The organism is Dolichospermum sp. UHCC 0259 (assembly GCF_009711935.1).
Lineage (GTDB): Bacteria > Cyanobacteriota > Cyanobacteriia > Cyanobacteriales > Nostocaceae > Dolichospermum.
Window position 1 is genome coordinate 1 of sequence record NZ_VIKX01000264.1, and the last position, 57,671, is coordinate 57,671.

The 57,671-nt window shown below is 37.1% G+C and carries 57 protein-coding genes, 1 tRNA gene and 2 pseudogenes (1 of these 60 running past the window's edge); 46 read left to right on the forward strand and 14 right to left on the reverse strand.

From position 1 onward, the window contains the following. From FJR05_RS21795 to FJR05_RS21950, 33 genes and pseudogenes are all read left to right on the forward strand, one after another. On the forward strand, positions 1-548 hold a 548-nt coding region (locus FJR05_RS21795; protein WP_168646040.1), incomplete at its 5' end, for a glycosyltransferase family 4 protein. Positions 549-747: 199 nt separating this feature from the next. Further along, entirely contained in the window at positions 748-1,173 is a 426-nt protein-coding gene (locus FJR05_RS21800) for a hypothetical protein (protein WP_168646041.1), read from the forward strand. Position 1,174: 1 nt separating this feature from the next. Beyond that, positions 1,175-2,131, forward strand: coding sequence for a GDP-mannose 4,6-dehydratase (locus FJR05_RS21805; RefSeq protein ID WP_168646042.1), 957 nt, complete (start codon positions 1,175-1,177; stop codon positions 2,129-2,131). Between the two features lie 102 nt (positions 2,132-2,233). Further along, positions 2,234-2,686, forward strand: a complete 453-nt coding sequence (locus FJR05_RS21810) for a DUF29 domain-containing protein (protein WP_168646043.1) — start codon at positions 2,234-2,236, stop codon at positions 2,684-2,686. Between the two features lie 97 nt (positions 2,687-2,783). Next, positions 2,784-3,620: an ABC transporter permease gene (locus FJR05_RS21815; protein WP_168646044.1), complete on the forward strand. Its 837-nt coding sequence runs from the start codon at positions 2,784-2,786 to the stop codon at positions 3,618-3,620. Between the two features lie 137 nt (positions 3,621-3,757). Then, positions 3,758-4,651 (forward strand): Uma2 family endonuclease, encoded by an 894-nt coding sequence (locus FJR05_RS21820; RefSeq protein WP_168646045.1) that lies wholly within the window; start codon positions 3,758-3,760, stop codon positions 4,649-4,651. 46 nt (positions 4,652-4,697) lie between these two features. Then, the gene (locus FJR05_RS21825) at positions 4,698-5,171 is read left to right on the forward strand and encodes a DUF29 domain-containing protein (protein WP_168646046.1); all 474 of its coding nucleotides are present in this window, start codon (positions 4,698-4,700) and stop codon (positions 5,169-5,171) included. Between the two features lie 45 nt (positions 5,172-5,216). Continuing rightward, a complete protein-coding gene (locus FJR05_RS21830; protein ID WP_168646047.1) occupies positions 5,217-5,825 on the forward strand; it encodes a hypothetical protein in 609 nt (202 codons plus the stop codon). Positions 5,826-5,967: 142 nt separating this feature from the next. Beyond that, positions 5,968-6,579, forward strand: coding sequence for a retropepsin-like aspartic protease (locus FJR05_RS21835; RefSeq protein WP_168646048.1), 612 nt, complete (start codon positions 5,968-5,970; stop codon positions 6,577-6,579). Positions 6,580-6,741: 162 nt separating this feature from the next. Then, positions 6,742-6,968: pseudogene (locus FJR05_RS21840) on the forward strand (ABC transporter ATP-binding protein); the annotation flags it as partial. Positions 6,969-7,168: 200 nt separating this feature from the next. Further along, positions 7,169-8,032 (forward strand): ABC transporter permease, encoded by an 864-nt coding sequence (locus FJR05_RS21845; protein WP_371416929.1) that lies wholly within the window; start codon positions 7,169-7,171, stop codon positions 8,030-8,032. A 27-nt stretch (positions 8,033-8,059) separates the two neighbouring features. Beyond that, positions 8,060-9,304, forward strand: coding sequence for a polysaccharide ABC transporter ATP-binding protein (locus FJR05_RS21850; protein ID WP_168646049.1), 1,245 nt, complete (start codon positions 8,060-8,062; stop codon positions 9,302-9,304). Between the two features lie 102 nt (positions 9,305-9,406). Next, a complete protein-coding gene (locus FJR05_RS21855; RefSeq protein ID WP_168646050.1) occupies positions 9,407-10,600 on the forward strand; it encodes a DegT/DnrJ/EryC1/StrS aminotransferase family protein in 1,194 nt (397 codons plus the stop codon). Positions 10,601-10,636: 36 nt separating this feature from the next. Continuing rightward, a complete protein-coding gene (locus FJR05_RS21860) occupies positions 10,637-11,395 on the forward strand; it encodes a dTDP-4-amino-4,6-dideoxyglucose formyltransferase (RefSeq protein ID WP_168646051.1) in 759 nt (252 codons plus the stop codon). 35 nt (positions 11,396-11,430) lie between these two features. Further along, a complete protein-coding gene (locus tag FJR05_RS27035) occupies positions 11,431-11,574 on the forward strand; it encodes a hypothetical protein (RefSeq protein ID WP_217385649.1) in 144 nt (47 codons plus the stop codon). 148 nt (positions 11,575-11,722) lie between these two features. Continuing rightward, positions 11,723-12,736: a glycosyltransferase gene (locus FJR05_RS21865; protein ID WP_168646052.1), complete on the forward strand. Its 1,014-nt coding sequence runs from the start codon at positions 11,723-11,725 to the stop codon at positions 12,734-12,736. Positions 12,737-12,815: 79 nt separating this feature from the next. Continuing rightward, positions 12,816-13,856 (forward strand): glycosyltransferase family 2 protein, encoded by a 1,041-nt coding sequence (locus FJR05_RS21870; protein ID WP_168646053.1) that lies wholly within the window; start codon positions 12,816-12,818, stop codon positions 13,854-13,856. Between the two features lie 465 nt (positions 13,857-14,321). After that, positions 14,322-15,344 (forward strand): glycosyltransferase family 2 protein, encoded by a 1,023-nt coding sequence (locus tag FJR05_RS21875; protein ID WP_168646054.1) that lies wholly within the window; start codon positions 14,322-14,324, stop codon positions 15,342-15,344. A 585-nt stretch (positions 15,345-15,929) separates the two neighbouring features. Then, positions 15,930-16,175 (forward strand): annotated as a pseudogene (locus tag FJR05_RS21880) (capsular biosynthesis protein CpsI); the annotation flags it as partial. Then, the gene (locus FJR05_RS21885; RefSeq protein WP_168646055.1) at positions 16,168-17,493 is read left to right on the forward strand and encodes a glycosyltransferase family 4 protein; all 1,326 of its coding nucleotides are present in this window, start codon (positions 16,168-16,170) and stop codon (positions 17,491-17,493) included. The pseudogene FJR05_RS21880 and the gene FJR05_RS21885, both read left to right, overlap by 8 nt. An 84-nt stretch (positions 17,494-17,577) precedes the next feature. After that, positions 17,578-18,441 carry an FkbM family methyltransferase gene (locus FJR05_RS21890; protein WP_168646056.1) on the forward strand — a complete coding sequence of 288 codons (864 nt, stop codon included), beginning with the start codon at positions 17,578-17,580 and terminating at the stop codon, positions 18,439-18,441. Between the two features lie 9 nt (positions 18,442-18,450). Then, complete coding sequence (locus tag FJR05_RS21895) at positions 18,451-19,509, forward strand: glycosyltransferase family 2 protein (protein ID WP_168646057.1); 1,059 nt, start codon at positions 18,451-18,453, stop codon at positions 19,507-19,509. Then, positions 19,506-20,408, forward strand: a complete 903-nt coding sequence (locus FJR05_RS21900) for a class I SAM-dependent methyltransferase (RefSeq protein WP_168646058.1) — start codon at positions 19,506-19,508, stop codon at positions 20,406-20,408. Before FJR05_RS21895 ends, FJR05_RS21900 begins: the two co-directional genes overlap by 4 nt. Before the next feature lie 2 nt (positions 20,409-20,410). Continuing rightward, the gene (asnB, locus tag FJR05_RS21905) at positions 20,411-22,174 is read left to right on the forward strand and encodes an asparagine synthase (glutamine-hydrolyzing) (RefSeq protein WP_168646059.1); all 1,764 of its coding nucleotides are present in this window, start codon (positions 20,411-20,413) and stop codon (positions 22,172-22,174) included. Next, the gene (locus FJR05_RS21910; protein WP_168646060.1) at positions 22,171-23,154 is read left to right on the forward strand and encodes a glycosyltransferase family A protein; all 984 of its coding nucleotides are present in this window, start codon (positions 22,171-22,173) and stop codon (positions 23,152-23,154) included. Before asnB (FJR05_RS21905) ends, FJR05_RS21910 begins: the two co-directional genes overlap by 4 nt. After that, positions 23,144-24,082 carry a glycosyltransferase family 2 protein gene (locus FJR05_RS21915; RefSeq protein ID WP_168646061.1) on the forward strand — a complete coding sequence of 313 codons (939 nt, stop codon included), beginning with the start codon at positions 23,144-23,146 and terminating at the stop codon, positions 24,080-24,082. Before FJR05_RS21910 ends, FJR05_RS21915 begins: the two co-directional genes overlap by 11 nt. A 581-nt stretch (positions 24,083-24,663) precedes the next feature. Continuing rightward, complete coding sequence (locus tag FJR05_RS21920; RefSeq protein ID WP_168646062.1) at positions 24,664-26,061, forward strand: hypothetical protein; 1,398 nt, start codon at positions 24,664-24,666, stop codon at positions 26,059-26,061. A 75-nt stretch (positions 26,062-26,136) separates the two neighbouring features. After that, positions 26,137-27,045 (forward strand): glycosyltransferase family 2 protein, encoded by a 909-nt coding sequence (locus FJR05_RS21925; protein ID WP_168646063.1) that lies wholly within the window; start codon positions 26,137-26,139, stop codon positions 27,043-27,045. 36 nt (positions 27,046-27,081) lie between these two features. Beyond that, complete coding sequence (locus tag FJR05_RS21930) at positions 27,082-28,275, forward strand: glycosyltransferase family 4 protein (protein WP_168646064.1); 1,194 nt, start codon at positions 27,082-27,084, stop codon at positions 28,273-28,275. A 6-nt stretch (positions 28,276-28,281) separates the two neighbouring features. Continuing rightward, the gene (locus FJR05_RS21935) at positions 28,282-29,445 is read left to right on the forward strand and encodes a glycosyltransferase (RefSeq protein WP_168646065.1); all 1,164 of its coding nucleotides are present in this window, start codon (positions 28,282-28,284) and stop codon (positions 29,443-29,445) included. Between the two features lie 29 nt (positions 29,446-29,474). Further along, complete coding sequence (asnB, locus tag FJR05_RS21940) at positions 29,475-31,361, forward strand: asparagine synthase (glutamine-hydrolyzing) (RefSeq protein ID WP_168646066.1); 1,887 nt, start codon at positions 29,475-29,477, stop codon at positions 31,359-31,361. Continuing rightward, positions 31,358-32,584: a glycosyltransferase gene (locus FJR05_RS21945; protein WP_168646067.1), complete on the forward strand. Its 1,227-nt coding sequence runs from the start codon at positions 31,358-31,360 to the stop codon at positions 32,582-32,584. The genes asnB (FJR05_RS21940) and FJR05_RS21945 overlap by 4 nt, the downstream gene beginning before the upstream one ends. Positions 32,585-32,654: 70 nt before the next feature. Continuing rightward, positions 32,655-33,464: a nucleotidyltransferase family protein gene (locus FJR05_RS21950; RefSeq protein ID WP_168646068.1), complete on the forward strand. Its 810-nt coding sequence runs from the start codon at positions 32,655-32,657 to the stop codon at positions 33,462-33,464. Between the two features lie 9 nt (positions 33,465-33,473). On the opposite strand, the gene FJR05_RS21955 is transcribed toward FJR05_RS21950, so the two are convergent. Further along, complete coding sequence (locus tag FJR05_RS21955) at positions 33,474-33,935, reverse strand: DUF29 domain-containing protein (protein WP_168646069.1); 462 nt, start codon at positions 33,933-33,935, stop codon at positions 33,474-33,476. Between the two features lie 225 nt (positions 33,936-34,160). Here FJR05_RS21955 and FJR05_RS21960 point away from each other — a divergent pair, with 225 nt between their 5' ends. The 8 genes from FJR05_RS21960 (at position 34,161) to FJR05_RS21995 (ending at position 40,677) form a co-directional block, all read left to right on the forward strand. Next, positions 34,161-34,928, forward strand: a complete 768-nt coding sequence (locus FJR05_RS21960; protein WP_168646070.1) for a Uma2 family endonuclease — start codon at positions 34,161-34,163, stop codon at positions 34,926-34,928. 198 nt (positions 34,929-35,126) lie between these two features. Beyond that, complete coding sequence (locus tag FJR05_RS21965) at positions 35,127-35,579, forward strand: DUF29 domain-containing protein (RefSeq protein ID WP_168646071.1); 453 nt, start codon at positions 35,127-35,129, stop codon at positions 35,577-35,579. Between the two features lie 171 nt (positions 35,580-35,750). Next, positions 35,751-36,254, forward strand: coding sequence for a class I SAM-dependent methyltransferase (locus tag FJR05_RS21970; protein ID WP_371416931.1), 504 nt, complete (start codon positions 35,751-35,753; stop codon positions 36,252-36,254). 23 nt (positions 36,255-36,277) lie between these two features. Beyond that, on the forward strand, positions 36,278-37,045 hold the full coding sequence (locus FJR05_RS21975) for a glycosyltransferase family 2 protein (protein ID WP_168646072.1): 768 nt from the start codon (positions 36,278-36,280) through the stop codon (positions 37,043-37,045). Positions 37,046-37,088: 43 nt separating this feature from the next. Next, positions 37,089-37,301: a type II toxin-antitoxin system HicB family antitoxin gene (locus FJR05_RS21980; protein ID WP_168646073.1), complete on the forward strand. Its 213-nt coding sequence runs from the start codon at positions 37,089-37,091 to the stop codon at positions 37,299-37,301. Then, positions 37,298-37,534: a type II toxin-antitoxin system HicA family toxin gene (locus FJR05_RS21985; protein ID WP_168646074.1), complete on the forward strand. Its 237-nt coding sequence runs from the start codon at positions 37,298-37,300 to the stop codon at positions 37,532-37,534. Before FJR05_RS21980 ends, FJR05_RS21985 begins: the two co-directional genes overlap by 4 nt. A 210-nt stretch (positions 37,535-37,744) precedes the next feature. Then, a complete protein-coding gene (locus FJR05_RS21990; RefSeq protein WP_168646075.1) occupies positions 37,745-38,317 on the forward strand; it encodes a WcaF family extracellular polysaccharide biosynthesis acetyltransferase in 573 nt (190 codons plus the stop codon). Between the two features lie 101 nt (positions 38,318-38,418). Beyond that, a complete protein-coding gene (locus tag FJR05_RS21995) occupies positions 38,419-40,677 on the forward strand; it encodes a polysaccharide biosynthesis tyrosine autokinase (protein WP_254447015.1) in 2,259 nt (752 codons plus the stop codon). A gap of 277 nt (positions 40,678-40,954) precedes the next feature. On the opposite strand, the gene FJR05_RS22000 is transcribed toward FJR05_RS21995, so the two are convergent. The 5 genes from FJR05_RS22000 to lipB all read right to left on the reverse strand — a co-directional run bounded on the left by FJR05_RS22000 (position 40,955) and on the right by lipB (position 43,732). Next, positions 40,955-41,038, reverse strand: a tRNA-Leu gene (locus tag FJR05_RS22000). Next, complete coding sequence (locus tag FJR05_RS22005; protein WP_217385651.1) at positions 41,017-41,187, reverse strand: hypothetical protein; 171 nt, start codon at positions 41,185-41,187, stop codon at positions 41,017-41,019. Before FJR05_RS22005 ends, FJR05_RS22000 begins: the two co-directional genes overlap by 22 nt. Beyond that, entirely contained in the window at positions 41,181-42,056 is an 876-nt protein-coding gene (locus FJR05_RS22010; protein WP_168646077.1) for a M48 family metallopeptidase, read from the reverse strand. Before FJR05_RS22010 ends, FJR05_RS22005 begins: the two co-directional genes overlap by 7 nt. Before the next feature lie 148 nt (positions 42,057-42,204). Beyond that, a complete protein-coding gene (gene msrA, locus FJR05_RS22015) occupies positions 42,205-42,870 on the reverse strand; it encodes a peptide-methionine (S)-S-oxide reductase MsrA (protein WP_168646078.1) in 666 nt (221 codons plus the stop codon). A gap of 175 nt (positions 42,871-43,045) precedes the next feature. Continuing rightward, positions 43,046-43,732, reverse strand: coding sequence for a lipoyl(octanoyl) transferase LipB (gene lipB, locus FJR05_RS22020; protein WP_168646123.1), 687 nt, complete (start codon positions 43,730-43,732; stop codon positions 43,046-43,048). A 609-nt stretch (positions 43,733-44,341) separates the two neighbouring features. Here lipB and hpf point away from each other — a divergent pair. Further along, positions 44,342-44,977, forward strand: coding sequence for a ribosome hibernation-promoting factor, HPF/YfiA family (gene hpf, locus FJR05_RS22025; RefSeq protein ID WP_168646079.1), 636 nt, complete (start codon positions 44,342-44,344; stop codon positions 44,975-44,977). Positions 44,978-45,049: 72 nt separating this feature from the next. On the opposite strand, the gene FJR05_RS22030 is transcribed toward hpf, so the two are convergent. After that, complete coding sequence (locus tag FJR05_RS22030) at positions 45,050-45,511, reverse strand: peroxiredoxin (RefSeq protein WP_168646080.1); 462 nt, start codon at positions 45,509-45,511, stop codon at positions 45,050-45,052. 256 nt (positions 45,512-45,767) lie between these two features. On the opposite strand from FJR05_RS22030, the gene FJR05_RS22035 reads away from it, so the two are divergent. Both FJR05_RS22035 and galE read left to right on the forward strand, forming a co-directional pair. After that, positions 45,768-46,898: an acyltransferase family protein gene (locus tag FJR05_RS22035; protein ID WP_168646081.1), complete on the forward strand. Its 1,131-nt coding sequence runs from the start codon at positions 45,768-45,770 to the stop codon at positions 46,896-46,898. An 81-nt stretch (positions 46,899-46,979) separates the two neighbouring features. After that, on the forward strand, positions 46,980-47,978 hold the full coding sequence (gene galE, locus FJR05_RS22040) for a UDP-glucose 4-epimerase GalE (protein WP_168646082.1): 999 nt from the start codon (positions 46,980-46,982) through the stop codon (positions 47,976-47,978). Between the two features lie 82 nt (positions 47,979-48,060). Here galE and FJR05_RS22045 read toward each other — a convergent pair whose 3' ends face one another. Further along, positions 48,061-48,783 (reverse strand): SDR family NAD(P)-dependent oxidoreductase, encoded by a 723-nt coding sequence (locus FJR05_RS22045; RefSeq protein WP_168646083.1) that lies wholly within the window; start codon positions 48,781-48,783, stop codon positions 48,061-48,063. 26 nt (positions 48,784-48,809) lie between these two features. After that, complete coding sequence (locus FJR05_RS22050) at positions 48,810-49,565, reverse strand: glucose 1-dehydrogenase (RefSeq protein ID WP_168646084.1); 756 nt, start codon at positions 49,563-49,565, stop codon at positions 48,810-48,812. 69 nt (positions 49,566-49,634) lie between these two features. Here FJR05_RS22050 and FJR05_RS22055 point away from each other — a divergent pair, with 69 nt between their 5' ends. Next, positions 49,635-50,000, forward strand: a complete 366-nt coding sequence (locus tag FJR05_RS22055) for a helix-turn-helix domain-containing protein (RefSeq protein WP_168646085.1) — start codon at positions 49,635-49,637, stop codon at positions 49,998-50,000. 67 nt (positions 50,001-50,067) lie between these two features. Here the strand turns inward: FJR05_RS22055 and FJR05_RS22060 are convergent, their stop codons facing one another. Continuing rightward, positions 50,068-50,706, reverse strand: coding sequence for a hypothetical protein (locus FJR05_RS22060; RefSeq protein WP_168646086.1), 639 nt, complete (start codon positions 50,704-50,706; stop codon positions 50,068-50,070). Next, positions 50,681-51,907 carry a sulfite exporter TauE/SafE family protein gene (locus tag FJR05_RS22065; protein ID WP_168646124.1) on the reverse strand — a complete coding sequence of 409 codons (1,227 nt, stop codon included), beginning with the start codon at positions 51,905-51,907 and terminating at the stop codon, positions 50,681-50,683. The genes FJR05_RS22060 and FJR05_RS22065 overlap by 26 nt, the downstream gene beginning before the upstream one ends. 137 nt (positions 51,908-52,044) lie before the next feature. Here FJR05_RS22065 and FJR05_RS22070 point away from each other — a divergent pair, with 137 nt between their 5' ends. Continuing rightward, positions 52,045-53,022 (forward strand): M28 family peptidase, encoded by a 978-nt coding sequence (locus FJR05_RS22070; protein ID WP_168646087.1) that lies wholly within the window; start codon positions 52,045-52,047, stop codon positions 53,020-53,022. Positions 53,023-53,576: 554 nt separating this feature from the next. Here FJR05_RS22070 and FJR05_RS22075 read toward each other — a convergent pair. From FJR05_RS22075 to FJR05_RS22085, 3 genes are all read right to left on the reverse strand, one after another. Next, the gene (locus tag FJR05_RS22075; RefSeq protein WP_168646088.1) at positions 53,577-54,362 is read right to left on the reverse strand and encodes a sigma-70 family RNA polymerase sigma factor; all 786 of its coding nucleotides are present in this window, start codon (positions 54,360-54,362) and stop codon (positions 53,577-53,579) included. Positions 54,363-54,809: 447 nt separating this feature from the next. Further along, positions 54,810-56,582, reverse strand: coding sequence for a serine/threonine-protein kinase (locus tag FJR05_RS22080; RefSeq protein WP_168646089.1), 1,773 nt, complete (start codon positions 56,580-56,582; stop codon positions 54,810-54,812). Positions 56,583-56,694: 112 nt separating this feature from the next. Beyond that, a protein-coding gene (locus FJR05_RS22085; protein ID WP_168646090.1) for a YcjF family protein crosses the window boundary here: on the reverse strand, positions 56,695-57,671 show its 3' portion. The gene runs 565 nt beyond the window's last position; 977 of the gene's 1,542 nt are visible here — the last part of the coding sequence; its start codon lies beyond the right edge, outside the window; it ends in the stop codon at positions 56,695-56,697.

The following is a 57,671-nucleotide window of genomic DNA, read 5'->3' on the forward strand; positions in this document are numbered from 1 at the left end:
TGGACAGCATATTTACAGTTCTTTATTCTGGTAATATGGGTAGATGTCATGATACGGACACTATTTTGGCAACTGCTCAAAAATTACAAAATGAACCAATTCAGTTCGTTTGTATTGGTGGTGGACCCAAACGGGAAAGTTTTATTCAAGATGTCAACCGGTTGGGACTAAAAAACTTTCTCTTTCTTCCCTATCAAGACAAGAGTGTGTTACCGTATTCCCTGACAGCTTGTGATTTGTCATTAGTTAGTGTAGAAGCTGGTCTAGAAAGCCTAGTTGCTCCTAGCAAACTCTACCCAGCTTTAGCTGCGGGAAGACCTATAGCAGCCATTTGTCCAAAAGATTCCTATTTGCGACAGCTAATAGCTGATGGTAAATTTGGTGTCAGCATTGACAATGGAGATAGTGAGAGTTTATCTAAATTTATTCTCAACTTAAAGAGCGATCGCCAACTGGCAGAAAAAATGGGTAATGCCTCCCGCCAATATTTGCAATCAAACTTTACACCAGAAATCATCGCTAAACAATACATCGATGTGCTAGAATAATCTATAACTTGAAATATCACTCCAGCCTAATCAGCGTCGGAGTGTGAACAAATTCAGTAAATCTAAGACAACTAAGTTAACAAAATTTAATATCTCAACGTTGAATCAGGAGTTGGGCTTTGATGGTCTTTTTGATCTCAGTCCCTCCCATGCAACCTTCTTACGATGCTATTGTTTAGTTAGTGATCAGGAGGCCGAAGTGCAGAAAAGGTGTGAGCGAAATCGGAAACGTTCCCAACGGAGAGCGATACGTTGTCCCATACATGGTTGTTACATAGATAGTGTTAGCCAAAAATATGGACTATTTGCCGAACAAGCCGGACAACTACAAGAGCGAGGTATTAGTAGACGAGAAGCGATGATTTTAGTCGCCAATAAGACTACAGTTTCTTTACAAGGTGAGTGGTTAGAGGCTTTTTGGTGCGAAGAGTGCCAAGAAACAAAATGGTATCATGTACATAAGAATGGATCTAAATATGAGATATCTCTGGCCCCAGCCGAACTTTGGCAACAAGCAACAGGTGTCATTCATCCCCATCGCAATCCTTCTGTGGGAGAATTTACCTATAGGCAATCTCGAATGCTTGGGGGTAACAGTGTTAAAGACTTCTGGGTAATGAATTGACATGAAAAAAGCCCTCATTTGTGGAGTATCTGGACAAGACGGAGCATACTTAGCACAATTACTGCTCAAGCAAGGCTACACAGTCTGTGGAACTTCCAGAGATGCCCAAATATCCCCTTTCCACAATTTAGTCCACTTAGGCATTAAAGATCAAGTAAAGCTAGAGTCAATGTCCTTGACTGACTTCCGCAGCGTCTTACAGGTACTCACAAAAATCCAGCCAGATGAAGTTTATAACTTAGCTGGACAAACTTCCGTTGGTTTATCCTTTGGACAACCTGTAGAAACCCTAGAAAGCATAGCTACAGGCACACTAAATTTATTAGAAGCCATTCGCTTTTTAGGCACATCCATTAAAGTTTACAATGCAGGTTCGAGTGAATGCTTTGGTGATACTGGCAATGTAGCAGCAGAAGAAACAACTCCATTCCGTCCCAGAAGTCCTTATGCTGTAGCTAAAGCCGCTGCTTTTTGGGAAGTAGCTAACTACCGAGAAGCTTACGGATTATTTGCCTGTTCAGGAATTTTATTTAATCATGAATCTCCCCTGCGTCCAGAAAGATTTGTCACACAAAAAATTATTGCTACTGCCTGTCGGATTGCCCAAGGTAGTAATGAAAAATTATATTTAGGTAATATGTCAATTCAGCGGGACTGGGGTTGGGCGCAGGAATATGTGGAAGCCATGTACTTAATGTTGCAGCAAAATCAACCTGATGATTATGTGATTGCGACGGGAGAAAGCACTTCCTTAGAAGATTTTGTAGCAGCAACATTTACATCTGTAAATTTAGACTGGCGTGATCATGTAGTAGTTGATAGTAGCCTATTTAGGCCTACAGATTTAGCGGTGGGTAAAGGTAATCCCAGCAAAGCCAAAATCCAATTAGGATGGGAAGCTAGATATAAAATGCAGGATGTCGTGAAAATGATGGTAGAAGCGAAATTAAAGTCATGAAAAAATCTGATCCAGTCGGGAACTTTTGCTAAAATAGTTAGGTGGAACTTCGCTGAGACTGAAATCAAACATCAATATTTAAATTGTAATTGAGTAAGTAAAATGCCACCTATACAAGCAAATTACGAAATTTATGAACAAGATTATCCTGAGTGGTTGGATATTACCCTTGACCAACTGCAAAATCGGGATTTAGAAAATATTGACTGGGAACATTTAATTGAGGAAATCACTGCCTTGGGAAACGAACAAAGGCGTAAAGTAGAAAGTTACTTGAGACAACTTATTAAATACTTACTTCTTTATCAATATTGGGAGACAGAGAAGTTCTATTGTGCCAAAGGATGGATTGAAGAAATCGATAATTTTAGGTCTGAATTAGATTTATTTTTAGAGTCTAAAGTTCTTTATAATCATTGTGAAAAAATCATAGATAAAATTTACACCAAAGCTAGAAATAACACAATTCGTAAATCTCAACTATCTCCAGAAATATTCCCTGAAACTTGTCCTTATTCCTTAACAGAAATTCTCAACCCTGAATGGTTGCCATAATTAAAATAAATCTAACTTTGTGATGAACGGAAACCTAAATATAAAATGCAGGATGTAGTGAAATGATGGCAAATGCGAGGTTAGCTAGATCAGAATCATGAAAGAAACCACTTCTCCTCCAGAACTAATAATTGAAGCAGGGCGGACAGAAAAGCAATACTGGCAAGATTTATGGCGATATAGAGAACTATTTTACTTCCTAGCTTGGCGAGATATTTTAGTTAGATATAAACAAACAGCCATTGGTGTTGTTTGGGCGCTAATTCGCCCTTTTTTAACAATGGTAGTATTTACAGTTGTATTTGGGCAATTAGCAAAATTACCATCAGAAGGTGCGCCCTATCCAATTCTCGTATTTTCCGCCATGTTACCTTGGCAATTCTTTTCCAATTCTCTCTCAGAGTGCAGTAACAGCTTAATTACCAATGCCAATTTATTATCAAAAGTCTATTTTCCTAGATTAGTAGTACCCACTAGCGCGGTAGTAGTCAGCTTTGTGGACTTTATGATTTCTGGGATAATTTTATTGGCTTTAATGGCTTGGTATAACTTTATCCCCACTTGGCGAATTTTAACTTTGCCCTTGTTTGTTGGTGTTGCCTTTGCTGCTTCCATTGGTGCGGGATTGTGGTTAGCTTCCTTAAATGTCCAGTATCGAGATTTTCGATTTATTGTGCCATTTATTGTCCAGTTTGGTTTGTATATCTCACCTGTAGGATTTAGCAGTAGTATCGTCCCTGAAAAGTGGCGGTTTATTTATTCCTTAAATCCAATGGTCGGAGTGATTGACGGTTTTCGGTGGGCAATTTTGGGTGGAGAATCTCAGTTGTATTTGCCAGGTTTTATTCTCTCTATGGGATTAGTGTTTTTACTATTAGTAAGTGGGATTTGGTATTTCCGTAAGATGGAACGAACTTTTGCAGATGTGATTTAAGATCATTTGCTAGAATAGAAAAGTTATTTTCTGTCTAAAGTCTCTCTCCAAAAACAAGATTTCATGGTTATGTTCAGTGGTAATCAATCTATAGTTGAATCTTGGCAACAGCGATTAAATACAGGAGATAATTAATAATGTATCAAAGCGATGTGCATAGTAAACCCAGCTATGAGCCATTACCTCCTCAACAAACACTGCCAACGATGTATGATTTACCTAGCGAAGATCCAGAGGAGCCAGGTTTGCCAGACGAATTTCACCTTTTACAACCAGAATTACTGCGTAGCACCTTCCGTCCGCCTTCTTATTCAGAAGATAATGTATTTACAGGTAGTGACTTAAATTTATACTATGACAGCAAGCATACACAATGGTATAAACGCCCTGATTGGTTTGCAGTTTTTGGGGTATCCCGTTTTTATGAACAAACAGAACTAAGATTAAGTTATGTTACTTGGTATGAAGGAACATATCCCTTTATAGTTGTAGAATTAATATCTCCAGGAACAGAAAACGAAGACTTAGGCAGAAATTTACGGGAAGTTAATCAACCACCTAATAAATGGACAGTATATGAGCAAATTCTGAGAATCCCTTATTATTTTGTCTATAACCGTTATACTGATGAGTTTCACTGTTTTGGTTTAGTAATGAACCGTTATCAACCTATCTCTATTAATGGATTAGGGGTATGGCTAGAAGAAGCTGAATTGGGTTTAGGATTATGGGAGGGAGAATATCAAGGACTAACTAGACAGTGGTTACGTTGGTATGATCAGGATAATAATTGGTTGCCTACACCAGAAGAACGAGAAAAACAACGGGCAGAACAGGAAAAACAACGGGCAGAACAGGAAAAACAACGGGCAGAACAGGAAAAACAACGGGCAGAACAGGAAAAACAACGGGCAGAACAGGAAAAACAACGGGCAGAACAGGAAAAACAACGGGCAGATTCTGCTGAATTAGAAGTAGCTAAATTACGACAATTGTTATTTGAACAAGGTATCAGCTTACCTAATTATTAATAAAGTTGAAAAATTGTCCAGTACGAAGTTAATTGTTACTAATTTTATGTCTAAATCACCTCTCTACGAAACAGATTTCATGGATTGGTTAACTCAACAAAAATTAGCCTTAGCTAGTCGAGATATCACAGCTTTGGATTGGGAAAATTTGGCAGAAGAGTTAGATGCTATGGGTATTAGTGAAAAAAATGAGTTAAAAAATCGGTTAATAATTTTATTAACTCATTTGCTAAAATGGCAATACCAATCTTCTAAACGTTCTATTAGTTGGTTTGCCACTATTGCCAACCAAAGAGATGATTTACAAGATTTACTCAATGAAAAACCAAGTTTAAAACAATATATTCCTGATATTTTACCTAAAGCTTATCGAAATGCTAGAAGAGAAGCATCAGCAGAAACAGGTTTGGTATTAGCTACATTTCCTGAACCTTTTCCTTATAATATAGAAGAGATATTAAATCCTGAATTCTTGTGTAATACCACAGATGATTTTGAGAGAGCGATAGTAGGGCGCTAGAATTTAAGAAAACAATCATAATTAAATTATAAGCAAAAAATAATTATGCCTAAAATAAAAATATTACAAGAAGATCAATCTTATACCTTTAGTGCTTACTTTGATTTACCCTATGAAACCGATGACATTTTACGAGAATTTGATTATTCATTTATCAAAACAGAATTATCTTTACCTCAAACAGATCAACCTGTAGTAAATGAACTTTTGCTTATTAAAGAAAAGATCAGAAAAATTTTACCTTTGATTAGTTTAAGCAGTGAAACTGCTAGACGAGAAACTTTAGTAGCTCCCATTTTGTTAGAAATTATTGCTATCTGTCACTGTCAGTTAAAAATTGAATATCCGTTAAGAGTGAGCGATCGCTTAAAAGGAACTTTAGACTATTTATTGCATTCTACACATGATTTATTAGTAATTGAAGCCAAGAAAGATGATTTAACAAAAGGTTTTACTCAACTTGCCGTGGAATTAATTGCTTTATCTGAAATCACAGACCAAGATATATTTTATGGTGCTGTGACTATTGGGAATTTGTGGCAATTTGGTAAATTAGATAAAGTTGAAAAAACTATCTATCAAGATTTAAATCTTTTTAAAATTCCTGATGATTTGCTAGATTTAGGTAAAATTTTATTAGGTATTTTAGCGTAATATTGGGAAGCAAGTATTCAGTATTCAGAAACTTTCTCCAAACTTATGAAGCATGGATTAAAGAACAGCAAAAATTGCACCATTGATTATGATTATAATGAATATAATTTTAATTGTCTCTCGACTTTGTATATAGCTAAATATGAGCGAAAAATACAATAGTGCCAAAGAATGGCGTAAAGCAAATTACCGAAAACTAAAACAATATCGTGGAGAATGGATTATTTACACTAAGGATGGTGTAATAGCTCATCACCAAGATTATAGAATCATGACACAGCAAATTGACCTTCAGAACTTAAAATCTTCTGACTACATCACTGAGCGGATCTACGAGAACGAATTTGTTGAGCCAGTGAAGTTTTTTCCAGTGCGTTTTAGAACCGTCAAAAAACATGATTGGCAGCCAAAATACGAAGTCTGTCTAACTTTTCAAAATTCTAAAATCCTGGAAATGCTTGTAGATTCTGGTTCGGATATTAGCCTAATTACATTTTATTTAGGTACAGACTTAGGATATGCCCTCTCTCAAGGAGAAGTTCTGAGTAATGGAGAAGGAGTAGGGGGGAGTGTTCAATATGTACTCCGACAAGTTGAAATGCAGATTGATGATTATACCTTTTCTGCTCCTGTTGCCTGGTTACAAAATGAGGATTGCCAGGAAGTTTTATTAGGTAGAGAAGTCGTTTTTGATTTATTTGATATTGAATTTAAACAAGCTGAGGAGAAAATCCTATTCAAATATAGGGTATAACTACTGGTGAATTATAAAATAAGTGTGTTATAAGTGAGCTAATTAGTAATATACTATGGGTGGGTAATTTGGCTACTTCTCTAATTAAATGCTAAATTTAGCCTAATCTTGAGATATATAAGCCGTCAAATCAATAATTTTCAAATTGATAAATTAATACTTATGTCAGATACAGTTATTCGCGTTGAAAACCTCGGTAAAAAATATATTATTGGACATCAGCAGCAGGAACGCTACACAGCGCTGCGTGATGTCATTACTAATAAAGTTAAATCTCTATGGTAGTTTAATAAATTCTAAAGCTAAAAATGAAAATCCTGCTTTTGAGGAATTTTGGGCTTTATAAGGATGTATCCTTTGATATTAAACAAGGTGATAGAGATAGTATTGAACAGTGAGTTGGGCTTTGATGGTCTTTTTGATCTCAGTCCCTCCATGCAACCTTCTTATGATCTATTGTTTAGTTAGTGATCAGGAGGCCAAAGTACAGAGAAGATCTGACCAAAATTTGGAACTTTTTCCACAAGACATTTAATATTGTCAGCAATTAGGCGATTAAAAAAATATATAATAATTGGAAGATTTTCAGGTGAAGAAACCAAGTACATTGTCTAATAAAGTTATTTATACTCCCGAAAGCCGGATTCGTCACCCAAAGCAACTATTACAGGAGATGGTAAGGGATTTACTGGCTTCTAGGGAATTAGCATGGCGGTTATTAGTGCGAGATATTAGCGCCCAATATCGCCAGTCCTTGTTTGGTGTGTTGTGGGCATTTTTACCACCAATTATCACTGCTTTGGGTCTAGTAGTTGCCAAAAATGCCGGGGCTGTAAATATTGGTATGACCGAGATTCCCTATCCGGCGTATGTGATGTTTAGTGTATCACTATGGCAGACCTTTGTGGAAGCTTTGAATGGTCCTTTGGCGGCTGTGGGTGGGGCTAAATCAATGCTGGCAAAAATTAACTTCCCCAAGGAAGCGATTATTTTGGCTAAATTAGGCGAGGTGTTTTTTAATTTTGGTATTAAATTAATTTTTATTTTCGGGTTATTCCTCTGGTTTCATATTCCCGTTACCTGGAGTGTGTTTCTAGCACCTGTAGCCTTGATTCATTTGGTAATATTAGGAACAGCAATTGGCTTATTTCTCGCGCCTTTGGGGGCTTTGTATGGGGATGTGGGACGGGTGATACCGTTAATTCTTACGCCTTGGATGTTGTTAACTCCTGTGATTTTTCCCGTTCCTAAGCAAGGGTGGTTTAGTGTGGTGGTGAGTTGGAATCCTGTGACTCCTCTGTTAGTAACAATACGCGATTTAGCAACCTCTGGGGTTGTATCTGACCCAAGTGGATTTTGGTTGGTGAGTGGTTTGAGTTTTGTGTTGTTATTTTTGGCTTGGATTTTGTATCGTTTATCAATGCCATTTATTGTTGAAAGAATGAGTTCTTAGAATTTCTTAATTTTAAATTAATGTATTATGTTGAACACAGAAGAGCAGAATTTACATGATCAGACAGATAACAGAGAAGTTCTGGTCAGGGTTGAGAATGTATCAAAAAAGTTTTGCCGCAGTTTGAAGAAGTCCCTGTGGTATGGGGTGCAGGATATAGGGTCGGAGATGATGGGGATCAAGTATAAGCATGAACTCAGACCTGATGAGTTTTGGTCAGTCAAGGATGTGAGTTTTGAGTTGCGTCGCGGGGAATGTTTAGGATTAATTGGCCGCAATGGAGCAGGGAAGAGTACCCTTTTGCGTATTTTGAATGGCTTAATTAAGCCAGATCGAGGGCGCATTGAGATTAATGGTCAGGTGGGGGGACTAATAGCTTTGGGGGCTGGGTTTAACCCGATTTTGACAGGGAGGGAAAATATTTATGTCAATGGCTCTATTTTGGGGTTGAGTAAGGCGGAAATTGATGCCAAGTTTGAGGAAATTATTGATTTTGCGGAGATAGGAGAGTTTATTGATGCACCTGTTCAAACTTATAGTTCGGGGATGAATGTTAGACTAGGGTTTGCAGTAGCAGCGGTACTGATTCAACCAGATGTTTTGTTGTTGGATGAAGTATTAGCAGTGGGAGATATTGGATTTACGATTAAATGTTTAAATGCAATGCGACATTTATCGAATAAATCTGCTGTAATCTTTGTTTCTCATAGTATGCAATATGTATCTAGCTTCTGTAATAGAGTAATGGTAATGAAAGAAGGACAGAACCTGATTGAGTCATCAATAATTGGCGAGGCGATTGACGTATATTTATCTTTATTTCCTGTAGATGAAAATATTGCAGGAAGCGGTGAGGCTTCCATAGTCTCAGTCTGGCTAAGATGCCAAGAAACAGGTGAAAATGGCATACATGGAGTAAAAGTTCCTCATGGGACAAGCTTAATCCTTGAAGTTGAAATACAAAGCCATCTAGAGAGTCAACTTTGGATGCAAATTGATACACAGGGATTTGTTCCAGTGATGGCATCAAGGATTTTAGATGAGGGTAATAATCCTTTATTCTTTTCTCCAGGAAGGCATAAGATTAAATTGAACTTAGGCAAGATAGAGTTTAATGCTGGGCAATATTCAATTATATTAGGTTTGGTAGACCCTCTAAGACGAGTAAGTTTGTGTAGACATCAAGGAATAGCTTCTTTTCAGGTGATTTCGGATACTGTGGAATGGGGCTACGTTGTCAGGCATTTGGTAGCGGAATCAGTAGGTATCTGAAATAAGATTGGTCATGCTGTGTCAATCATTTTTCACTTTCATATAACTTATGCTAAATTTGAGACCGTATTAATTTTAACATCATTTCTTAAAACAAATCCAATGCTAAATCAACTTTCCGAACTTGCATATTTTGGTGGAGAACCAAAATTCAAGGAAAAACTATTTGTAGGTCGTCCAAATATCGGAAATCGAGATATTCTTCTCAATAGAATTAATGATATGTTAGATCGCCGTTGGTTATCTAACAATGGAGTATTCGTCCAAGAATTTGAGCAGAGACTAGCAGATTATTTAGGAGTTAAGCACTGTATCGCCGTTTGTAACGGTACTATCGCCCTAGAGTTGGTCATTCGTGCCTTAGAATTAAAAGGAGAGGTGATTATTCCTTCCTTTACCTTTATTGCCACAGCCCATGCTTTACAATGGCAGGAGATTACCCCGGTTTTTTGTGACGTTGACCCTAAAACCCATACCCTGAATCCGGCTAAGGTGGAATCTTTGATTACACCGCGGACATCGGGGATTATGGGTGTCCATGTTTGGGGACAGCCTTGTGATGTTGAATCTTTGACCGAAATTGCTGACAAGCACCAACTCAAGCTGATGTTTGATGCTTCTCATGCTTTTGGTTGTTCTCATCAAGGAAAAATGATTGGTAACTTTGGTAATGCTGAGGTATTTAGCTTTCATGCTACTAAGTTTATCAATGCTTTTGAAGGAGGTGCAATAGTCACCAATGACGATGACTTAAATCAAAAATTGCGGTTGATGAAAAACTTTGGTTTTTCTGGTTTTGATAATGTCATTTACTTAGGTACTAATGGTAAAATGTCTGAAGTTTCCGCCGCTATGGGGTTAACTTCCCTAGAGAGCATAGAGGAGTTTATAGAAGTCAATCGCCGTAATTATTACTGTTATCGGGAAAGTTTAGCTAATATTCCGGGAATTACTTTATTTCCTGTCAATGAAGCCGAAAAACATAACTATCAGTATATTGTTTTGGAGGTAGATGAGGAACAAAGCAAAGTTAGCCGAGACTTATTAATTAAGATTCTTCATGCTGAAAATGTGATCGCTAGACGCTATTTTTATCCAGGTTGTCATCGGATGCAACCCTATCGCTCCTATTTTCCCCATGCTTGCTTATTGCTACCTGAAACCGAAAAATTAACTCAAAGAGTTTTAATTTTACCTACAGGAACAACAATTTCTGAAGATGATATTAATAAAGTGTGCAGCATTATTAAGTTTTGTATTTATAATTTTTCTGAAATTACGATGTACAAAAAATAAAAAGCTAACTTCAGCCAATATTTAGGAGATTAACTAATGAGTAATGATTTACAAAATACTCAAAAAAGAGTTCTAGTTGTTTCAGACAATCCAGAACTGACATCTTTTTTTCAAAATGAGTGGAATAATCAAAATTTAGAAGAAATTGCCACCGTAGAATATCGTTATTCTAGTAACAATAAAAACCCTGAGAAAATGCTAATGCTTGGATGTAGTAAAATCAATGTAAAACTCATAAATTTTTGCCAACAAGCCAAAGATAAGTATGATTTAATCATTTCAATTCATTGTAAACAGATTTTTCCTAAACAACTTGTTGATTCAGTTGTTTGTGTTAATTTACATCCTGGTTTCAATCCTTATAATCGTGGATGGTATCCTCAGATTTTTTCCATAATCAATAAGCTGCCAATAGGAGCAACACTTCATATTATGGATTCAGAGATAGACCATGGACTAATAATTGCTCAAAAAGAAGTCTTAATCAAAAATAGTGATACTTCATTAGATGTTTATAGGCGAGTTATATCCGTAGAAAAAGATTTAATTAAAGAAAATCTTGTTTCTCTTGTAAAACAAAGTTATACAGCCACAAAATCAGCTAATGATGGTGATTACAATTCTATTGCTGATTTTAAGGAGCTATGTAAATTAGATATGAATGCCATAGGCAGTCTTCAAGAACATATTGATTTATTGAGAGCTTTAACCCACGGTGAACATCAAAATGCTTATTTTGTTGACAATGACAACAACAAGATTTATGTTAGTATTAATTTGAAAGTTGTTGAATAAAAGTTATTTTTTTATCCTAAAAAGAGGGGAGTTAAATGTTTCTTAATAATACAAAAAGTTTAGTTAATAAAAACTGTCAAGCTTTTACAATTTATGCAGGTTGTCCACTAAAGCACATTGCACATCGAAAACAGGATATCCTCGAAATTGAAAAAGCTTTCCTAGAATCTGAAAAATAATTTATTCTTTGATTATGCTTGACTTCATTTATGATTTTATTAACTTAAGCATAAATTCAAAAGTTAAATGTTAGGATATAGACAGATTTCAATAATTATAATTCTTGTTCCTTTTGTCTAATCTGAAACATCTAAAGTTAATTAATCTATGTATTCACTCAAACCCCTTGTCACTATTTGCTGTATTACCTATAACCACGAAAACTTTATTAGAGAAGCTATTGATAGCTTTTTAATGCAAAAAACAAACTTCCCTATAGAAATTATTATTCACGATGATGCTTCCACAGATAATACTGCTAATATTATCAAAGAATATCAGGCAAAGCATCCTAATTTAATTAAGCCAATATTTCAAACTCAAAATCAGTATTCTCTTAGAGGTTTTGGTTTTTTTTCAGATATGTTCGAGAAGGCAGAAGGTAAATATATTGCCATCTGTGAGGGTGATGACTACTGGACAGATCCTCTTAAATTGCAAAAACAAGTTGATTTTTTGGAAACAAATCCCGACTTTGCCATTTGCTTTCATAAAGTCAAAATCTGGGAGGAGGGACAACTCAAAGATGATTATATAACTAGCGTTACCTCTGTATCTACTACTATTCTTGATTTAGCAAAAGGCAACTATATACATACTCCTTCTTGTCTATTTAGAAACAACACAGCAAAAATATTAGGGGCGAATTTTCACGCATCTCCTTTAGGAGATTATTACATACATATGATGAATGCCCAATATGGTAATATTTTCTATATAGATGAAGCTATGGCTGTCTATAGAGTTCACAGCAATTCTACCTTCTCCAGCCAAAGTAGTACTTATCGGATTGCCAAAACCCTAGAAGCAATAGAAGCAATTTATAAAGACTTACAAATACAAGAAGTGGAAGTGAGACAACAATTAATAGATACACATATTCGTTTCACTATTTATATCTACGATCAATTGTTGTCAACAACAGATTTAAAAAATACAATTGCAACTTTTTATCCTCATGAATATAGATTGAGACTCATAGGAAATTTGATTAATTCAGAGGAGAAAACAAAAAACTTAGAAGATAAGATTGAATCTATTAGGTGGTTAACAAGGATGCTTGCAAGCAGGATTAAGAAGCGCATATTTAAACTATTCACTCAAAAAGAAACATCCACCTAAAACAGATTGCAACCTATCGTTAAATCTTACGATAACATATACACTAGGCTACAGGTAAACACGCTATATTTACATACTTATGAAGTCTTTTATCTCAGTCTGTATCCCAACTTATAATGGTCAAAAGTACCTTAAAGAAACTCTTGACAGTGTCTTTATACAAACATATAAAGACTTTGAGATTGTAATTGTTGACGATCAATCTACTGATGATACTTACGCCTTAGCCTTAGAATATGCTCAAAAAGATAATCGTATTAGGTTATTCCGAAATGAAACAAACTTAGGTTTAGTCGGCAATTGGAATCGCTGTGTTGAGATTGCACAAGGTGAATGGATTAAATTTGTTTTTCAAGATGACTTGATTACGCATGACTGTCTAGAGAAAATGATGGCTTCGGTTAAAGATGATGACACAATTATTTTTTGTAGCCGCAACTTTATTTTTGATGATACTATCCCCGAAAGCAAGAAACAATGGTTTTTAAATCATGCTCAATTAATAACAGATCTATTTTTAAATCTTTCTCATATTTCACCTGAAACTTATAGTGAAATTGTTCTACAAAATATTGGCTTGAACATAGTTGGAGAGCCAACTGTAGTAATGCTACACCGCTCTGCTTTTCATCGTTTTGGACTATTCGATCCTAATCTCATTCAACTCGTAGATCACGAATATTGGACAAGAATAGCTACAAATGTGGGAATAACATATATACCTGAAGTATTAGCAACCTTTAGAGTTCATGCTAACGCAACAACAACAAGAAATTATCAATTTGGGAATTATCGTGCTGATTGTATAGATACAAACATTATTCTAAATAATATTGTTTTTCACCCTATATATTTACCTCTTAGATCTGTAGCTTTTCGACTTTCTCCTTCAATTGATTTAATCTTGTTATTAAGGAACTCTGCCCGTTCAGCTTGGCTGCAAGCAATAAGAAATTCAGATCCATCATTGTTAAATGAGTGGGATAAAATTTCTGAAACTTATCCAGCATTAAAACTTATGGCTAGTCGAACATATTTGCAAGAATTTTCAGAATATGTAAAATCAAAAAAAATGTCAGTTAAGCATCGTTTAAAACATTTCAAAAGGTTCATTAAGTGAATTTAAAAATTAAGCTATCAAATTAATAAGTAGGTGGGCGGAGGAAAATCAAAATATATTTCGTTTTGTGAAATGGCTAAAACTCAACCACAATAACGCATTGAGGTAAATTTACATATCGTTACACATTTGGGTTATTTTACGTCCACCTACTTACTTAAATACAGCCTACTTAATGATTAAGGGATACGTTGGGGTGTGGGGCGTAGCCCCACGCAGGGGTGAAACCCCTGCACCCCATACTACAGAAGCCTAAAAAAGACTGTAATTCTTAAATGGCTATTAGGTTAGTTAAGAAATGTTTATTCTAAACCTCCAGTATCAGTATTAGATACCGAGAAAATATCCAAAAAATTTGGATCATTTCTACTCCATTGGCAAAACAATATAGGTAGCATTAAAAAAATCTTTTAGTTTTATCAGCAAACCTACTTAGATAAATCCATTTTATTTGTTTCTAAAAATATGCCAAAAGTTAGTGTAATCATCCCCAACTACAATCATGCTAAATTTTTAGTGCAACGTATCGAAACCGTTCTTAACCAGACATTTCAGGATTTCGAGATTATTTTTCTTGATGATGCTTCGACAGACAATAGTAAGGAAGTCTTTTCTAACTACTCAAACCACCCCAAAATTAGTCATGCTATTTTCAATGAAGCCAATAGCGGCTCTCCTTTTAAGCAGTGGAATAAAGGTTTCGGACTAGTAACGGGTGAATATATCTGGATAGCGGAATCTGACGATTATGCAGAACCAACAATCCTTGAAAAACTTGTTCAAAAATTAGATTCTTATCCTATGGTTGGATTGGTATACTCTCAATCATGGCAAGTTGATGAAAATGGAACTATTGGTTCAACACTAGTTAAGTGGACAGACGATTTGGATCGCTCTAAATGGTTAAATGACTTTAATGCGGATGGCATGGATGAATGTAAAAATTATTTTTCAGTAAAATGTGTAATTCCAAATGCTAGCGCTGTATTATTCCGTAATCAATTTATTTTTGAATTAGATTCGGATATAGAGAAACTTAAGCTTTGTGGAGATTGGCTTTTTTGGATCAAAATATTACTTAAGTCTGATTTATCTTTTATTACAGAGCCACTTAATTATTTTCGCCAACATGGCAACACAGCACGGGTGAGAACAAAATTTGAAATTCAGGTATTAGAACAAGTCATTATTCTTAATTACTTATCTTTATCAGTAAAAATACCCAAAAAAGTTCTCTATCAAAGTATTTCTAATTTAGTCAAACGCTACTTCAGACATATTTACTTGGAACCCCTTAATTATAAAGACCTTTTAAAATTTTACAAACAGACTATTATTAATAGTAAACTTAAGCTAACTCCGTATTATTACATTGCTATTAATACTGATTTTTTAGTGTGCACATTTCTATTATTAAGGTATAAATTTGGGGTTAAGACTAGAATAAAGAATTTATTCAAAAAAGGTCAACCTGTAAAAATTCAGTGATTTAGCTAATGGAAGCAGTTGTAAACTAGATTTTCTGCCATTGACCATTGAGCTCAAAGACCTTATGGATAGCTAAGGCACGAGAGCCAATGGGCCGCCAACTCATACCCTTTTTCTTTTGACGATGCCCGACTACTCCATTGTTACTAGTACAGCTTATTTAGAAAAGGTGTAGCACAGAGCAAGCTTCAGTTTGAAAGTGAATATAAATACTTAGAAATCTAAATATAAATGCTTAGGATGAGAAATTGGGATATCTTGCTTAAGCGCAATTACAGCAGTTTTGGATCAAACCCGCCACAAGAAAAGAGTCCCAGGGCATAGCCCCGTCTTGGTTTTAGCATTTTAGCTGTGGCACAACTGATCAGAATTTGCTGTAAATGAGAGTCTTATTTCCAGGAAATCATCTATGATAAATTTCTATAGAGAGTACTTTATAATTAGGCAGATCTAAATGAGGTGCAAAAGGGCGAACTAGAAGTACTGAGTAACATATCTCAATTCAAGGAAGTAAAGATATTTGTGAAAATATTAGTAACTGGAGTAGCTGGGTTTATTGGTTTTCATTTAGCTAATCGATTGCTAGCTTATTACAAACTTTATAATATCGGTAATAATCAGCCTGTATCTTTAATGCGTTTTATTGAAGTAATAGAGCAGTCTTTAGGTAAAGTAGCTAAAAAAAATTTTCTACCAATGCAGCAAGGGGATGTGCCAATTACGTATGCTGATGTTACGGATTTGATTGAGGACGTGGGTTTTCGACCAGATACTCGAATTGAGGTGGGAGTTGTCAAGTTTGTACAGTGGTATCGAAAATATTATGCATAACTTTAGAACTAACCATCATCTTGCTGTAGTCGCTCCAAGTGCCTATGTGCTTGGTGGAGTTCAAGTTTGGCTAGACTACCTCATTGCAGGGCTTGAGTCAAAAGGATGGAATGTAACTTTTGTTTTAACCGAGGGCAAATATCACGATACAAAACAATATCTAGACAAGCATCCTTTTAGAAATTTCTATTGTGTTAAAAATCAGACAGGATCTCAAGAAGGGCGAATTTGTGCTTTAGCTTCTGCTTTCAAGAAACTAAATCCTGATCTGATTTTAAATGTCAATATTGTTGATACTTATCTAGCGGTGGAAAGAATTCGTTCACAGGGATTTGTGCAATCGCCCAAAGTTGTCATGACACTTCATGGATCTCAGGCAGATTTTTTAGATGATATTAATCAATTTAATAATATTATTGATGCAGTAGTTGTAACTAATCAATTACTTACTCAATTAATTAAAAATCTTCGTATTTTTGAAACCGAGAGATTATTTTATGCCCCATACGGCGTTGACACAGCTAAACCCGATATCAAACAAACTTTTGAAAATGTTTTGTCTTTGGCTTATGTGGGACGTTTTGAAGAACAACAAAAGAGAATTAGTGATATTCCTCTTATTTTGACCGAGCTTGAGAAATACACTAATAACTATAAATTGGTTTTAGCTGGCAGTGGACCTGACGAACAAAGTTTACGTTCTGAATTAGCTGTATTTGGTGACAAAGTAGAATTTAAGGGTGTTTTAAGTCAAGAAGAGCTTAATAATCAAATTTATGAATCCAATACTGCACTTTTATTAACTTCTACTTGGGAAACAGGACCAATTGTAGCTTGGGAGGCAATGTCTAAGGGCGTAGTTTTAGTTACATCTCAATATGTTGGTAGTGGTATAGAGGGAAGTTTACATGATGGTAAAAACTGTCTTATGTTCCCTATTGGTGATGTCAAGGCAGCCGCAGAAGCAATTTCTAGGTTACAAGATCCAGAATTAAGATTTAATTTGAGTCAAGCAGGACGCGAACTTGTCTGTCAGCGTTATAGTCGTTCCTATTCAGTCCAAATGTGGGAAGAAGCAATTAATCAAATTCTAAAATTACCACCTAAACAATTATCTAAATCATTGCAAAAATTACTCGCATCAGGAAAACTTGATCGCTTACTAGGAACTAAGTTAGCAGAGACAGTTAGAAAATTCTTAGGAATTCGCTTTGAGCATCAGAGTGCTGGTGGAGAATGGCCGCATTCTTATGGTACAAATGCCAATGAAGAAGAATTTATCAAGCGTCTTCAAAACCTTGAAAATACATCAAATTAACATGAATAAAATCGTGAAAAAAATGCCAGAAGTATTTATCGGAATTACAACTTGGAATAGTGAACTATTTCTTCCTTTATGCCTATGATTACTGAAATTCTGAGAACTTGGCGATTTATCTGCTTTCATCCACTGGCATCACAAAACTTACCTGCTGCTTTTAGCCTCTGGCTCAAATGGCAAATTGGATCACGCATTTTAAACCTCCCAATTGTAATTCCATTTATCGGCGATTCTCAACTAGTCGTGGAGCGGGGAATGACAGGTGCTACAGGTAATATTTATACTGGACTGCACGAATTTATAGACATGGCATTTTGTCTACATCTATTACGACCAGGAGATTTATTTATTGATGTGGGTGCAAATGTTGGTTCCTACACAATTCTTGCCTCAAAAGTTGTTGGAGCAAATAGCTTTACTCTAGAACCAGTACCAGAAACATTTAAGCGGCTAAAACGTAACATTAACATAAATGACATAGTTTCCTTAGTTGATGCTCGTTGCTGTGCCGCCGGGATAACTAATGGTTCGCTCATGTTCTCTGAGAGTCTTGATACAATGAACAAAGTAGTTAATGCAGACTATTTAGGAAACTCCATTGAAGTGCCTGTCGAATCTCTTGATGTTATGCTTGATAAATTGCAGCCAACCCTCATAAAAATAGATGTTGAGGGTTTTGAACCCGCAGTAATAGCTGGAGCAATCAAGACTCTGCTTCGCGATTCGTTACTGGCTGTTTTATTAGAGACAGTTACACCTGAGATTAAAGAAATCCTACAAAAATCTGGGTTTGAACCATCAAGCTACGATCCCTTCAAAAGAGAGTTAGTAAATACAGTCCCTATACATTCAGGTAACAATTACTTATGGCTTCGGAATCCTACTCAAATTTTAGAGCGATGCAAATCAGCTTCTAGATATGAAGTCTTAGGTGTTTCTTTCTAAATAAGGCAAATGTTTTTAGATATACAAAGTCTGATTGGCGTATTAGTAAAAGATTTCTGGCGTTACCAGACTGCTATCTTAGCCAAAGATAATAGCTATTTATCTATTTGTAACCGCTACGAAAAGTTGCAAGTATCTCCAGATCATGAAGGCTTTTTGTGTGATTGGTTGTGGACTTCTGACCTACACGCCCCCAAAATATTGCCATTTTTAGGTAAGCAACTTTTTAGAAAAGCCTTAACAAATCATCCGATCACTTTGAGTAATATTACTCCTGAAAAATCTAATTCTCCACAGGTAAGCTTTATCATTGGACATCGAGGAAAACCCCGCTTACCACATCTTCTTAAGACTCTAGAAAGTATCGCAGGGCAGAGCAATATTCAACTTGAGTGTATTGTCGTCGAACAAGATAATTTATCTCTCTTACCAGAATATCTACCTTCTTGGGTCGAGTATATTCACACCCCACTGCCCGCTGTAGATATGCCCTATTGCCGCTCATGGGCTTTCAACGTTGGTGCGAGAAAAGCAAAATCAGATATTTTAATTTTCCATGACAACGATTTCTTGATTTCTCAAGACTATGCCAAGGAAGTTTTAAGACGAATAGAGCAAGGTTACGAAGTAGTTAATATTAAGCGTTTTTTATTCTATTTATCTCAAGTCGGGACTCAGCAATTTTTTGATAATCGAGGTTCGTTAATCAATAAGCCTTTAGAAAATATTGTACAAAATCTGGAGGCAGGTGGTAGTATTGCGATCGCCCGAAATAAATACTGGCAGATTGGTGGCTTTGACGAAACATTTATAGGTTGGGGAGGTGAAGATAATGAATTTTGGGAAAGAGCGCAAACCCTTAAAGTATGGAATTACGGATATTTACCAATGGTGCATCTTTGGCATCCTTCTCAAACAGAGAAAGAAAAAAGTAGGAATAATGCACCAGCAGTAATTCTTTACAGAGAATTAAGCAAATTGCCTGTTGTAAAAAGAATAGAGAATTTACAATCTTGTCATTTTGGCAATATTGACACACCAGTTATCTACAACAAAGAAAGATCATGAGTTTTATATCTAAAAATAGTATGAAAAATTCTTGGTATGAAGACTATTTAATGTGTCCAGACTGTGGATGTAATTTGAATATCGAGGATAAAATTTCTTGTACAAGTTGTAAGTTTTCAAGTGATCTTACTAACTTAAAACCACAAAATCCACAAAATTCTATCATTTCCGTCAAAAGAATAGATAGTGGTATAGTTAAAAACATAATAGATAATGTTGATATATCTAGACCAATACTTACATATGATGGACCTAAGGGTCTTAGAGATTCTAGTGAGTTACTGACAGAGATAACAAAATATTTAAAATTAAGAGGCAATATTCTAGATTTGGGTTGTGGACCACGTGATCAATTCATATGTTTTGATTACCTGGGACATAATTATGTGGGAATAGACTACAGTAATATATCTGCTGACTTCTTGGCTGATGCCCATTCCATTCCCTTTAAATCAGCAAGTTTTGATTGTGTAATTTCTTATGCAGTCTTAGAACATTTGTACAATCCTTTCTTGGCTATAAATGAAATAGAAAGAGTTTTGCATCCGAATGGTATTTTTGTTGGTACTGTTTCTCAAGGAGAGCCATTTCATTCGTCATTTTTTCACCACACCGCATGGGGGTTAATTTCCCTTGTTCAATCTACCCAATCGCTTAAGGTAACTCACCTCTGGAATTCTGCTGATACACTTACAGCTTTATCAGAGATGGGCAGCTACAACAAATTTACTAAATCACTTTTACGATTAGCATCGTATGTTGAATTAAAATTACCATTTCTCACGCCACGAAAAATGTTTACTTGGTCTGAAAAAGAGAAACAAATAGATCGATTGAACAGTTCTGGTAGTATCTGTTTTGTTATCCAGAAAACTTCTAGTAATCAACAGGAGTTTTAATCATGTGTGGAGTAGTAGGCTGGCAGTCAATTTCTAGACAAAATATCGACCCTCAAGTTCTAGAAAATGCCCTGAACTCGATCGCTCATCGAGGTCCTGATGATTCAGGTACATATTTTGATCACGAGTTAGGAGTTGCATTAGGACACCGCCGATTAAGCATTATCGATCTAAGTAATGCCAGCCATCAGCCAATGATAGATCCACAGTCAGGCGTGGTAATTGCCTATAACGGGGAACTATACAATTTCCGAGCGCTCCGAACTGAACTAGAAACATTAGGGCATCACTTTAACTCACGGGGTGATACAGAAGTATTTCTTAGGGCTTTTATTGAATGGGGAGCTAGTTGCTTTAACCATTTTGCAGGTATGTTTGCCGTTGCTATCTGGGATAAGCGAACCCAAAGCCTTTACCTAGCAAGAGATCCCACGGGAATGAAGCCACTTTATTATGGTAAACTTCCCGATCACAAAGGAATTATATTTGCCTCAGAAGTAAAAGCATGGCTGCAAATCCCTGGATTTCAACCCACTCTCGATCAACAATCTTTACAGCAGTTTTTAGAATTTGGTTACACATTTGATCAAGATCGAACGATATTAGCAAATGTCAACAAAATCCCTCCAGGATGTTATTTAAAAATACAACGAGGTGAAATTCAAGAAACTCATCGCTACTTTACTCCTCCCTCCGCAGTTTCTAAAACTGCAATCAAACCAGCAGAGCAATTAGAAGAGCTATATGAAACCTTTAAACAAGTTGTTTCAGAACATTTACTCGCTGATGTTCCTGTTGGCATACTCCTATCGGGTGGACTGGATTCTAGCTTATTAACATCCTTAGCCTCAAAACATGGGCAAGTTACAACCATCAGCATGGCATTTGCCGAATCAGCGATTGATGAAAGGGCTGATGCTCAAATAGTCGCCCAATATGCAAATACTAAACATCACGAAGTAGTTATTAGACCTCAAGAAGTAATTAACCAAATTCAAGGTAAAGCATGGATTTTTGATGATTTATTTGCGGATTGGGGAACTTTTAGCACCAATATTCTTTATCAAAAATGCCGTGATATGGGTATTAAAGTTGTTTTGGTTGGTGAAGGTTCGGATGAATTATTTGCAGGCTATGGTACTTTTTTGCCACCTCAAGGAATTGAAGAGTGGCAAATATTTAAGCTGTATCAGCGTTATGCAGGTAGACGTTATGGCAAATACTACCTAAATTTTCGCAATATATTTAAGCAATATTTACATCAATCCGCAGGTGACTTTTGTCAAGCAGTCCGTCTATTTGAATCTCAACGGCAACTGCCAAATAACTATGTAATGAAAGTAGATAAAGCTAGTATGGCGGCTAGTGTTGAAGCCCGTTCCCCTTTCTTAGATCGTCGTATTGCAGAAATAGCATATCAACTACCTAGCAATTATTTGTTGAATCAAAAAAGTAATAAATTAATATTAAGAGAAATGGCTCACAAGTATGATTTATTACCCAGTGGCGTAATTAATCGTCCCAAATTTGGAGCCTCGATTGCTAGTTCATGGATTGAAGAAAATTCACAATTTCGTCAATTTGCTAGTGATGTTATGTTACAGCCCAATAGTTGGTGTCAAAAGCTAGGATTAAAATCTGCCATGGAAGATTATCTAGTTCATGGCAAAAAAGGGTATGCTTTGCCTAGTAACTTATCTATATTTACCCATATTGGTTGGCGATTGCTATTACTTGAACTGTGGTCTAGTTTTTATTTAAAATGATCAATCGTATCAAAGGTCTAGTTAGTACAATTATTCCCGTCTATAATCGCTCAGAAGAACTTATTCGAGCAGTTGAAAGTGTTCTCACTCAAACCTATAAACAAATTGAAATTATCATTGTTGACGATGGTTCTACAGATTCCACCTTTGCAATTGCTCAACAACTAGCATCTAGTCATCCCGATATAATTTATGTATATTCCCAAACTAATAGCGGTCCTGGTGTTGCACGGGAAAAAGGACGTTGTGTTGCCAGAGGAGAATTTATCCAATATTTAGATAGCGATGATATTTTGCTTCCCAGTAAATTTCAGTGGCAAGTTGCAGGATTGCAAGCCAACCCAGATTGTGGTGTTTCCTATGGGATGGTCAGGCTGCGTTATCCAAATGGTAGTGTGACGACTGAGCCTCACAAACATACGGGTATTTATGTGGCGACTATGTTTCCTTTAATGTTGCAATACCGTTGGTGGGAAACATCTGCTCCTCTCTATCGAGCAAAAATTTGTGATGGCGCAGGAGCTTGGACAACACTCCGCCTAGAAGAAGATTGGGAGTACGATTGTCGAATTGCTTCTCTAGGTGTCAAACTAAATTACTGCTCTGAATATGTTTGTGAATTTTCTATGCACGATGGAATACGTTTAAGTCGTGGTGAAGCCCTAGATCCAAATCGTCTATGCGATCGCGCCCAAGCCCATAGCTTAATATTAAATCATGCTATTCGCGCTGGAATCACAGAGGAACAGCCAGAAATGCAACATTTCGCTAAGGAACTGTTTTTACTCGCAAGGCAATGTGGGGCAGCAGGACTAAGCCAAGAATCTCGTCAACTATTCCACCTGGCAAGGCAAGCTTCAACCCCGGAAATTAGGGATAGTTTTAAGTTTAAGTGTTATAAAATATTAGCAACCTTATTCGGTTGGAACTATATCGGTAAACTAGCTTGCTGGAGTGATCGGTGGCGTAATGCAAAATAATCCTCAAGTATCAGTAGTAATGAGTGTTTATAATGGTGCTGATTCATTACCCCGCACTATTGAAAGTATTCTGGCTCAAGAAAATGTAGATTTTGAGTTTATTGTGGTCAATGATGGCTCCAAAGATAATAGTGGCAAAATTCTAGACACTTATGCCCAGGGAGATCCAAGATTAAGAATTATTCACCAAGAAAATTCAGGTTTAACAAAAGCTTTAATTCGTGGCTGTGCAGAAGCAAAAGGAGAGTTTATTGCCCGGCAAGATGCTGGTGGTGACATATCCTATCCGAGACGATTAGTATCTCAACTTGAACAATTACAACGGGAGTCTAATGCTGTTTTTACTTCTTGTGGTACGCGGTATGTAGATCCAGAACATGAAATTTTGTATGAAGTTCAGATGACTCAGGCAGAGTTAAATGAAGGACTTCATGAAGACTCTTTAGAAAAGTTAAAAGGTCCATCCCATCATGGTAGCGTAATGTTCAGACGCAGCATATATGAATTTGTAGGTGGCTACAGATCAGCGTATAAAGTTGCTCAAGATTTGGATTTATGGATTCGTATGTCTGAATGCGGATTGTGTTTGACAACAGAGGAGATTTTATATGAAGCAGTGTGGATATCTAATGGAATAAGTTCCCGTCAGCGTCCACAACAAGCAATTGCTGCAAAGGCAGTTTTAGATTGTGCGATACATCGTCAAAGAAAATTATCTGAAGACGATATCCTAAACAAATTAACAGAAGACTTGAAGAAATCCAAGTTTAGACTAGATAATTCAAAGTTGTTAGAAGCAAATGCTTGGTATTTTATGGGTGCGTGTGCCTTAAACTATTCACGTGATCGAGCGCGTCGTCATTTTTTACAAGCGATAAAATGCTATCCTTTTCATGTTAAAGCATTTTTGCGACTAATTTTACAATAATTCAAATTAAAAGCTTACTCATGAGTCAGTCTATAATAGGGAGTTAAGCGTAGGTAATACAAATTGGTACGATAAAAACTAAATCTTTATACCAACACTAAAAAATCATGAAATTACATCAATTTTTATATCCATTTACGAAACTTCCAAATTTTAGAGGGAAAGTTCGATTTCTCATATTGCTATACAAAACGCTTCGACCGGGGAGATCACATGATATTTTTGACACGAAGTTACATCGCCCAGTCCCTTATTTGGTAAAATTGGACACTCATAGTTCTCTCGAACTTATGGCTTATATGATGGGAGGCTATGAGCAGGACACAGTCGAATTCTTGGTAAAGCTCTACAATGAATTTGAGTTTATGCCAAAGTTAAAGGCAAATGGCTTTTTCAAGAAAAATTTGAAACAAAAGAATATGTACAAGATTTGTTGATAGTCCCTGAAGAGAAAGCTTTAAAATTAGGTTGGTGTCTTACATAATTTGAATACTAAATTTTTGCCATGAACTTTCAAATCAGTAACAAATTAATTGATTCAAAGAGTTTAATTTACTAATAACTGTACAGGAATTACATTGATGAGTGATATAATACTGTTAATTAGTGCTGCATTGGTATTTGGAGCTATTATATCTGACTGGAAAACTGGTATTCCAATTGGCTTATACACAGGTTTTCTGCAAGACCCCTTAAGAAAAATCATACCCGAACAGCCAGTTGCTTTAAACTTACTAATAGTAGGTATATTTCTATTAACAGCTTTATCGGCAATAGTTAAATTTAGAAGATTTAGTTTATCGGAAGTTTTTCAAAATTATTCAAACTTACTAAATTTATTAAAAATTTTCATTTTATTTGTATTTTTACAGGCTTTAAACGCCTTTTTGAGAACAAATTCACCCGTAGTTCCCATATTGGGTATTCTTTCGTATTTACTTCCATTATTTGCTATTTGCCTGACATCTTATTATTTCTATAATGCTCGAGACCTGGAAAAGTTAGTATTAAGTTATATCTTAATAAATATTGTTATTGCTTGTAGCATCTATCTTGAATGGTCCAATCTTGTAAACTGGGAAATACTCAAACCCATTGGCAAGGCTTTAACTATTACTGATAGTCGCATTAGCGGGGGGATTTTAATATCTCATGCGGGCATCATGCGTACTTCTGAAGTTGCCGCATGGCATATGGGTAGCGGTATTTGTGCAACCTGCCTACTTTTTTTGTCAGGTAGCTACAAAAAATTAAATCTGATAGCATTACCAACTGTGATGCTATTATTTAGCGCTGGGTTACTAACTGGTCGTCGTAAATTTGTCGTTACGGTCATTACTTTTCTGCTCTCTTACTTAATACTATATATTTTGACTTCTCTGTCTATCAGCAAAAAGATGTCTCTTCAGCCATTGATAATATTGATGTTTTGCTTATTATTAGGATCAATAGCACTAAACTCAATATTAGATACTGATTCCTTTCAAGCTTACACCACCAGAGGTGAGATATCTGTCAATGATGTGCAAGACCGCTTTAGTGGGCTAGGTCTAAGTTCGATACAATGGGCGCTTAATTACGATAACTGGATGGGTTTCGGTGCTGGTATTGTCAGTGGAGGCAGTCAATATGCTGCTGGTGAATCCTATACACTCGTGGCAGGTGCTGGAGAAGCAGGTTTAGGTAAAATAATTATCGAATTAGGAATCCCAGGATTTCTTTTGTGTGTAGTTATTGTTTATGTGTTGACTCAATATTTATGGAAAATACTGAAGATAACGCATCAATATGACAGTAAAATTGGCTCTCTTACCAATGGGGTCTTAGCATTTCAAATAGCCAACTTTGCTGTATTTACCAGTGCGGCTCAGATATATGGAGATCCTTTTGTTTTGAGCATTCAAGGATTTTGTATGGGTTTTGCTTTTACCTCATGGAAACTTATTGCTCGCAAAGTCTTTAATAGGAATATGTCGTAATTAATTCACTTGATAATCTCAATACCTGAATCTGCTGAGATTGACGCTTACTGAGTAACTCTATAATTTTTTTCGATGAAGATAATTAACCAGTTTACATTACCCATCAGCATTATTATTCCCACATATCAACGGGAAAAAGTATTAATTGATACATTGAACTACATTTTCGCTCTACCTGTGAAAGCAACAGAAATAATTGTTGTAGATCAAACATATCAGCATGAGCCTGAAATTGACCGTCAACTTACAGAATGGCACGAGCATGGTCAGATTCTCCTAATCAGACTATCTCAGCCATCAATTCCCTACGCCATGAATGAAGGATTATTAGCGGCTAAGTGCGAGATTGCACTTTATCTCGACGATGATATTATCCCCGACCCAGAACTTGTCTCAGCTCATTGGCAAGCCCATCAAGAATATCAAGACGTAATTGTAGCTGGAAGGGTAATTCAACCATGGGAAGAAGATCAAGAGATTTCAACTACAAAAAGCCCATTTGCGTCCACAGAGAGTGAGTGGAAAGAACAATTTATGGGTGGCAATTTCTCCATTAATGTCAGACAAATTATTGATTTAGGCGGCTTTGATGAGAACTTTGTTAAAGTTGCCTATCAATTTGAGGCAGAGTTTGCCTATCGTTTTCGTCAGACTGGAGGAAGAATTAGATTTGAACCGTCAGCTTGCATTCATCATCTCAAAGTAAATTCTGGAGGTACTAGAAGTCATGGTCATCATCTAACCACATGGTTACCCAACCATACCGTAGGTGATTACTATTATCTCTTGCGTGCAAAAGGTATGCGTGGACGCTTTAGTAAAATGCTTGCTCGACCATTTCGCTCCATTATAAATCGTCATCATCTTTCCCATCCTTGGTGGATTCCGCTGACTTTGATAGCTGAGATTAGAGGTATGCTCTGGGCTTTATCTTTGTTTCGCCAGGGTCCGTCATATATTGATCGCCATATAAGTGGTTAAAATAATTCAATCCTAATTTGAGGCTATCGCTAGTTAATGTCTTCTATTCCCAAGGTTTTAATCGTTGCTACTCATCCTATCCAATATCAAGTTCCTTGGTTCCAAGCTTTAGCTCAAAGAAATGATCTAAAACTAGAGGTTTTATTTTTATCAATCTTAGATGCTCAACAGCAAGGAACTGGTTTTGGTATTGCTTTTGAATGGGATATTCCTCTACTAGAAGGATATCAATGGTCTGTTGCCAAAGAATATTTGCATAAAACAGGATACAGTGGTTTCTTATCCCAATACCTCTCCCATCCCGTTCGACTAATTCAAGATTTGCAGCCAGATATTGTAATTTTAACTGGTTGGCAAACTCTGCCATTAATTCAATTATTAGGAGCTTGCAAATTTTTAAGTATTCCTTGTATGGTTCGTGGTGAATCTAACAATTTGAAACCTCGACCTATTTGGGTACGTTTAATTCATCAGCAATTGCTAAGACTTTATGATGCTTTTTTAGTGATTGGTAATAACAATCGTCTTTTTTATATTGAAAACGGTGTACCTAAACGCAAGCTTTTTTCTTGTCCTTACTTTATTGATAATCAACGTTTTGAAATATCATCTGAGCATCTACAACCCCACAGAGATGAAATTCGTGACCATTGGCAAATCGAAAGTGCCGCAGTTTGTTTTTGCTATGTTGGTAAGCTAGAGAACAAGAAACGAATTTTTGACTTGCTTGAGGCTCTACGGCTGCTAAAAGTGCGATCAACTACTTCCTCTGTTCACTTATTGATTGTTGGTACAGGCGAATTGATGAATGAAGCTCAAAGCTTTGTAGAAAAATATCAACTATCGGTAACCTTTGCAGGCTTTCTTAATCAGAGTGAGATTGCTAAAGCTTATGTAGCTTCTGATTGCTTAGTTTTACCTTCTGACTATGGCGAAACTTGGGGATTAGTGGTAAACGAAGCAATGGCTTGTGGTTTACCTGCTATAGTTAGCGATCGTGTTGGTTGTGCAAGTGATCTTATTGAATCTGGTGTAACGGGAAAGGTTTTTCCCTTTGGAGATACAGTTGTATTAAGCCAGATAATCGAACTAGCTAGTGTTGATATTACACAACTTCAAGAAATGGGAAAAAATGCCCGCCAACGAATATTTGATCGGTATTCAATAACCCAATTGGTAGCAGGAACTTTAGCATCTATTCAGTATTTGAGGTTGGATTCAAAACAGTAAAAACTTATGAATAAAAATAATCTTCACCTCTGGTTTCCGAACATATTTGAATTTACAGGGGGTATTCAAACATACTGCTGTTTCTTCCTCCAAGCCATTCAGAATATCTACCCTGATACTGATTATGATATCTTTATCAAACATGATAGACATTCCTCACCCAACTTCTCGACCATAGCCCCTACTAGGTTTCACCTTGCTGGATCTATACCATTACCACTGAGAACAGTTGCATTTGCAGCCCAGTTAATTGGTTGGGGAATCTGGAAACGCCCAAATCTAATCATTACCGGACACCTAAATTTTACTGTTGCAGCCTACTGGCTAAAACGGTTGACAAATATCCCTTATTGGACTAGTGCTTATGGTATCGAAGCCTGGGATATCAAAAACTCAGCTTTGCAAACAGCTTTACATCATGCAGACCTGATTTTAGCAATTAGCAGTTACACACGCGATCGCCTCATCAAAGAACAAAACCTCGACCCAAATAAAGTTGTTATTTTACCATGCCAGTTTGATCCAAGTCGCTTTCAACCAGCCCCAAAACCTACTTATTTATTAGAAAAATATGGACTAAGGCGGGAACAACCTATAGTATTAACTGTAGCTCGACTAGCAGAGGTTGAACGCTATAAGGGTTATGACCAAATTCTTCAAGCACTTCCTCAAATTCGTCAGCAAATTCCCGATATTCATTACATTCTTGTGGGTAAAGGAAATGACGAGACTAGAATTAAGCAATTAATTACCCAACTCGGATTACAAGATTGTGTCACCTTAGCTGGATTTGTTCCTGATGAACAACTGTGTGATTATTACAATCTCTGTGATGTTTTTGCTATGCCCAGTAAAAAAGAAGGATTTGGTATTGTCTATTTAGAAGCATTAGCTTGCGGTAAACCTGTTTTGGGAGGTAATCAAGATGGTGCAGTTGATGCTCTTTGTCATGGTAAGCTGGGAGCGTTGGTAAATCCTGATAATGTAGATGAAATTGCTAAAACTATTATTCAGATTTTACAGGGTACATATCCTCATTCTTTAATGTATCAGCCAGAATCTTTACGTCAACAGGTTATTGATACTTTTGGTCTTGAGCAGTTTCAGAAAACTTTGGCTGGATATTTGCATGATTATAATGGCTGGCAACCAGTTAAATCCAATGATTGAAGTGAAATTTTATATCGTAAAGATTAACTATGTGCGGAATTGCAGGCATTATTAACCTAAATCCCAATGATGGGAATTTAGAAGCAAAAATCGAAAAGATGCAAACTGCACTAAAACATCGTAGTCCCGATGATGCAGGTATTTATATTTCAACTGACAAACAAGCAGCTTTAGCTCATACTCGACTTTCTATTCTTGATCTCAGTTCCGCTGGACATCAACCCATGTCTACCAATGACGGACGATATTCAATTACTTTCAACGGAGAAATATATAACTTTCAACAACTACGAGAAAATTTAATTGCTCAAGGTGAAAAATTTCATTCTCAAACAGATACAGAAGTAATTCTTAAACTTTATCAAAGAATCGGTTCTGACTGTGTCCAACATTTACGAGGAATGTTTGCTTTTGCCATTTGGGATGATTTAGAAAAAACTTGTTTTTTAGCTCGTGACCCTTTAGGAATTAAGCCACTTTACTATTACCAATTAGGTACAACTTTAGTATTTGCTTCCGAACTCAGAGCAGTTTTAGCATCTGGTTTACCTGCAATTAATATGAGTGTGGAAGGATTATATGGTTATTTAACAACCGGTTCAGTTCCCGAACCATACACCCTAATCGCTGACATCCATTGTTTATCCGCTGGTAATTGGCTATATTGGCAGAATGGAAATATTACTAAAAAACAATATTGGCAAATAAATTTTACTCCTGAAAAAATTTCTCCTCCAGAAGCGCAAGAAATAGTCCATACAGCTTTATTTGATTCTATTAAACATCATTTTATTAGTGATGTACCAGTGGGAATTTTCCTCAGTGGTGGTATTGACTCCACAACCATTCTCGCTTTAGCAACCCAAACCCAACAATCGCAATTATCTACCTACTCCATAACTTTTGCTGAATCAGAATTCAATGAAGGAGAATTAGCTCAAAAAATCGCTAATCATTTTGGTACAAAACACACAGAATATCAAGTTACATCATCCTTTGCTAAGAGCATATTACCCGATTTCCTCGCAGCAATTGATCAACCGAGTATTGATGGCTTTAATACATTTTGTGTCTCTAAAGTTGCCCATGACAATGGCATGAAAGTAGTATTATCAGGTTTAGGAGGAGATGAAATATTTGGTGGATATCAGTCTTTTCAAAAAGTTCCCCAAATGGTTGCATGGGGTAAAAAACTAAATACATTACCTTTCTTGCGTACAGGTTTGGGTCTAGGATTGGAACGTTGGGGAACTTCACCAAAAATAAAACGATTGGGTGACTTTTTAAAACAACCTCCTACTTTCGCTTCTGCTTATAATACTTTTCGCGGTATTTTTTCTCATCAAGAAGCTTGTATCATTATTAATCAATTATCAATAAGCATCCCAATATTACCCCCCTTAGTCCCCCCTTATCAAGGGGGGAAACCGGAATCTACTTCCCTCCCCTCAGTCACTTTCCAGGAAGGGAAACCGGAGTCTAGTTCCCTCCCCTTAGCAAGGGGAGGGTTAGGGTGGGATTCTACTTCAGAAGATGAAGTCAGCTTTTTAGAATTAAGTCGCTATATGCGTAATCAATTACTGCGAGATAGTGATGTTATGAGCATGAACTGGGGTTTAGAATTGCGTGTGCCTTTTGTGGATAAAGTTCTATTAGAAGCTGTTGCACCAATTCCTAGTAGTATTCGTTTAGAGCAGGGGAAAAAACTTTTAACCCAAGCAATTACAGAAGTACCTGATTGGGTAATAAATAGACCCAAAAAAGGCTTTTCTTTTCCCTTTGAAAGTTGGATGGATAGTGAATTTGGTGATTATTTCCAAAACCTAAATATTCCCCCAAATATATCTCTCACTCCCTGGTATCGTCGTTGGAGTTTAGCAATATTGAAACATTGGTGGGAGCAGATTAAATCATGAAAGTTCTCCATATAATTCCTTCTGTTGCGACTATTCGCGGCGGTCCTAGTCAGGCAGTTTTAGAAATGGTTAAAGCCTTAAATAATTTAAATATTGAGGCTGAAATTGCCACAACCAACGATAATGGAACAGAGTTACTAAATGTACCTCTAGGAAAATGTACAGATTATCAACAAGTTCCCGTTTGGTTCTTTTCGCGGTTTTCTCCCCCTATACACCCATTGAGAGAGTTTGCTTTTTCTAGAGAATTAACTATTTGGTTATGGCAAAATATTCGTAATTATGACTTGTTACATATTCATGCTATTTTTTCTTATAGTTCTACTATAGCAATGGCGATCGCCCGCATTCAAAAAATTCCTTACATCATTCGTCCTCTAGGACAACTGTGTACATGGTCTTTAAAGCAAAGTGCCATGAAAAAGCAACTATATCTCAGAATTATTGAAAAATCTAATCTTAATCATAGTCAATCAATTCATTTTACTTCCGAAGCAGAACAACAAGAAGCTTCACTATTGAATTTAACCTCTTCAAGTTTTGTTCTTCCTCATGGACTTTCCATTCCAGCGATAATTCCTAATGCTTATCAACGGCTGCGACAACAATTTAATCTACCAGTAGATGAACCAATTATTTTATTTTTATCTCGCTTACATCCCAAAAAAGGATTAGATTACTTAATTCCCGCATTAGGAAAAATATCTCATCACCGATTTACATTTATTTTAGCAGGTAGCGGTGAACCAGATTATGAAAATGAAATTAAATCACTTTTAGTTTCTGAGGGAATTGAAAACCGTACCCATTTTACTGGATTTGTCCAAGGAGAAACCAAGGATTTATTAATGCAAGGAGCAGACTTATTTGCACTGACTTCCTATTCCGAAAACTTTGGTATATCAGTTATAGAATCTCTAGCTGCGGGTACTCCAGTTATAATTACACCTGGTGTCGCTTTATCTGATATTGTTGCTCAACAACAAATTGGCTATGTTGAACAACTGGATGTAGATGAGATAGCTACTGCTATTCAGCATTTCTTAGATCAGCCTCAAGAATTGAAAAACATGGGCGATTCCTACGGAGCGCTAGTTCCCTCCGGGACGCTTTGCGAACGCTATCGCGCCAGGCAGTTTATTTTAGAAAATTACACATGGGATAGTATTGCATTAAGAATGATTTCAGTATATAAGGATTTACTTTTGAAAATATCAATTTGATAGGAAATTTGAAACCCAAATTATAGATGTGTTAAAATATAAATACTGATTATTCTCTGTAGAGAGAACTATGATTAAAAATTTTACCCAAGAAAATGTCAGTCAAACATTAGAACAGAGAAAGAAAGAAGCATTGCAAATTGCCCAAAAATGTCAGGAAATTCTCTTAGAAAATGGAGCGCAGGAAGTAATATTATTTGGTTCTTTATCAGGTGAAAGTCCTTGGCATTGGCAATCTGATTTAGATTTAGCTGTGAGCGGAATGTCAGAACAACAACGATGGGATGCTTATTCCATCTTGGAAAAAATTACACCTCATTGGTTAAAAATAGACTTAGTAGCATTAGAAGAAATTCCAAACTTTGTCCGTCGTCGCATTCTCAAAGAAAAACCGATGCCTACTAATAACTATTTAGCACTAAAAACTCGGATCGAAGATGAAATGATGGCTTTAGAGCAAAATTTTCAAGCTTTAAATCAATTAATTACTCAAGCAGAAAGTATTCCAGAAATTGCTCTCACTCCTGCTTTATCTAGTTATATTTGTGATTTTTATACCGCTTGTGAGCGAATTAGTGAGCGAGTCGCTGTAAGCTTGGATGGAGGAATGCCAAAAACACAGAATTGGCATGAACAATTATTATTACAAGTAGCAGAAGTTGGCGGAAAAAATCGTCCACCCTTATGGCAAGGTTCGTTGTTGTTACAACTAAATGATTATCGAAAATTTAGACATTTAGCACGTCATAGTTATAATCTGCAACTCCGCAAGGAAAGAGTATGGGAATTAGCAAACCAGATAGAATCAGTGATGGAAAAAATAAAAATAGCGATCGCCCTTTTCAATAATTGGTTAGAATCTCAAGCACAAGACATATAATTCACGAATTTATAATTCTTCCCAAAACTTGTTAGTTAATATAGCATCTACATCATTGGGAAATGGACAAAGATTGGAAAAATAAACATCAGGATAACTATCTTTGACATTTTCCAATGCCATTTCATAACTTTTAACGAAAATCTCTCTCAAAAAAGTTTTCAAACTTGGTGAATCTTCTAATTCAATTTGTAATCTTTGGCGAAAATTCCGTATTTCAATTTCCCAACCTCGATAACAGTCTGACATTGGTACATAACACCGTTTTAATAAATGTTCTAGTAACCGCACCAAAAAACTCCTGACTGCTTTACGCTGACTTTTGCCCAAAGATTCTACCTCTTCAATTAAATTCTCCCAATCTAAATTATCATGATCTCGCGTTTTTAACTTGTTAAGTGTATCTTCAATCCAGAGAGAAAAATCCTGTTCATAAAGATTTTTTACTGATTTTACTGATGTTTTACTCATAGTTGATATGGGCGGTTTATTTTGGCTGTATTATAGCATTATATTTTAAATATAAGATCCCAGACTTATTCAAGAAGTCGGGGATCTACAGATTGCAATAAAGTTGTGCTAAATTGGTTAAGCGTAGTACCAATTCCACCGTTAATAGAATTGTTCAACCATCTAATCTAAATACCAACAATAAACAATATAATAAATTAACACTGTTAGCGATCGCACCTCACTATGACAGTTCTACAACTCCGTCCCCCCAATACCCTACCTCGAATCACCTGGGAAAAACTACCAGCAGATTTTCCCCTACCAGACGAACCCGTGGAAAATAACCTCCAACCTCTTCTCGCTGCCGCCCTCAGAGAATCTCTAGAACTGGCAGGATTAATTCTAGAATCAATGCTGATTGCCTCCAATTTTGGTCTGTGTGCCACAGTGGATGACAAAACCATCGTCAAAGCACCTGATTGGGTTTACGTTCCTTCTGTCCACGCCCTACCGCTGGGAGAAATCCGTCGTAGTTACACTCCCCATAACGAAGGAGAAAACCCAACCATTGTCATGGAATTTATGTCCGCAACCGAAGGAACGGAATATTCCATTAATTCTCATTATCCCTATGGAAAGTGGCACTTTTACGAACAAATTTTAAAAATTCCCACTTATGTGATTTTCCATCCCCAAACCGGAATTTTAGAAGTTCATAATTTAGTTAACGGTAAATACCAGCAAGAATCTCCAGATGAAAATCAGCACTTTTGGATAGAAGCTTTAGACCTATTCTTGGGTGTATGGATCGGAAAAAAAGCCGAATTTGAGGGTTATTGGTTACGATGGTGGGATAAATCTGGAAATTTATTACTCTGGGGAAGTGAATTAGTCAATCAAGAACGTCAAAGGACAGAACAAGAACGTCAAAGAGCAGAACAGGCAGAACAAAAAGCTGCTAAACTAGCTGAAAGACTGCAAGCAATGGGGATTAACTTAGAAGATATTTAAGAGTTCTTTTTTGTATCAGTCTTGATATAGCGGTATGCACTTGAATAAGATACAGCCAGTAAATCGCAAAACCCGTAGGGGCGCAGGGCCTACGCCCTCAATTGATTGCATCCTCACGATAACAGCTATAAGATTCTTTCAAAATCAATCGCTTTGGCGATTTTTATGATCAAAATCGAAATTTTCTAGGTGTAAATCATGACTGCTCAATTGCCGAAGAAAACATTAAATCTCTATGATCAAGATTATCAACTTTGGCTAGAAACCACCGCTAGTCAATTGCGTAAAGGTAAATTAGCTGAGGTTGATTTATCTTATTTGATAGAAGAAATAGAAAGCATGAGCAGAAGTGAAGAAAACTCATTAACAAGTAATCTACAAATATTGCTTATGCACTTACTTAAATATAAATATCAGCCAGAGCAACGATCTAATAGTTGGCTGCTAACTATATTTGAACATAGAGATAGAATTTTAGAGGCTTTTGATGTTAGCCCCAGCCTGAAACCATACTATCAAGAAAACTTGGATAGATGCTACGCCAAAGCCAGGAAAAAGGCTTCTTTGGAAACAGGACTACCTATTAGTTCTTTCCCATCTGAGTCACCTTTTACTAGAGAAGAAATCTTAGACGTTGACTATTTACCATAATAATACAACTACTCCTACAGAACAAATGACATATCCAAATACAAAGTACGAATACTTGTACAACAATAATCAACTTGGACATCATCATGCCTATATATTAAAACCACTTATAGAAATGATGTCAGAAATGCTACCCCCCCCAATAACAAACAAAAACCTCGGATTTTAGATATTGGTTGTGGTAATGGTAGCTTGAGCAATTTCCTAGCACAGCAGGGTTATGAAGTTGTTGGTGTTGAAGAATCTGAATCAGGTGTAAAATTGGCTAATCAAACTTTTCCCAATTGTCGCTTTATTCAAGGTAGCATTTACGATTTACCATATTCCGAACTAGGAGACAACTTTGATATTGTGATTTCTATTGAGGTAATTGAGCATTTATTTTATCCTAAAGAATTAGTCAGAAGCGCTAAAAAATGCCTCAAACCCAATGGTGGTTTAATTCTAACTACACCCTATCATGGTTATCTGAAAAATCTAATTATGGCAGCTACAGGGAAAATGGACAACCATTTTACCGCTCTTTGGGATGGTGGTCATATCAAATTCTTTTCTGTACCAACTATGACGGCTTTACTTGTTTCTGAAAACTATACAAATATCAAGTTTAAGTTTGCGGGTAGATTTCCCTATCTTTGGAAAAGTATGTTGTGTTCTAGTACCATAGTTCAATAACAAGAATTTATTTAAATATCCTAATGTTAGAAACAATTATCCCCCTCATTCTTACTTATAACGAAGAAAATAACATTAATCGTACCCTGGAAAAACTTAAATGGGCAAGTAAAATCATTGTTATTGACAGTTATAGCACAGATAAAACATTAGAAATTTTATCTTCCTATCCTCAAGTACAAGTATTTTCCAGAAAATTTGACACTCATGCTACTCAATGGAACTATGGATTAGAAAAAGTTGCAACTGAGTGGGTTTTATCGTTAGATGCAGATTATATTGTCACTGATGCACTAATAAATGAAATAAAAAATCTATCTCCCAATTCCAGCATTGATGGCTATTTTGCTAAATTCAAATATTGTGTATTTGGTAAACCTTTACGGGGTACTATACTCCCTCCCCGTCAAATTCTTTTCCGTAAAGACAAAGCAATATATATTGATGACGGACATACTCAACTTTTAGAGAATAAAGGTAAATATAGTCAGTTATCAGCATACATTCACCACGACGATCGCAAACCTTTGAGTCGTTGGTTATGGGCGCAAGATCGTTATATGGTAATTGAAAGTAAAAAACTTCTAGAAACACCAGATCATGAACTTAGTTTAGGCGATCGCATCCGCAAAAAGAAAATCCTAGCACCTTTAATAATTTTAATCTATTGTTTGATCATCAAAGGCTCTATTCTTGATGGCTGGCACGGTTGGTACTATACACTTCAGAGAGTTTTAGCAGAAATTTTGCTGAGTATACATATAATAGAAGCAGAGAAAATAGATAATTAATTGGCTCAAATAACCTGCTCTTTATTGCTAGGAGTTTAATTTAATGGTAAATACACTTGTTTTTGAAGTTTCTCAAGAAGAAGACGGCGGATTTGTCACCGAATGCCTCACTGAAGACATTTTTACCGAAGGAGATTCTTGGGAAGAACTCAAAGCCAATATTCGAGAAGCCGTTAAAGCTTTTTACTTTGAAGAATCGAGCTTTCCAGTTATACACTTGCATCTTGTCAAAAATGAAATTTTATTAATTCAATGAAAATACCCAGAAATCTGAAAGGTTCAGATTTAGTTCAAACTTTGTGTAAAACGTGGGATTACAAAATTGTCAATCAAGAAGGAATCCACATTATCCTGGAAACAGAAACGCCTGCTCATCACCGTCTTTGTGTCCCTGATCATAACCCATTGAGAGTCGGAACTTTAAATTCTATCTTAGCTGCTGTTTCCCGCCATAAAGGAATTGCCAAGCAAGACATTCTTAATTCTTGATAATCAACGAAAAACTACTAAAATGTCCATTCTAAAAATTCTCATTGTTAATATCCTATACCTAAGTTTTTAACTAAACTATTTTCCTCAAAAAGTAGGTTATAACCAGACTGAATAAATTTCTCACAAACTCATAAATTAATAAATCAGTAACACCCAAGCATCAAAATATTGCCACATCCCTACAAGCCATAACAGAAGCTATCATTTATGCGTTTAGATAATTACACACTCGGCAGTTATACACCTGGAGCATCATATAGCCGACAACTTTTATGGTACTTCATCGGTTCACCTTTAGTTGAAAGTTATTGGCTTCCTATCTCGTCTATAAAAGTTTCGATACTGAGGCTTTTTGGAGCTAATATCGGCAAAGGTGTGAATATCAAGCCTGGAGTAAAAATAAAGTTTCCCTGGCGCTTGACCCTTGGTGATTATGCTTGGATTGGGGAAGATGTCTGGATTGATAATATAGCTCCTGTGGTGATCGAAAATCACGTCTGCTTATCCCAAGGCGTTTATCTTTGTACTGGTAATCATGACTGGAACGACCCCAATTTTAACCTGATTCCTGCCCCCATTCATATCCAAGAAGGTAGTTGGGTAGCAGCGAAATCAGTTGTCGGACCTGGTGTTACTATCGGACGAGGCGCAGTGTTAGCATTAGGTAGTGTCACAAGTAGATCCTTAGAAGCTAATACCATCTATGCAGGAAATCCGGCTAAACCAATCAAAAAAAGGACAGAATGGGAAAATTTAGCATCAGACACCACCAAAAATTAGCGGAGTGCGGATTTTAAGTCATACCTGTTAGGGTATTACATATCGCTATAATCAATAAATTTTAGTAGTTAGTAGTTATCAGCGTTTAAAATTGCTAGACTATGACTCATCCAGGTAAAAAAACAGTTACATATCCTCGGTTATTCACCGCAAAAGAACCTATGCTTGACCAACTTACAAACGATAAAAGCGCTCAGAATAATACCACTCCTGTTTCTACATTATTTGCCAATCCCACATTTTCCCAATTTTCAGAAGAGGCTAGTGATTTTAACCTCAAGTCCTTTCTTGGTCTTTTACAGCGCCGAGCAATTATCATTATAGGGGTTGCTTCCGTTGCTATGGGTGGTGTTACTTATACAACTTTTCAACAAGTACCAATTTATGAAGGCAACTTCAAAATATTAGTTGAACCTGTTAATAGTGACTCTGAACTAGGGAAAATCGACGTGGGACTCGCTAATACCCTTAGACAATCTGGACTAGATTATGAGAGCCAAATTCAAGTTCTCCAAAGTCCAGAACTGCTGAGAGATTTTATTAAAGAAATACAAAAATCTGATGCTGATATTGATTATAATACCATTTCCCAAGGGTTAACTATTCGTCGCTTGGGACAATCAAAAATAATCCAAGTTAGCTATAAAAGTGATAATAACCAAAAAATTAAACTTATATTAGATCCTTTGGCTGATTTTTATTTAAAATACAGCCTCAACAAGCGACAAACAAAGCTCCGTCAGGGAGTTCAATTTGTAAATGCAAAACTTCCTGAAATCCGAATTAAGCTAGAACAGTTGCAAAAAGAAATGCAAATGTTCCGCCAAAGATACAATTTTATTGATCCAGAAAACCAATCTGGAGTAGTTTCTTCGCAAATTCAGTCTTTGACACAACAAAGACTAACTATCAATCAACAGTTAACCGCTGCCAGAGCTACTTATGATAGGTTACAGAGACGTGAAGAACAGTTAGCAATTCTCAATACTGCTCCTCTTTATCAAACCTTAATTGGTCAACAACGCCAATTAGATATCCAGCTATCTGGAGAATTAACTCGGTTTCAACCAGATAACCCAGTTATCCGCACCTTACAAGAAAAAAGATCCAACCTTTTACCTATTATTGAGGCAGAAGCAGCACGCACTATTAATATTAGAATATCTGAAGCTACGGATCTAATTAAGAAAATAGAAGTAGACAATCAATATATAGTACAAGCAGAAAAACAACTGCAATTGAAATTAGACCAGTTGCCAATTTTGTCTCGGCAATATGCTGAAATCCTACGGAATTTACAAATAGCCAATGAAAGTTTAAATCGCTTTTTAGCTGCTCGTGAGCAATTGCAAATAGAAATAGCCCAAACAGAACTACCTTGGGAATTAATCCAAGCAGCTGATGAGCCTCTATATCCAATTTCTCCAGATATTCCCCGCAGTTTGATATTGGGATTTGTGGCTAGTTGTTTATTAGGCATAGGTGCTGGTTTTCTCAAAGAACAGACTGATAATACCTATCACAGTATTGAAAATGTCCGGAATAACATAGGACTGCCTTTATTAGGATCTCTTCCCTTTAATAAAAACTTAGTTCAGAATCCATCTTTCGACTTGATAAACGAAAATCAACAACCAGAAGTAGTTCCAGACCCTCTTCTCGTAAATGATGAACCAGCTAAAACTTCTGCTAGTAGACCTTCCCGATCAAGCTATTATTATGGACAGGGATCATTTTGGGAATCTTTACAAGTTTTATATAGTAATGTTCAACTGCTTAATTCTGATAAACCAATTAAGTCTTTAGTTGTTTCCTCTGCTGTCCATGGAGATGGTAAAACTACGGTGGGATTTAGTCTGGCAAAAACAGCCGCGATTATGGGGAAAAAAGTATTAATTGTAGATTGTGACCTCCGCAAATCCAATGTTCATAAACTATCAAAATTAAATAATCTCTGGGGACTAAGTAGTTTAATTTCTTCAGATATAGATGTCAGGCAAGTAATTCAAGAAATGCCCGGACTTAAGAGTTTATCTGTGATTACGGCAGGTCCTGTACCACCTGACCCGGCGCGATTACTCTCATCAGATAAAATGATTCAAATGATGGACTATTTCTCTGATAATTTTGATTTAGTGATTTATGATACTCCTCCTTTATCAGGATTAGTAGATGCTAGATTGGTAGCAGTTCATGCTGATGGTATCATGCTAGTTATCAGAATTGATAAAACAGATAAATTAGCCGTCAAGCAAGTTATTGATGCGCTAAAAGTATCTCCCATCAATTTACTAGGAACAGTAGTCAACGGCGAGAAATTCCGAGGACTTGAATACAACTATAATTACAGATACAGTTAATATTACTATACTAAGGGTAGGAGTTAAGGGAACACCAAAAAATAAATTACCCAATCTTGTGGGATGGGCATCCTGCCCGTCGTTAAGAATTAGCGGGCTTTTCGTCCCGCACCACAAGAAATTTTTGGGGATTTTTTGAAGATGTTTTCGTTTCCCTACACTCAGCATGACAAAACAGGATCATTTACTTTGTGGCTTACTCTTAATAAACTTCAGCTATTAGCCCGGAAATTCATGGGTGGGTCTGTTAGCCAAACAAATAAAGCCTTGACAAATATGGGCAGGAGGAGAATCGAACTCCTATGACCTCACGGCCGCCGCATTTTGAGTGCGGTGCGTCTACCAATTCCGCCACCCGCCCTTGGGTGTAACTTTCCTATTATAGCCTATTTTTTTAGTTTGGCAATAGGTAATTAGATTTAATTTAGAAATTTTTTGGGAAATCTCCAAAAGCGATCGCTCCCCTTCATCTTCTAAATTGTCTACCATGTTGCTAGTAAAATCTACCAATTCCGCCATCCACCTTGAGATGCAGATTCGCTTTTGTAATTAATACCGTGATTTTGCACTAATTTTTCGTACTCTTGACTACCTGCCCAACGGTCAATTTCCCTAGCTCTTAATACGGGGACAGGATGGCTTAATTGGGCTGTGCGGGCAGATTTCACCATTTCTCCCAATTCCGTTTTGCTAATGTCATCATAAGCGCGAGCTTGGTCAACAAAGGCATCTAAATTAAGTTGGGGGGCTAAAGTGGGAGAACCGCCGGCTAACTTCATTAATACTGACATGACAACTTTCGGGTTTTGGGTGGCTAACAAAGCGGCGCGATCGCAGGTAAACTCAGCACAGCGAACCCATTCTAATAATTGTGACTGGATAGCTTGAGCCAAAACAGCGCCAACATTGGGGACAATGGCAGCAGCTAAAATCAATAAATTCACAGGTGTTAAATACACACTATGATCACACTTGAGATGACCTAATTCATGGGCAATTACAGCCTGTATTTCTTCGGGTGTGAGGATCTCAATCAAGGATGTATGAATGACAACAAAAGGCTGCTTACCTCGCATGGCAAAGGTGTAAGCATTAGGGGCTGGATGTTGACGCACATATAACTGAGGTGGATCAATATCAAGAATTTGACAAGCTTCTAATAGTAAGTTGTGTAAATCAGGAAGTTGTTTTTCTCCTACCAAAATACTAGAAGCGATATTTTCTACATAAAAAACCTGTTCGGCCATTGGACCTAACCAATTCCGCACCATCATATCTAAACCGGGAATTTGTTTGAGAGTTTTGGTAGCTTCCAAGTCGAGAGGGTGACGGAATGAGTCTGCTTTTAAGCCTGTGAGCGAGGTTTTGAGTAAAGACATAGTATTTAAATTAATCACAAATGTGAATTCCAATGTTTATAACATAACAAGTTTGGGTTGAGAGATAGCAAAACCCAAGATGATCGAGGATTTTGTTGGGTTTCCTTGCGTCAACCCAACCTACGATATGATGTTTATTTCTATGGTTCTAACTAACTTGTGCTTCAGCAACACCTACGGGACAAGCCACGTTAGTACCACCTAAACCACAATAACCACCGGGGTTTTTGGCTAAATATTGCTGATGGTATTCTTCAGCATAATAAAATTCAGGTGCATCTAAAATTTCTGTGGTAATTTTACCGTACCCAGCGCTGCTGAGGGCTGCTTGATAAGCGTTCTGTGATGTTACTGCTAGTTCTTTTTGCTCTTGTGAATAAACGTAAATTCCTGAACGGTATTGAGTACCAGCATCATTACCTTGTCGCATTCCTTGGGTGGGGTTGTGGCTTTCCCAGAACACTTTCAATAGTTGGGAATAAGTAATGATTTTGGGGTCAAACACCACTAATACTACTTCATTATGACCAGTCATGCCACTACATACTTCTTGATAAGTAGGGTTGGGTGTGTAACCAGCCGCATAACCTACCGCAGTGGTGTAAACTCCTTCTTGTTGCCAAAATTTGCGTTCTGCTCCCCAAAAACAGCCTAAACCAAACATGGCGGTTTCTAAGCCTTGGGGAAAAGGTGCTTGAAGGCGATTTTTATTAACATAATGTTGTGCTGGTACTCGCATCACTTCTGCCCGTCCTGGTAAGGCTTGCTCAGGTGTCGGTAGGGCTGACTTTTTACCAAATCCGAATATTCCCATTGTTTTTAATTTGTATTTATGATTGCTATTCTTCTTTATTGTAAAGATTTTTGTAGCTATTACGGGTTGGGGTGAATAAATTTCATGGTGTTATTGATGAATCGTTGGAAGGGCGCAGGATATAAATTTCATGGTGTTGTTGATGAATCGTTGGAAGGGCGCAGGCCCTGCGCCCCTACGTTCTGAATTTTTCATGGTCAGAATCTACTAGGGTTACGTCAAATACTTCTGCAAAACATTGGTTGATGGAATGACGGACTTGGTTACAGGTAATGTCGGGAATCCATTTAGCTAAACTGCTGACTGGTTTATCAATAATGCCACAGGGAATAATTTGTTGGAATCCTGTCATGTCTGGACAAACGTTTAAGGAAAATCCGTGCATGGTAATCCATTTACTCACTTTTATGCCAATAGCGGCAATTTTGTATCCTTCTAACCAAACTCCGGTAAAACCAGGAATCCGTTCTCCTTTTAAGTCGTAATTTGCTAAAACGCGAATTAATACTTCCTCAAGTTGACGTAAGTACCAGTGGAGGTCTTGACGATAATGACGCAAGTTTAAAATGGGATAACCTACCAATTGTCCTGGACAATGATATGTGACTTCGCCACCTCTTTCAATGCGATGCACATTGTATGCACTTTTGTCAAGGTTAAATTTAATAAATTCTGGATTTGCTCCTGTCCCCAAGGTGTAGACGGGGGGATGTTCTAGCAAAATTAAGACATCATCTAGTTCTGGGTTGTGAATGCGTTCTGCAACGAGCGATCGCTGCCACTGATGAGCAGTTTCATAAGGCATTACGCCAACATTATATAGTAAACAACGGTACGGGGTTACTTGAGTGCTAGGAATCATCAGTGAATAGGTAAGAGGCAAGAGGTAAGAAGCAAGAGACAAGACACCCGATTTCTCTCAATTCCCAAAATATAACGAACAAATGTCAAGCTATGCAAAGGATCTTAAAGGAACGTCAAGGGAATATACTTTAGAACTCACAAGGTGCTAGTTTGAATATATAACCTGAATGGGCGTTGGGAGGAGAGCATTAAGCTAAGACAATACCAACTAATTTACTGACTGATGGCAATTTAAAAGTTTATTTGTATCAATCAGGATCGAATTTCCCAAAAGGGTTGTATTCTCTATACAATAGTGAACAAGACTGGGGGACAAAAAAGTAAGGACTCCTATTTTGGTAAAGTTCCATAGAAGTAGGCGTTTAAAAGAACCATATCTCAAGCAGCCTAATTCAATAGTTTTGCTTAGATAGCCAATTGCTTAACAACCAGTTGGAAACAAGACGATAAATAAGCGCAAACTTGAAGATGCAAGAAGTGTTAAAAATGCTAAAAGGCAATGTCTTAGGAATAGGTGACGATTTGTGCTGGTGGCAGTGATAGGCCTTACCGCAATTTCTATTTCTAACTGAAAACATCACATATAATATTGAGCGGGAGAGTTTACATGAAGCTTGTCATCCACGGTAAAAATATTGAAATCACTGATGCAATTCGTGAATATGTGCATCAAAAGATTGAAAAAGCAGTTAGTCACTTCCAGAACATCACGAATGAAGTGGATGTTCATTTAAGCGTAGCTCGCAATCCCCGAATAAGTACAAAGCAAGCTGCGGAAGTAACTATTTATGCTAATGGTAGTGTTATCCGTGCGGAGGAAAGCAGCGAAAGCTTATATGCAAGTATTGACCTAGTTGCCGACAAAATTGCTCGACAATTACGGAAGTATAAAGAAAAAAGGCAGGATCATAAAACTCAACCTATATCAACTAACGAAGTAGTAGCACCAGAACCTGTTGCAGCGGATTTAATAGGCGATCGCACCGCTGAATTACCCGAAGAGGTTGTTCGTACCAAATACTTCTCCATGCCGCCAATGACATTGGCAGAAGCGCAGGAACAACTGCAACTGGTGGGACACGATTTTTATATGTTTCATAATGCCGAAACAGGTGATATTAACGTCATTTACGAACGTAATCACGGTGGTTATGGAGTAATTCAACCTCGTAATAACGGTAACGGCAACAGTAAAAATGGCAAATCAGCTAATGTTGGTGTAGCAGAAAAATCTAAAGTTTAATTATCGAGAGTCTCAGATCCCCAACTTCTCTAAGAAGTCGGGGATCTTATTTACTTATTTACAGTCAAAAATTTACTTTGCTGCTAGTTGTTGCAGGGTTTTTAAGGCTTCTTCAACGTGTCCTTTAAAGTTCAACATGGAATCAAATACATATTGAACCACACCATTTTTATCAATTACATAAGTAACTCGACCGGGAATAAAACCAAAAGCGGTAGTTGCCCCATATTGTTTTCTTATTTTGTCCCCTTGATCGCTGAGAAGTGTAAAAGGTAGATTATGCTTGGCTGCGAACTTTTGATGGGAGTCCGTAGAGTCACCACTTACACCAATAACTTCAGCACCAGCGGTTTTAAACACTTCATATTGATCTCGAAAAGCACAAGATTCTAGAGTGCATCCTGGTGTATCATCCTTGGGATAAAAATAGAGGACAACGGATTTTTGACCCCGAAAGTCTGCCAAACTGACGTTTTTGCCATTTTGGTCACGTAAACTAAAATCAGGTGCAGTATCTCCAACTTTGATAGCCATATTAAAAAATTCAAAATTCAAACATTACTTAATAAAAGTTTACCTTGTAACCTAGCTTCTAGAATTTTCCTTAATCAGGACTTACGCAACTCGCACATTGGTAGGGTGCGTCAGACTGAATAAATCCTGCAAATAAACAGATTTTTGACATCTGACGCACCCTACAACAGATTTTTGGTGTGACACTTGGGTAAGTTCTATTGATAAAGTGCATCAAGAGGAGTAAGGTAAGATCCTCAAATAAGATATTCCATCTATGCGTCTGAGTTCCCTTGATGTTTTTCGTGGTATTACCATCGCTGCCATGATTCTTGCTAATATGGCAGGAGTGTCCGCTGATGTTTATCGTCCCCTCAGCCATTCCGAATGGCACGGCTGTACACCAACTGACTTAATATTTCCCTTCTTTTTATTCATTGTTGGTGTAGCAATGACGTTTTCGCTGTCAAAGTACAGCGAAGAAAACAAACCCACTCAAGCGGTTTACCTACGCATCCTACGCCGTACTGCAATTCTATTTATATTGGGTTTAATATTAAATGGTTTTTGGAATAAAGGTGTTTGGACTTTTGATTTAAGTAGTATCCGCTTGATGGGGGTATTACAACGAATTGCTTTAAGTTATCTTTTTGCATCTTTGATAGTTTTAAAATTACCTCGCAAAAGTCAATGGCTATTAGCAGGGGGATTACTAATTAGTTATTGGTTAACAATGATGTATATTCCTGTTCCTGATTATGGTGCAGGAGTGCTGACGAGAGAAGGTAATTTTGGCGCATTTATTGACAGATTAATTATTCCTAAAGCACATCTATATAAAGCTGATGGCTTTAATTTCATGGGAGATCCTGAAGGACTCTTTAGCACTATTCCAGCGATAGTTAGCGTTTTAGCTGGTTATTTTACTGGGGAATGGATTAAAGATAAAAAACAGGCTACTTCACAAACTAGCATGGATTTAGTATTATTTGGTTTGTGTTGTTTGGTAATTGCAATTATTTTGGATGTGGCATTTCCCATTAATAAGAAACTATGGACAAGTTCCTATGTTTTATTTACTTCTGGTTGGGCGTTAATGTTATTAGCCGCTTGTTATGAGTTGATAGAGGTGAGGCTAATTAAACGCTGGAGTAAGCCTTTTGAGATTATGGGATTAAATGCGATCGCTCTTTTTGTGGCTTCTGTATTCCTAATTAAAATCATAGCCAAAACCCAACTGGGTACAGGTGAAACGGCTGTTAGTATCTATAATTGGATTTACCAAAATCTCTTTGCATCTTGGGCAGGAAATTTCAACGGCTCATTTTTGTTTGCATTTGTTACCTTGTTATTTTGGTATGGTGTGGCTGTTCTAATGTATCAGAAACGCTGGTTTATTAAAGTGTAAATAAAATTCTGCTGTGACAGGCATATTGCCTGTCTAAATTCTGTTAAATTAGATGAACAAAATAACAATCAAGGAAAAACTATGTCAGCGAAAAAACCTAGCATTTTGGTGACGGGGGGAGCAGGATATATTGGTTCTCATACAGTGTTAGCACTCAAGCAAGCTGGTTATGAGGTAGTCATCCTGGATAACTTGGTGTATGGACATCGGGATTTGGTAGAACAGGTTTTGCAAGTAGAATTGATTGAAGGGGATACGAGCGATCGCACTTTATTAGATAATCTTTTTCAGACTCGTAATTTTGCGGCAGTTATGCACTTTTCCGCCTATGCTTATGTAGGTGAATCTGTTACAGATCCAGCTAAATATTACCGGAATAATGTTTTAGGAACTTTGACATTATTAGAGTCAATGTTAGCAGCTTCTATTAAGAATTTTGTCTTTTCTTCCACCTGTGCCACCTATGGTGTACCAAATTTTATTCCAATTACAGAAGATCATCCCCAAAATCCCATTAATCCCTATGGTGCAACTAAATTAATGGTAGAAAGAATATTAACTGATTTTGATGTGGCATACAATTTTAAATCAGTGCGTTTCCGCTATTTTAATGCTGCTGGTGCTAACCCTGAAGGATTATTAGGAGAAGATCATCATCCCGAAACCCATTTAATCCCTTTAATATTACAAACAGCATTAGGTAAACGGGAAGCTATTAGCATTTTTGGGACTGATTATCCCACTCCTGATGGTACTTGTGTTCGGGATTATATTCATGTCAATGATTTAGCCAATGCCCATATTTTGGGATTGGAATATTTGTTAAATGGTGGTGAAAGCGAAGTTTTTAACTTAGGTAATGGTAACGGGTTTTCAGTTCGGGAAGTGATTGCGGCGGCGGAAGATGCCACAGGTATGGTAATATCAGTCAAGGAATGCGATCGCCGTCCTGGAGATCCTCCAGCATTAATTGGTACAAGTGCAAAAGCTCGCAAAATCTTGAATTGGCAACCTCAATATCCAGGTATTAAAGATATCGTCTCTCACGCTTGGCAATGGCATCAACAAAGGCATAAATAACAGCGTAATTAACAAAGTGAAGGATGAAACTTCATCCTTTCACACTATACTAAAAATGTCCAAAATTCAAATTCAATCAAATTCAAACAGCAGGCTTTTCATATAAACGCAAAAGACTACCATTCACCATAGATCCGGCATCAGAAGCAAGCCAAGTGGTAAACTCACCAATATCATCGGCTGTAATCCAAGTTGGTTGACTTTGCGCTTCATTAGTACGAGTTGCTACCCAACTATGGATAATAACTTCATTAATCCGCACACCACTATTCTTGTTTTCTGCCATTAATAATTGAGCCAGCATCAGTTGTCCAGCCGCAGGAATGCTTACTAAGCTAACATTAGGAATGGGAATTTCTGCTGCTGCTCCGCCAATGAGGGTGTAACTAGCACCTTTTTGTTCTTTTAGAAGAGGAAGGAAAGTGCGGGCAGTGATAAAATGACTGGTTAAATTACTATCTAAATATTGTTGCCATTCGGTCATTGATACCTCTGTTACAGGCTTGTTTCCAAACCACCAGCCGCCAAGGGAAGCAACCACAGCATCAAGTTTACCAAACTGTTTGAGTATTTGGTCACGAATGCGTTCTGCATCATCAATTTGGCTAATTTCTCCGACAATGGGAATAAAGCGATCGCTTGTGGCAATATCACCTAAATATGTGCGTAATTCTTCTAGTTTTTCAACTTTACGAGATGGAACTACAACAATCGCACCTGCTTTAAGAAATGACCGCACAATCCCTTCACCAACATTACCAGCACCACCGGGAATCAAAACAATTTTACCAGCTAATTTGTTCATAATTACTCCTTTTTTTAACTGATTTTTTAACTAGCTAAAATTCCGCCATCTACTGCGAGAATATGACCATTGACAAAATCAGCAGCATCAGAACAAAGCCAAAGCACAGCATTAGCAATGTCATCAGGTTGTCCCAAACGTCCAGCCGGAACAAAACTTTCAAAAGCTTTAGGATTGCCACCTGTAGCGTGATTGAGCATCTCAGTTTCAATTGGGCCAGGAGCGATCGCATTAATCCGAATTTTCTGCCCTGCGTATTCTAAAGCGGCTGATTTTGTTAACATCACCACAGCAGCTTTTGAGGTGTTATAAAGGGAAAGTCCAGGAGACAATGGACGGAAACCATTAATAGATGAAGTATTCACAATTGCGCCTCCTTTTCCTTGGGCTAACATCTGGGCAATTTCGTATTTCAAACAGAGAAAAACACCCTTAACATTAACTCCAAAAAGTTGGTCATAACCTTGTTGTGATTGGTCTGCTAACAAGGAATTTTCCCCCAGCAATCCCGCATTATTAAAAGCAATATCAAGACTACCAAAAGTATTTACTGTGGTGGTAATTAGGTCTTTGACATCTGCTTCTTGAGCTACATCTGCTTTCACAAATAAGCCGTCGCTACCAGCTTCACGAATGAGACGGATAGTTTCATTTCCTGCTTCTTCACGTCTACCAGCAACAACAACTTTAGCACCTGCACGAGCCAGAGCGATCGCTGTTTTCCATCCAATTCCCGAAGTTCCACCCGTAACCAGGGCAACTTTGTGGGCTATTGAGTTCATTCTCTTTACTCCAGTTCCAGGACTAAAGTAGTGTGATAGAATCAAGTATTTTTTGCAAGTAGGCACTTTATGGTTCCCAATAATCAGCGTCCCATTCTCCTGAGTCAAGACTGCCCTGTCAGACAAATACTTGATATAGTGGGAGATAAATGGACACCACCAATTTTGTATATTCTGCGTTCTGGAACGACGCGATATGGTGAATTTCAACGCCAGATTCCGGGAGTATCCAAAAAGATGCTGACGCAAACCCTCAGACAGTTAGAATCAGACGGGATTGTTGAACGGATTGTTTATCCCGTCATACCGCCAAAAGTGGAATATAAACTTACGTCCTTTGGCGAAAAGCTCATTGAACCTATCGCCCTTTTAGCAGATTGGGCTTGGCAAAATCAGGAAGAATTGAAGCTTATTTACCAACGTCATGGGCTGTAATTAGAACAGAAACAATAACTGTCATATAGAAGCATTATTTAAGTTTTTTTCCAAAAATCAAATAGCCCTAATTATTCTTTTTCATTTGTATCAAGAAAGCGACAATACCACCAGATAGTAACAAAATTCCCAACCAAATTAAAGTTTGTACTAACCCAATTGTTGTTCCTTGCTGATTCTGATTTACATTTTGCCCAGGTTGGAGAGTATCTATAGTCTTTCCTGTAGCCACAGTGACAACAAATTTTAACTCAAAAGGTTTAAAACTTCCCTCAGTCACAGGTTTACCACTCAATTGCAACTGATAAACCCCTGGTTTGGGAAAAGTGATTTCTGCCCCTGGAATACCTTCATAGCGTTCAGCCTGAATAGATGTTAATGGAGGTTCAATTAATGCTGGTTCTCCGGCTACATGAGGTTCAGCATAAATAGCCAACCGACAATTACAATCTTTTAAAGGAATTACCTTACCACCTTTTCGGGTTAGGGCAAACCAAGTTTGAGTAACTTCTCCAGAGCGGGGATTATCGTTAGGTTCTAAATGGACAATACCACCCACATCTCCAGATATTTTCACTGTATGGGCTAAAACTTGAGTATTTGTAGTAACTATCAAACTAGATAAAATTAATAACAATAGATACCTTATTTTGCTGTTACATATAGTAGAAAGAGTTAATTTACCGCGACTTATTGGGAGGAACATAAAATTTTTCTAGATGTAAATATAGCCAAAAATACCGTGAACGCACTAATAACACACCAAAAATAATTATCCCCAGCAACACGGCTGCTAACTGGTTTTGCCAGCTTAATCTAAAAGCACCCAGGTAATGAGAACCAATCATCACCGCATGAATAGCACTCAATAACAAAGCTGGTACACTCAGGAGATGAATTGGTCGCCAACTCTTACCTAATGACTTTTGCAGAAAGTCAAAACTTGTACAAGCCGCAGGAAGCATTAATACCAATGCCACAGCCCCTGCACTCATTCCCCATTGAAATTCTAACTTTAAAAACCAAAAAGCGTGGAAATTCCACTCTAGAGAATGTTCAAAATAATGAATAGTATGTACCCCAGCCAGAACAAAAGCCCCAACTCCCAAAGCTCGACGGTAACGCAGAGGTGCAGACCAAAAACTATTCACAGGACGGGCAATCAATGAGAGAATTAAACAAATTAGGGCAGCGTGTCCGCTATAATCTGTCATTGTATCCCCCGTTCGCAAGAGGGTAATGACACCAATAATCAGAGTTACCCACCCACCCAAGCGAAATAATTGACTGCGGCGCTCTTTACTCATTAAAGCCGTAGAAACACCTACACCTAGCATGATGGGCAGCGTGCCAATCCCAAAAGCTAACATTGTCGCTGTCGCTTGCCACAAATTCCCTGTAGCCGCAGCCTTAATTTGAGCCGCATATAAAAAACCACAGGGCATTAATCCCCAAGTCATACCTAAAAGTGCCGGTGTCCACCATTGAGTTTGGGCAGATAACTTGAGCATGGCTGCACTGAGCCGATTGTGTAAGTTCCCTTTTAAGATGGGGTGTAACAGGGGAATATGGGGTAAAAAATCTGGTTTCACCTGTCCTAAACCAAACCAAATCAGCATTATGCCTGTAATTATGGCTATCCACCGCCGTAAATCACTACCGACTCCTGCCAGTTGTCCACCTTCTACTAATACCGAACCAATTGCGCCAATACCAGCACCGACTAAGGCGTAACTCAACATTCGCCCCAAGTTGAGTAAAGTATGAAATTTTAATTGCTGTTGCCAAGTCGGGTTTTCCTGTTGTTTAGAAAGAGAAAAAGCTACTGTTAAGGGTCCACACATCCCAAAGCAATGTCCAAAACTGCCCAAGAACCCTAGTAATGTGATGAGTAATAAATCTAGCATATTCATGATGGGAACTGGGAATTGGCAATTGGGAGAGTATACCTTTTACATCTCTTACCATGATGTCCATGTCAAAAGACAAGCTGTCAAACTTGGTGTAGTTTTAATATTTAATTTCCTATAGTTGGAGTTAAATCATGATCAAAAAATGGCTGCGGGTGCTGCTAGGGGTAATGATTGTTTTGATTATTGGCGGTTTTTTTCCGCAATCGGAGATTGTACCGATAGTTAAAAATACTCCTGTACAACAGCCTCAAACCCCAGGGAAACCCCAGAATGTAAATAATACTCTATTGGTTGATAGTAATCAACTTTTCGCTCATGTTCAAAAATTGAGTTTTCAGCGTTATAACAAAATAGAGCGTATCCGTACCCGTACATATATCACAAAGGAACTGCGAAAATTTGGTTGGCAACCCAAACTAGAAAAATTTCCTGACGGTGTGAATATTTTTACCCAACGATTAGGAACAGACAAAACCGCCGGAGCAGTTCTAGTTGCTGCCCATTATGACACAGTTCCGGCCTCTCCTGGTGCAGATGATAACGCCACTGGTATAGCTGTAATATTAGAAATTGCTAGACTTTTTAGTTCTGTTTCCACACCGAAAACATTACAATTAGCTTTTTTTGATCAAGAAGAAACAGGACTGTTAGGTAGTAAAGCTTTTGTGAGCCAACCAACCAATTTAAAAAATCTTCAAGGCGTAATTATTATAGATATGGTGGGTTACGCTTGTTATACTTCTGGTTGTCAAAAATATCCTACTGGCTTACCTGTAACCCCACCTAGCGACAAAGGAGATTTTTTAGTAGTAGTAGGTGATTTAGAAAACTTACCTTTATTAAATACTTTTCCCAACTCCACTGAGAATTTACCAAAAATCCTCAAATTACCTATTCCCTTCAAAGGTTTATTAACACCAGATACCCTCCGCAGTGATCATGCTCCATTTTGGTATCAAGGAGTGGGGGCTGTTCTAGTAACAGATACTGCGAATTTACGTAATCCTCATTACCATCAACCTAGTGATATTCCCGAAAATATCCAAAGGGCTTTTTTTACAGGTGCAGCCCAAATTATTATTAATGCTACTTCTAGTTTGTTAAAGTAAATTCTTTTAGAGTCAAGCTTATAAAAATATTACTTGTAGAAGACGATGAACGGATTGCCGAACCTTGAGCAGAAGATTTATGTGGATATTGCTCAAGACGGAATTGAAGGTTGGCAATAAATATAGTTAATCAACCCAATATGATCTAATTTTATGAGATTTAATAATGAAGTGCGATCGCTAATTGCAATTATGCTTCAACATGATGCAGATTGAGATTTAATTATTCAAACCTTTACCAAAAAAGATTGATAAAAAATTACCTCCAGCTTAAAAATTACTGGAGGCTATGAATAAAGACATTGGAATGTGGACTAGTTCAACTATGAATTTAACTTTATTTTTATATAGTTATCTCTATCGGTAGAAACGTTTAAAATTAATTCATTTCCGTCTAATTGCATAAACAAAAAAGACCCCCGGTTATAGACCGAGGGATTCTGCAAGTCGGAATTATCGCACAAAGACATTCGCGTACCCAGAATAGCAATGCAACACATAGAAAAAATGCCAAAATGCCAAAAACCACAAATCTCCGTATTTTTGCCCCTATTTTAAGATCCAGTAGCAATAGAGGTTGGTTGTAAATAAGTAATCAACTGTTGCAAACCTTGTTGCAAATATCGTGTTACTGTCATTGGTGTAGCTCCAATTTTCTTAGCAGCATCCTTGCGAGTTAATTGTTTCACAAATACTAACTCCACTGCCATTCTGGGTTTATCATCTAGCATACTGATTGCTCCTTCTAACTGCTCTTTTTCTTCTTGCTGTTGCTGAAGTGCCATGCTATGGTGACAGGGAAGCAAATCCGCCCAGGTGACTGGGGAATTTACATAATTAGATGCTGTATTATCTAAACTCAATGGATTGCGATTTTGAACTGCTAATTTAGTTGCTTGCCATTCTTCTAAAGATATATGCAGCTTGTTAGCAACTTCGATTTCTTTGGGAGGATGATCTAAAGATATTGCTAATTCTTTACGAATCTTTTGTCCTTGACTGTAAACTTCTTGACAACGACGGGGAATTTTTAATAAAGTAGAGTTATCACGCAAAAAGTGAAGAATCTCACCGCGAATATACGGTACAGCAAAGGAACTTAAAGCATATCCCTGCTCAGGATCAAAACGTTCAATTGCTCTAATTAAACCAAAATATCCAATTTGTTCTAAATCTTCATAGGGTTCATAACACTTATGGCTAAATTTATAAGCAATTTTTCTGACTAATCCTTTATGTAATTCTACAATTTGATTACGAAGTTGAATAGAGGGATTTGTGTAGTAGAGGTATAAGAGATCAATACCATCAGAACGAGCAGAGGAGTCATTGAATTTCATATTAATTCCTTTGTATTGATTTATTTATCCAAATAATGGTGTCGTGTATATTATTTTTAAGCTTGTAAATATTTTCCTTAGTTCAGGCTAAATAAGCCATAGTTATTTTACTGAAATTTCAGTCGAATCGAAATATAAAATTCAGTAATAATACGTAAACAAAATCCTTGAAAAAGTAGTAAGACTATCTTCTATTTCCCATGTTTAAACTTAATAAAAGCGGCTCTTGAGTATACTCAACGCGGCTTAATATTTGATTCTAATAAGCCTAAACAGTAATTTACGGTAGGTTGGGTTGTGGAACGTGACCGTTCGCAAAGCAATGGAACGAAATCCAACATTATCAAGGATTTTGTTGGGTTTCGCTATCGCTCAACCCAACCTACATTTCCTTAACCGCCAAGTATTGGCTATGTAGGGGGTGCTGAAAAATCTTTTTATCCAGCCCTAATTACGAATATTTACTTCCTGTAAATAATCTTCTGGTTGCAAAAATACTCTACGCTCAATGGTGTGTTTGTCAGTAGGTGTGTTTTGTAATTCAATAACGGGAACTGTTTTTAATGTCGCTAATTCTTGTTGTTGATTACGTAGACGTAACTTTTGGGAATATTCTTGTAGTTTAACTCTTGCCTGTGCATAGACATCAGTATCTTTGGGAACTCTTTCCAGGAGTTTAATTGCCCCAAAAAAGTCACCTACAGAGGCTTGATTGTGGGCTTGATATAAATAATATCCTGACCTAACTTGACGTTTTTGATTGTATTCAGATAATTTTTGTTTAACTATAGCACCAGCAGAGCTTTCTTCAGGTATTTGCTGTAAGTAATATAAAGCTGTTGAGAAATCTCTTTCTTCAGCTTTTGCATAGGCTTTTGCTAATAGGGCTTGTGTTTGGGCTTCGATATTTACTTTTGCTTGTTCAACTAGGGGCTGAATTTTTGCTTGCCAATAGGAATTAACTGTAACTTGAGGCGCATGAGGTAATACGTCTGTCCACCGACTTTCCTTGAAGGCTTTTTCGGCTAAAACATAATGTTCTGTGTCTTTTTGCCATTGCTTTTGCCATTCTTCAATTGAGGCTTGTGCTTCTGGATAAAGATTACTATCAAGAGGGATTAACCGAGCTAAATTAATTGCTTTTTGTAGGTCTCCAGATTGATATTTGGCTATAGCTTTATATAAAGTTTCTGTGGCTGAGTAAGCTTGAGAATTATTAAATAAAGAATATACTCCTAACCCTAGCAAAACGGAATTAATTAATAAACCTAATCGTAATCCTGCTAGTAATGGTTGGGATTTTTGAGGTGTTTTTTCAATAGTTTGATAAGATAATTGAGATTCTGCTATTTGTATTTCTGCTGGGTTATTTTCCCATTCTATATGCTTGAGTACCCATAGTGCTTCATGAGCGGATTGAAACCGTTCCTGATGTTGATAACGAATCATCTGATTGAGGAAGGCAATTAAATAATCATTAATTTGGGTATCATCATCACACCAAATGATTTCATTGGTTTCGGCATCAATTTCTAATTGTAGAGGTGCAATTCCTGTAATAGCTTGAATAGCAATTATGCCCAAGGAGTAAAGGTCACTATTGGGTTGGGTTTGACCAATAAATTGTTCTGGGGGAATGTAACCCAAGGATGTTACAGGAATTTTATCTATGAATAATTCGGTTTCAATACTAAAATCTATTGGTTGAATTGAGCCGAAATCAATTAATACTAATCTGGCATCTATCGCTCGTCTAATGAGGTTTTCTGGTTTAATATCGCAATGAATAAAGCCTTGAGAGTGAACAAATTCGAGAATATATAGGGCATCTTCTAAAAACTTGATCACGTCAATTTCACTCCATTTACCGGAGCTTTGGGGGCTAGTTGGTAGTTCTGCGGCTAAAGGCTCTCCAGGAATAAATTGTTGTACTAAATAAAAACGTTCATTTTCTTCAAAGCAAGTAATTAATTCGGGAATTTGGGGATGGCGACCTAAGTGTTTAAGAGTTTCAGTTTCTGTTAAAAACCGTAGTCGAAGATAGTCAAAATAGGAGGTAGATTGATAGTTGTTAACTTTGAGTTGTTTAACAACATATCTGGGTCTTTCTGGATGGTGCATATCTACCGCGATAAATGTTTGTCCAAACACTCCGGCACTAAGTGGTTGAACAATTTGGTAACGCTCTTGTAATAGTTTGCCGATCATTTGGTTGTTCATGATCTTAATTACTCAGAAATCCTTATATATCTTTTCTGACATCGGCTGCTATTTTCCGGAATTATAGAAAATAATTCAGTATGTCAAATATTCAATAATTATTTAAGTGTTTTTACTTATGATCTTCTTTTTCTGCAAAGGTATCAGTTAATGGTTTGACGACTTTTGCGATCGCTTCTTGGACAAAAACTTTGATAAACTCATCGCGGCGATTAATCTGAAACTGTTGCTGTACAACTTCTGTCATCCCCCCATCTCCCCAATCTTGATCATGACGAAAATATTCTATAAAACTTTTCCCCGCAATTCGGGTTAAATATGCCGCTGTCACCCCTTGAATTGCCCTACCCACAATAAAAGTAGCTACATTGAGTTGCAAAGCCGTTGATAATAATTCAATAGCCCCTTTAACGATCCCTAAACCGGCAATAGTTTTTCCTAAAGATAGAGCTAATTCTTTTCCCCGTTCCATGTTTAAATCACAACCGTAGAGTCTACCAATTTCTACTACCATTTGGGCATTGACGGCGGCGGTTGCGAGTAAGTCTACCATTGGCAATGGTGTAACAGAAACCACACCTGCTCCAATCCATTGATATCGCTCAACAATTTTATCAGCTTGGCGACGACGCTGGGAATCTATAAGTTTACGGGCTTCTTCTCCTAAGCGTAAAGACTGTAAGAGAATATTATCTGCTACCAAGTCTTCACCTTCAGCCCGTAAAATGGCAGCCATGCGCCGTAACAAGGGGATAATATCTGCTTCGGGTTGAAAGGTTTCGCCGGTTTCTAATTCGGCTATTTGGGGATTAGCAGCGATCGCTACCACATCATTAGTAGCAATAAAAGTCCGTACTCTTTCCCGTAATCTCGCCAAGATTGATTCTATGTCAGTTTCAGTGTATAAATCTGTTTTATTCAGAACTAAAAGCGATCGCTTACCAATTTCCGCCAACCCCCGCAATGGTTCATATTCAGAACGGCGTAAATCATTATCCACCACAAACAACAGCAAATCCGCCTCTGTCGCCAAAGCCCTAGCCAGTTGTTCCCGTTCTGTACCCGCTACCCCCGGTTCTAAAATCCCTG

Excerpts from the sequence above, each read along its gene's own strand:
- FJR05_RS21805 (WP_168646042.1), top strand. The coding sequence starts at position 1,175 with ATGAAAAAAGCCCTCATTTGTGGAGTATCTGGACAAGACGGAGCATAC.
- FJR05_RS21810 (WP_168646043.1), top strand. The coding sequence starts at position 2,234 with ATGCCACCTATACAAGCAAATTACGAAATTTATGAACAAGATTATCCT.
- FJR05_RS21815 (WP_168646044.1), top strand. The coding sequence starts at position 2,784 with ATGAAAGAAACCACTTCTCCTCCAGAACTAATAATTGAAGCAGGGCGG.
- FJR05_RS21820 (WP_168646045.1), top strand. The coding sequence starts at position 3,758 with ATGTATCAAAGCGATGTGCATAGTAAACCCAGCTATGAGCCATTACCT.
- FJR05_RS21825 (WP_168646046.1), top strand. The coding sequence starts at position 4,698 with ATGTCTAAATCACCTCTCTACGAAACAGATTTCATGGATTGGTTAACT.
- FJR05_RS21830 (WP_168646047.1), top strand. The coding sequence starts at position 5,217 with ATGCCTAAAATAAAAATATTACAAGAAGATCAATCTTATACCTTTAGT.
- FJR05_RS21835 (WP_168646048.1), top strand. The coding sequence starts at position 5,968 with ATGAGCGAAAAATACAATAGTGCCAAAGAATGGCGTAAAGCAAATTAC.
- FJR05_RS21850 (WP_168646049.1), top strand. The coding sequence starts at position 8,060 with ATGTTGAACACAGAAGAGCAGAATTTACATGATCAGACAGATAACAGA.
- FJR05_RS21855 (WP_168646050.1), top strand. The coding sequence starts at position 9,407 with ATGCTAAATCAACTTTCCGAACTTGCATATTTTGGTGGAGAACCAAAA.
- FJR05_RS21860 (WP_168646051.1), top strand. The coding sequence starts at position 10,637 with ATGAGTAATGATTTACAAAATACTCAAAAAAGAGTTCTAGTTGTTTCA.
- FJR05_RS27035 (WP_217385649.1), top strand. The coding sequence starts at position 11,431 with ATGTTTCTTAATAATACAAAAAGTTTAGTTAATAAAAACTGTCAAGCT.
- FJR05_RS21865 (WP_168646052.1), top strand. The coding sequence starts at position 11,723 with ATGTATTCACTCAAACCCCTTGTCACTATTTGCTGTATTACCTATAAC.
- FJR05_RS21870 (WP_168646053.1), top strand. The coding sequence starts at position 12,816 with ATGAAGTCTTTTATCTCAGTCTGTATCCCAACTTATAATGGTCAAAAG.
- FJR05_RS21875 (WP_168646054.1), top strand. The coding sequence starts at position 14,322 with ATGCCAAAAGTTAGTGTAATCATCCCCAACTACAATCATGCTAAATTT.
- FJR05_RS21885 (WP_168646055.1), top strand. The coding sequence starts at position 16,168 with ATGCATAACTTTAGAACTAACCATCATCTTGCTGTAGTCGCTCCAAGT.
- FJR05_RS21890 (WP_168646056.1), top strand. The coding sequence starts at position 17,578 with ATGATTACTGAAATTCTGAGAACTTGGCGATTTATCTGCTTTCATCCA.
- FJR05_RS21895 (WP_168646057.1), top strand. The coding sequence starts at position 18,451 with ATGTTTTTAGATATACAAAGTCTGATTGGCGTATTAGTAAAAGATTTC.
- FJR05_RS21900 (WP_168646058.1), top strand. The coding sequence starts at position 19,506 with ATGAGTTTTATATCTAAAAATAGTATGAAAAATTCTTGGTATGAAGAC.
- asnB (WP_168646059.1), top strand. The coding sequence starts at position 20,411 with ATGTGTGGAGTAGTAGGCTGGCAGTCAATTTCTAGACAAAATATCGAC.
- FJR05_RS21910 (WP_168646060.1), top strand. The coding sequence starts at position 22,171 with ATGATCAATCGTATCAAAGGTCTAGTTAGTACAATTATTCCCGTCTAT.
- FJR05_RS21915 (WP_168646061.1), top strand. The coding sequence starts at position 23,144 with ATGCAAAATAATCCTCAAGTATCAGTAGTAATGAGTGTTTATAATGGT.
- FJR05_RS21920 (WP_168646062.1), top strand. The coding sequence starts at position 24,664 with ATGAGTGATATAATACTGTTAATTAGTGCTGCATTGGTATTTGGAGCT.
- FJR05_RS21925 (WP_168646063.1), top strand. The coding sequence starts at position 26,137 with ATGAAGATAATTAACCAGTTTACATTACCCATCAGCATTATTATTCCC.
- FJR05_RS21930 (WP_168646064.1), top strand. The coding sequence starts at position 27,082 with ATGTCTTCTATTCCCAAGGTTTTAATCGTTGCTACTCATCCTATCCAA.
- FJR05_RS21935 (WP_168646065.1), top strand. The coding sequence starts at position 28,282 with ATGAATAAAAATAATCTTCACCTCTGGTTTCCGAACATATTTGAATTT.
- asnB (WP_168646066.1), top strand. The coding sequence starts at position 29,475 with ATGTGCGGAATTGCAGGCATTATTAACCTAAATCCCAATGATGGGAAT.
- FJR05_RS21945 (WP_168646067.1), top strand. The coding sequence starts at position 31,358 with ATGAAAGTTCTCCATATAATTCCTTCTGTTGCGACTATTCGCGGCGGT.
- FJR05_RS21950 (WP_168646068.1), top strand. The coding sequence starts at position 32,655 with ATGATTAAAAATTTTACCCAAGAAAATGTCAGTCAAACATTAGAACAG.
- FJR05_RS21955 (WP_168646069.1), bottom strand. The coding sequence starts at position 33,935 with ATGAGTAAAACATCAGTAAAATCAGTAAAAAATCTTTATGAACAGGAT.
- FJR05_RS21960 (WP_168646070.1), top strand. The coding sequence starts at position 34,161 with ATGACAGTTCTACAACTCCGTCCCCCCAATACCCTACCTCGAATCACC.
- FJR05_RS21965 (WP_168646071.1), top strand. The coding sequence starts at position 35,127 with ATGACTGCTCAATTGCCGAAGAAAACATTAAATCTCTATGATCAAGAT.
- FJR05_RS21975 (WP_168646072.1), top strand. The coding sequence starts at position 36,278 with ATGTTAGAAACAATTATCCCCCTCATTCTTACTTATAACGAAGAAAAT.
- FJR05_RS21980 (WP_168646073.1), top strand. The coding sequence starts at position 37,089 with ATGGTAAATACACTTGTTTTTGAAGTTTCTCAAGAAGAAGACGGCGGA.
- FJR05_RS21985 (WP_168646074.1), top strand. The coding sequence starts at position 37,298 with ATGAAAATACCCAGAAATCTGAAAGGTTCAGATTTAGTTCAAACTTTG.
- FJR05_RS21990 (WP_168646075.1), top strand. The coding sequence starts at position 37,745 with ATGCGTTTAGATAATTACACACTCGGCAGTTATACACCTGGAGCATCA.
- FJR05_RS21995 (WP_254447015.1), top strand. The coding sequence starts at position 38,419 with ATGACTCATCCAGGTAAAAAAACAGTTACATATCCTCGGTTATTCACC.
- FJR05_RS22010 (WP_168646077.1), bottom strand. The coding sequence starts at position 42,056 with ATGTCTTTACTCAAAACCTCGCTCACAGGCTTAAAAGCAGACTCATTC.
- msrA (WP_168646078.1), bottom strand. The coding sequence starts at position 42,870 with ATGGGAATATTCGGATTTGGTAAAAAGTCAGCCCTACCGACACCTGAG.
- lipB (WP_168646123.1), bottom strand. The coding sequence starts at position 43,732 with ATGATTCCTAGCACTCAAGTAACCCCGTACCGTTGTTTACTATATAAT.
- hpf (WP_168646079.1), top strand. The coding sequence starts at position 44,342 with ATGAAGCTTGTCATCCACGGTAAAAATATTGAAATCACTGATGCAATT.
- FJR05_RS22030 (WP_168646080.1), bottom strand. The coding sequence starts at position 45,511 with ATGGCTATCAAAGTTGGAGATACTGCACCTGATTTTAGTTTACGTGAC.
- FJR05_RS22035 (WP_168646081.1), top strand. The coding sequence starts at position 45,768 with ATGCGTCTGAGTTCCCTTGATGTTTTTCGTGGTATTACCATCGCTGCC.
- galE (WP_168646082.1), top strand. The coding sequence starts at position 46,980 with ATGTCAGCGAAAAAACCTAGCATTTTGGTGACGGGGGGAGCAGGATAT.
- FJR05_RS22045 (WP_168646083.1), bottom strand. The coding sequence starts at position 48,783 with ATGAACAAATTAGCTGGTAAAATTGTTTTGATTCCCGGTGGTGCTGGT.
- FJR05_RS22050 (WP_168646084.1), bottom strand. The coding sequence starts at position 49,565 with ATGAACTCAATAGCCCACAAAGTTGCCCTGGTTACGGGTGGAACTTCG.
- FJR05_RS22055 (WP_168646085.1), top strand. The coding sequence starts at position 49,635 with ATGGTTCCCAATAATCAGCGTCCCATTCTCCTGAGTCAAGACTGCCCT.
- FJR05_RS22060 (WP_168646086.1), bottom strand. The coding sequence starts at position 50,706 with ATGTTCCTCCCAATAAGTCGCGGTAAATTAACTCTTTCTACTATATGT.
- FJR05_RS22065 (WP_168646124.1), bottom strand. The coding sequence starts at position 51,907 with ATGCTAGATTTATTACTCATCACATTACTAGGGTTCTTGGGCAGTTTT.
- FJR05_RS22070 (WP_168646087.1), top strand. The coding sequence starts at position 52,045 with ATGATCAAAAAATGGCTGCGGGTGCTGCTAGGGGTAATGATTGTTTTG.
- FJR05_RS22075 (WP_168646088.1), bottom strand. The coding sequence starts at position 54,362 with ATGAAATTCAATGACTCCTCTGCTCGTTCTGATGGTATTGATCTCTTA.
- FJR05_RS22080 (WP_168646089.1), bottom strand. The coding sequence starts at position 56,582 with ATGAACAACCAAATGATCGGCAAACTATTACAAGAGCGTTACCAAATT.